45 protein-coding genes (2 of these 45 cut by a window edge) are annotated in these 57,671 nt (G+C 65.2%); 23 read left to right on the top strand and 22 right to left on the bottom strand.

All coding sequences use genetic code 11. The features are described from left to right. The 8 genes from gcvA to LB523_RS16365 form a co-directional block, all read left to right on the top strand. Window positions 1-650 carry the 3' portion of a transcriptional regulator GcvA gene (gene gcvA, locus LB523_RS16405; RefSeq protein ID WP_224604494.1) on the top strand. The gene continues 325 nt to the left of window position 1, outside the view, so 650 of the gene's 975 nt are visible here — the last part of the coding sequence; its start codon lies off the left edge, out of view; it ends in the stop codon at window positions 648-650. Between the two features lie 189 nt (window positions 651-839). Next, window positions 840-2,144, top strand: a complete 1,305-nt coding sequence (pncB, locus tag LB523_RS16400; RefSeq protein ID WP_224604491.1) for a nicotinate phosphoribosyltransferase — start codon at window positions 840-842, stop codon at window positions 2,142-2,144. A 183-nt stretch (window positions 2,145-2,327) separates the two neighbouring features. Beyond that, a complete protein-coding gene (locus LB523_RS16390; RefSeq protein ID WP_224604488.1) occupies window positions 2,328-3,770 on the top strand; it encodes a hypothetical protein in 1,443 nt (480 codons plus the stop codon). A 153-nt stretch (window positions 3,771-3,923) separates the two neighbouring features. Beyond that, window positions 3,924-5,228, top strand: coding sequence for an ABC transporter substrate-binding protein (locus LB523_RS16385; protein ID WP_224604468.1), 1,305 nt, complete (start codon window positions 3,924-3,926; stop codon window positions 5,226-5,228). Between the two features lie 218 nt (window positions 5,229-5,446). Then, on the top strand, window positions 5,447-6,328 hold the full coding sequence (locus LB523_RS16380) for a branched-chain amino acid ABC transporter permease (protein WP_140846409.1): 882 nt from the start codon (window positions 5,447-5,449) through the stop codon (window positions 6,326-6,328). Further along, window positions 6,325-7,287 carry a branched-chain amino acid ABC transporter permease gene (locus tag LB523_RS16375; RefSeq protein ID WP_224604464.1) on the top strand — a complete coding sequence of 321 codons (963 nt, stop codon included), beginning with the start codon at window positions 6,325-6,327 and terminating at the stop codon, window positions 7,285-7,287. Before LB523_RS16380 ends, LB523_RS16375 begins: the two co-directional genes overlap by 4 nt. Beyond that, window positions 7,284-8,012, top strand: coding sequence for an ABC transporter ATP-binding protein (locus LB523_RS16370; RefSeq protein WP_224604461.1), 729 nt, complete (start codon window positions 7,284-7,286; stop codon window positions 8,010-8,012). Before LB523_RS16375 ends, LB523_RS16370 begins: the two co-directional genes overlap by 4 nt. After that, on the top strand, window positions 8,005-8,733 hold the full coding sequence (locus tag LB523_RS16365; RefSeq protein ID WP_224604459.1) for an ABC transporter ATP-binding protein: 729 nt from the start codon (window positions 8,005-8,007) through the stop codon (window positions 8,731-8,733). Before LB523_RS16370 ends, LB523_RS16365 begins: the two co-directional genes overlap by 8 nt. Before the next feature lie 120 nt (window positions 8,734-8,853). Here the strand turns inward: LB523_RS16365 and LB523_RS16360 are convergent, their stop codons facing one another. Together LB523_RS16360 and pncA are read right to left on the bottom strand one after the other, a co-directional pair. Continuing rightward, window positions 8,854-10,236, bottom strand: a complete 1,383-nt coding sequence (locus tag LB523_RS16360; protein ID WP_224604457.1) for a sodium:proton antiporter — start codon at window positions 10,234-10,236, stop codon at window positions 8,854-8,856. A 289-nt stretch (window positions 10,237-10,525) separates the two neighbouring features. Continuing rightward, a complete protein-coding gene (pncA, locus tag LB523_RS16355; protein WP_224531653.1) occupies window positions 10,526-11,140 on the bottom strand; it encodes a bifunctional nicotinamidase/pyrazinamidase in 615 nt (204 codons plus the stop codon). Between the two features lie 301 nt (window positions 11,141-11,441). Between pncA and LB523_RS16350 the strand changes: the two genes are divergently transcribed. From LB523_RS16350 to LB523_RS16325, 6 genes are read left to right on the top strand one after another with little or no spacing between them, the layout of a single operon-like run. Beyond that, a complete protein-coding gene (locus tag LB523_RS16350; protein WP_224604455.1) occupies window positions 11,442-12,299 on the top strand; it encodes an FAD binding domain-containing protein in 858 nt (285 codons plus the stop codon). 32 nt (window positions 12,300-12,331) lie between these two features. After that, entirely contained in the window at window positions 12,332-15,109 is a 2,778-nt protein-coding gene (locus LB523_RS16345) for a molybdopterin-dependent oxidoreductase (protein WP_411966469.1), read from the top strand. After that, complete coding sequence (locus LB523_RS16340; protein ID WP_224604451.1) at window positions 15,106-16,647, top strand: 6-hydroxynicotinate reductase; 1,542 nt, start codon at window positions 15,106-15,108, stop codon at window positions 16,645-16,647. The genes LB523_RS16345 and LB523_RS16340 overlap by 4 nt, the downstream gene beginning before the upstream one ends. Further along, window positions 16,647-17,531 carry a UPF0280 family protein gene (locus LB523_RS16335; protein ID WP_224604449.1) on the top strand — a complete coding sequence of 295 codons (885 nt, stop codon included), beginning with the start codon at window positions 16,647-16,649 and terminating at the stop codon, window positions 17,529-17,531. The genes LB523_RS16340 and LB523_RS16335 overlap by 1 nt, the downstream gene beginning before the upstream one ends. Next, window positions 17,524-18,108 carry an amino acid synthesis family protein gene (locus LB523_RS16330; RefSeq protein WP_224604446.1) on the top strand — a complete coding sequence of 195 codons (585 nt, stop codon included), beginning with the start codon at window positions 17,524-17,526 and terminating at the stop codon, window positions 18,106-18,108. The genes LB523_RS16335 and LB523_RS16330 overlap by 8 nt, the downstream gene beginning before the upstream one ends. Further along, window positions 18,105-18,566, top strand: coding sequence for a MarR family winged helix-turn-helix transcriptional regulator (locus LB523_RS16325; RefSeq protein ID WP_224545399.1), 462 nt, complete (start codon window positions 18,105-18,107; stop codon window positions 18,564-18,566). Before LB523_RS16330 ends, LB523_RS16325 begins: the two co-directional genes overlap by 4 nt. A gap of 243 nt (window positions 18,567-18,809) precedes the next feature. On the opposite strand, the gene LB523_RS16320 is transcribed toward LB523_RS16325, so the two are convergent. Further along, entirely contained in the window at window positions 18,810-20,498 is a 1,689-nt protein-coding gene (locus LB523_RS16320) for a hydantoinase B/oxoprolinase family protein (protein WP_224604442.1), read from the bottom strand. Window position 20,499: 1 nt separating this feature from the next. After that, window positions 20,500-22,572 carry a hydantoinase/oxoprolinase family protein gene (locus LB523_RS16315; protein ID WP_224604430.1) on the bottom strand — a complete coding sequence of 691 codons (2,073 nt, stop codon included), beginning with the start codon at window positions 22,570-22,572 and terminating at the stop codon, window positions 20,500-20,502. A 221-nt stretch (window positions 22,573-22,793) separates the two neighbouring features. Here LB523_RS16315 and LB523_RS16310 point away from each other — a divergent pair, with 221 nt between their 5' ends. The 5 genes from LB523_RS16310 (at window position 22,794) to LB523_RS16290 (ending at window position 29,758) form a co-directional block, all read left to right on the top strand. Further along, window positions 22,794-23,621, top strand: a complete 828-nt coding sequence (locus LB523_RS16310; protein WP_224604427.1) for a ferredoxin--NADP reductase — start codon at window positions 22,794-22,796, stop codon at window positions 23,619-23,621. Between the two features lie 433 nt (window positions 23,622-24,054). Further along, on the top strand, window positions 24,055-25,101 hold the full coding sequence (deoC, locus tag LB523_RS16305; RefSeq protein ID WP_224604425.1) for a deoxyribose-phosphate aldolase: 1,047 nt from the start codon (window positions 24,055-24,057) through the stop codon (window positions 25,099-25,101). A 167-nt stretch (window positions 25,102-25,268) separates the two neighbouring features. After that, window positions 25,269-27,644 carry an aldehyde dehydrogenase family protein gene (locus LB523_RS16300; RefSeq protein WP_224604423.1) on the top strand — a complete coding sequence of 792 codons (2,376 nt, stop codon included), beginning with the start codon at window positions 25,269-25,271 and terminating at the stop codon, window positions 27,642-27,644. A 362-nt stretch (window positions 27,645-28,006) separates the two neighbouring features. Next, window positions 28,007-28,738 (top strand): SDR family oxidoreductase, encoded by a 732-nt coding sequence (locus tag LB523_RS16295; RefSeq protein WP_224604422.1) that lies wholly within the window; start codon window positions 28,007-28,009, stop codon window positions 28,736-28,738. 174 nt (window positions 28,739-28,912) lie between these two features. Continuing rightward, entirely contained in the window at window positions 28,913-29,758 is an 846-nt protein-coding gene (locus LB523_RS16290) for a fumarylacetoacetate hydrolase family protein (protein ID WP_140844603.1), read from the top strand. Between the two features lie 204 nt (window positions 29,759-29,962). On the opposite strand, the gene LB523_RS16285 is transcribed toward LB523_RS16290, so the two are convergent. The 6 genes from LB523_RS16285 to LB523_RS16260 form a co-directional block, all read right to left on the bottom strand. Beyond that, window positions 29,963-30,961, bottom strand: coding sequence for an ABC transporter ATP-binding protein (locus tag LB523_RS16285; RefSeq protein WP_224604419.1), 999 nt, complete (start codon window positions 30,959-30,961; stop codon window positions 29,963-29,965). A gap of 15 nt (window positions 30,962-30,976) precedes the next feature. After that, window positions 30,977-32,038 (bottom strand): Gfo/Idh/MocA family protein, encoded by a 1,062-nt coding sequence (locus tag LB523_RS16280; protein ID WP_224545271.1) that lies wholly within the window; start codon window positions 32,036-32,038, stop codon window positions 30,977-30,979. Window positions 32,039-32,102: 64 nt separating this feature from the next. Beyond that, window positions 32,103-32,942, bottom strand: coding sequence for a carbohydrate ABC transporter permease (locus tag LB523_RS16275; protein ID WP_224604417.1), 840 nt, complete (start codon window positions 32,940-32,942; stop codon window positions 32,103-32,105). Window positions 32,943-32,950: 8 nt separating this feature from the next. Continuing rightward, a complete protein-coding gene (locus LB523_RS16270) occupies window positions 32,951-33,880 on the bottom strand; it encodes a carbohydrate ABC transporter permease (RefSeq protein WP_224604608.1) in 930 nt (309 codons plus the stop codon). A 242-nt stretch (window positions 33,881-34,122) separates the two neighbouring features. Next, window positions 34,123-35,397: an ABC transporter substrate-binding protein gene (locus tag LB523_RS16265; protein WP_224545272.1), complete on the bottom strand. Its 1,275-nt coding sequence runs from the start codon at window positions 35,395-35,397 to the stop codon at window positions 34,123-34,125. Between the two features lie 114 nt (window positions 35,398-35,511). Then, on the bottom strand, window positions 35,512-36,462 hold the full coding sequence (locus LB523_RS16260; RefSeq protein ID WP_224604400.1) for an N-acetylmuramic acid 6-phosphate etherase: 951 nt from the start codon (window positions 36,460-36,462) through the stop codon (window positions 35,512-35,514). Window positions 36,463-36,662: 200 nt separating this feature from the next. Between LB523_RS16260 and LB523_RS16255 the strand changes: the two genes are divergently transcribed. The 4 genes from LB523_RS16255 to nagA are packed head-to-tail and all read left to right on the top strand — an operon-like array spanning window position 36,663 to window position 40,505. Next, on the top strand, window positions 36,663-37,544 hold the full coding sequence (locus LB523_RS16255) for a BadF/BadG/BcrA/BcrD ATPase family protein (RefSeq protein ID WP_224604396.1): 882 nt from the start codon (window positions 36,663-36,665) through the stop codon (window positions 37,542-37,544). Next, the gene (locus LB523_RS16250) at window positions 37,541-38,320 is read left to right on the top strand and encodes a GntR family transcriptional regulator (protein ID WP_224531693.1); all 780 of its coding nucleotides are present in this window, start codon (window positions 37,541-37,543) and stop codon (window positions 38,318-38,320) included. Before LB523_RS16255 ends, LB523_RS16250 begins: the two co-directional genes overlap by 4 nt. Further along, window positions 38,317-39,348, top strand: a complete 1,032-nt coding sequence (locus LB523_RS16245) for an SIS domain-containing protein (RefSeq protein WP_095768151.1) — start codon at window positions 38,317-38,319, stop codon at window positions 39,346-39,348. Before LB523_RS16250 ends, LB523_RS16245 begins: the two co-directional genes overlap by 4 nt. Further along, window positions 39,345-40,505 (top strand): N-acetylglucosamine-6-phosphate deacetylase, encoded by a 1,161-nt coding sequence (nagA, locus tag LB523_RS16240; RefSeq protein ID WP_224604393.1) that lies wholly within the window; start codon window positions 39,345-39,347, stop codon window positions 40,503-40,505. The genes LB523_RS16245 and nagA overlap by 4 nt, the downstream gene beginning before the upstream one ends. A gap of 187 nt (window positions 40,506-40,692) precedes the next feature. Here the strand turns inward: nagA and LB523_RS16235 are convergent, their stop codons facing one another. The 12 genes from LB523_RS16235 to LB523_RS16180 form a co-directional block, all read right to left on the bottom strand. After that, complete coding sequence (locus tag LB523_RS16235) at window positions 40,693-42,210, bottom strand: malonate--CoA ligase (RefSeq protein WP_224604390.1); 1,518 nt, start codon at window positions 42,208-42,210, stop codon at window positions 40,693-40,695. Window positions 42,211-42,318: 108 nt separating this feature from the next. After that, window positions 42,319-43,056: a GntR family transcriptional regulator gene (locus tag LB523_RS16230; protein WP_224545279.1), complete on the bottom strand. Its 738-nt coding sequence runs from the start codon at window positions 43,054-43,056 to the stop codon at window positions 42,319-42,321. 261 nt (window positions 43,057-43,317) lie between these two features. Next, a complete protein-coding gene (rpe, locus tag LB523_RS16225) occupies window positions 43,318-43,995 on the bottom strand; it encodes a ribulose-phosphate 3-epimerase (RefSeq protein ID WP_224545280.1) in 678 nt (225 codons plus the stop codon). A gap of 290 nt (window positions 43,996-44,285) precedes the next feature. Beyond that, a complete protein-coding gene (locus LB523_RS16220) occupies window positions 44,286-48,131 on the bottom strand; it encodes a DUF11 domain-containing protein (RefSeq protein WP_224604388.1) in 3,846 nt (1,281 codons plus the stop codon). Window positions 48,132-48,142: 11 nt separating this feature from the next. Next, the gene (locus LB523_RS16215) at window positions 48,143-50,104 is read right to left on the bottom strand and encodes a hypothetical protein (protein ID WP_224604385.1); all 1,962 of its coding nucleotides are present in this window, start codon (window positions 50,102-50,104) and stop codon (window positions 48,143-48,145) included. Between the two features lie 365 nt (window positions 50,105-50,469). Next, window positions 50,470-51,402: an alpha/beta hydrolase gene (locus LB523_RS16210; protein WP_224604607.1), complete on the bottom strand. Its 933-nt coding sequence runs from the start codon at window positions 51,400-51,402 to the stop codon at window positions 50,470-50,472. Window positions 51,403-51,449: 47 nt separating this feature from the next. After that, window positions 51,450-52,232, bottom strand: a complete 783-nt coding sequence (locus tag LB523_RS16205) for a carnitinyl-CoA dehydratase (RefSeq protein WP_095768159.1) — start codon at window positions 52,230-52,232, stop codon at window positions 51,450-51,452. After that, entirely contained in the window at window positions 52,225-54,303 is a 2,079-nt protein-coding gene (locus LB523_RS16200) for an acetate--CoA ligase family protein (RefSeq protein WP_224604383.1), read from the bottom strand. Before LB523_RS16200 ends, LB523_RS16205 begins: the two co-directional genes overlap by 8 nt. Before the next feature lie 64 nt (window positions 54,304-54,367). Further along, window positions 54,368-55,531 (bottom strand): acyl-CoA dehydrogenase family protein, encoded by a 1,164-nt coding sequence (locus LB523_RS16195; RefSeq protein WP_224604380.1) that lies wholly within the window; start codon window positions 55,529-55,531, stop codon window positions 54,368-54,370. Window positions 55,532-55,535: 4 nt separating this feature from the next. Beyond that, complete coding sequence (locus tag LB523_RS16190) at window positions 55,536-56,657, bottom strand: carnitine 3-dehydrogenase (protein WP_224604377.1); 1,122 nt, start codon at window positions 56,655-56,657, stop codon at window positions 55,536-55,538. 5 nt (window positions 56,658-56,662) lie between these two features. After that, on the bottom strand, window positions 56,663-57,286 hold the full coding sequence (locus LB523_RS16185; RefSeq protein ID WP_224604373.1) for an HD domain-containing protein: 624 nt from the start codon (window positions 57,284-57,286) through the stop codon (window positions 56,663-56,665). Between the two features lie 70 nt (window positions 57,287-57,356). Then, on the bottom strand, window positions 57,357-57,671 hold the 3' end of the coding sequence (locus tag LB523_RS16180; protein WP_224604370.1) for a 3-keto-5-aminohexanoate cleavage protein. It continues 609 nt past the right edge of the window; the window shows 315 of its 924 coding nt (coding positions 610-924); its start codon lies off the right edge, out of view — the gene reads right to left on this strand; the stop codon is at window positions 57,357-57,359.

Genomic DNA, 57,671 nt, shown 5'->3' with positions numbered 1-57,671 from the left:
TGACGCCGCGGCTCGGCTCCTTCACGGCGCAATATCCGGACATCCAGCTGACGCTGATCCCGTCCAACGATCCCAAAGACATCCGCGCCGCGGACATCGACGTCTGCGTGCATTATGGCGACGGCAGCTGGAGCGACTGCTGGATACGCAAGTGGTCCGGCCTGGAGCTGTTTCCGGTTGTCAGTCCGACGCTGATCAACAACCGCCCGATCCGCAGCGTCCGCGACCTCGCCGACCACGTCTTCCTGCATGGCGACGATGGCCGTGAATGGCACACCTGGCTGGCCGCCGCCGACGCGCTCGATCTGGAACGCGGCCGCCGCCACCGTCTGGGCGATGCCCGCATGGCGACGGAGGCCGCCGTGCACGGCCATGGCGTGGCGCTCGGCGATTCCGTCACCGCGCGCGCCTTGCTCGCCAGGGGCATGCTCGTGGCGCCCTTCAGTTTGTCGGTTCCGGCGGTCGACGATTTCTATGTCGTCTGCCGCAACGAGATGCGCTCGGCGCCGATCGTGCAGCTCTTCATCGACTGGCTGTTCGCCGAGAAGGAACAGGACGAGGGCCGCGCCGATGCGCCGGTCGCCGGCCGCGTGCCGAGCCGCAGAAAACGCCCCGCCCTCAAGGTCATAGGCGCCAGGACCGCGTCCTGACGGCTGGACTTGCATAGCTGCTTTTTGTCGGGCCAGCTTGCAAAGCAGCAAGCGCGTTCGGAAATACGGTGCTAAGAGGCAATTGCTAAAGCAATTCCGTGCAACGGGGTTCCGGCCGGAATTGATCGAACAAGGATTTGAAGCGTGGCGCCCGCGTTCCCGTGCGTTGTGCTTTATGGGTGAGCGAGCATGGCAAAGACGGATATAGCGCGGCGCGTCTACAACCACACCTGGAAGCTCGATCCGATCGTCCGCAGCCTACTGGACACCGACTTCTATAAGCTTCTGATGCTGCAGATGATCTGGGGCATGTATCCCAAGGTCGATGCCACCTTCACGCTGATCAACCGCACCACGTCGGTGCGGCTGGCCGATGAGATCGATGAGGGCGAGTTGCGCGAACAGCTCGACCACGCCCGCACCTTGCGTTTCTCGAAGAAGGAGATGATCTGGCTGGGCGGCAACACCTTTTACGGCCGCAAGCAGATCTTCGAGCCGGAATTCCTCGCCTGGCTCGAGAATTTCCGCCTGCCCGAATACGAGCTTTCCAGGCGCGACGGCCAGTTCGAGCTCTCCTTCGCCGGGCCCTGGATGTACACGACGCTCTGGGAGATCCCGGCACTTGCGATCATCAACGAGCTGCGCTCGCGCGCGGCGATGCGCTCCTTCGGCCCGTTCGCGCTCGACGTGCTCTATGCCCGCGCCAAGGCCAAGATGTGGGCCAAGACCGAGCGGCTGAAGGCGCTGCCCGGCATCCGCATTTCCGACTTCGGCACAAGACGCCGCCATTCCTTCCTGTGGCAGCGCTGGTGCGTCGAGGCGCTGAAGGAAGGCATCGGCGATGCCTTCACCGGCACCTCCAACGTGCTTTTGGCCATGGACAACGACCTCGAGGCTTTGGGCACCAACGCGCATGAACTGCCTATGGTCTTCGCGGCGCTTGCCAATTCCGAAGAGGAGCTGAGGCAGTCACCCTACAAGGTGCTGCAGGACTGGCAGCGCTACTATGGCGGCAATCTGCTGATCGTGCTCCCCGACACTTTCGGCACGGCCGCGTTCCTGCGCGATGCGCCGGACTGGATCGCCGACTGGACCGGCTTCCGCCCCGACAGCGCGCCGCCGATCGAAGGCGGCGAGAAGATCCTCTCCTGGTGGCGTGAGAAAGGCAGGGATCCCAAGCAGAAGCTGCTCATCTTCTCCGACGGCCTGGAAGTCGAGACCATCGAGGAGACCTACAAGCATTTCCGCGGCAAGGTGCGCATGTCCTTCGGCTGGGGCACCAACCTCACCAATGATTTCGAGGGTTGCGCGCCGACCGAAACCAAGAGCCTCGATGCCATCTCGCTCGTCTGCAAGGTCAGTGAAGCCAATGGCCGGCCGGCGGTAAAGCTGTCGGACAACCCCGCCAAGGCGACCGGGGACGAGAAGGAGATCAAGCGGTATCTCAGGATTTTTGGCGAGAAGGGTCGGGTGGAGCAGCTGGTGAAGGTGTGAGGCTTAAGGCCCGGACGAATGGAATTCCCGGATAAGCCGAGTTCCTTCGCGCCCCCCTCTGTCCTGCCGGACATCTCCCCCTCTAGGGGGGAGATTACGCTGTCATCTCCGCTTTCGCCAATCTCCGACGTCGCAGGAGGAGAGCTGGCGCCGAAACTGCTAATCTCCCCCCAAGAGGGGGAGATGCCCGGCAGGGCAGAGGGGGGCGCCGTAGAGCGCCAACGTTGGAGGTTGGCCTTTCTCGCAACTCCCTTGGCGGCCACTCTCCCCACGCCCTCCTTCGCCCATGCCTCCGACCGCGGCCACGTCCTGCTCCTCCCGACCGGCTATTACATCGCAGGTGGCGCGCTGGCGGTAGCCGTCAGCTTCCTCGTGCTGGCGCTGCTGCCGCCTGCCGCCCTCGATCGTTTCTGGCGTCGGCGCCTACCGCTATTTGCCTTCAGCGACACCCCCCGCATCGTCGTCAGCCTGATTTCATTTGCCGGCTTTGCGCTTCTCATCGCTGCCGGTCTCTCCGGCAGTCGCGACCCGCTTTCCAACCCTCTCCCACTGGTGATTTGGACGCTGCTCTGGGCCGGCTTCACCCTGCTGCAGGGCGTCTTCGGCGATCTGTGGTCGTGGCTTAACCCGTGGTATGGGCCATGGCGCGTCTTAAGTCGGCTTGTCGGCAGCCGACGGGCCGAAGCCCCGCCGTCGCGCCTGATCAACTGGCTCGGCTACTGGCCGGCCTTCGTGCTGTTCTTCGCCTTCGCCTGGTTTGAGCTGATCGATCCGGCGCCCGACGATCCGGCCCGCCTGGCCCTTGCCGCCGGCCTCTACTGGCTGGCCAGCCTCGTCGCGATGCTCATCTTCGGCTACGACCCCTGGAGCAAGCGCGGCGAATTCCTCACTGTCTTCTTCGCCATGGTGGCCCGCTTCGCGCCTGTCGAACGCCTCGATGGCCGGCTCTCGCTCTGCTGGCCCGGTGCGAAGCTGCTTGCCGGCGACCCGCTGCCACTGAGCGGCACGGCTTTCCTCTTGCTGGCGCTTTCTTCGGTGTCCTTCGACGGCCTGTCGAAGACCTTCTTCTGGCTCAGCCTGTTCGGCGTCAACCCGCTGGAATATCCCGGCCGCACCGCGCTGCTCGGCATCGGCAGCTCCGGCCTCGTGCTGACCCTTGTCCTGCTTGCGGCGGTGTTCGCGTTGGCCGCCTTTCTTGGACAGCGCCTCGCCGGCGATGCGCAGTCGCTCGGAAAAGCCGCCGGCCTGCTGGTCTGGTCGATCGTGCCGATCGCGCTCGCCTATCATATCGCGCATTACCTCACCGTGCTCCTGGTCGACGGCCAGTATGCGCTGGTCGCGCTCTCCGATCCTTTCGCGCTCGGCTGGAACCTGTTCGGCACGGCCAACAGGATGGTCGAGGCCGGCGTCGTCGCCGGCGCCGAGTCCGCCTGGTGGCTGTGGAACCTGCAGGCCGGCGTCATCATCGCCGGCCATGTGCTGGCGGTTTTGGTCGCGCATGGCCTTGCCTGGCGTCTTCATCCTCAGCCGTCGCGCGCAGCGCTCAGCCAGCTGCCGCTCACGCTGCTGATGATCGCCTACACGATCTTCGGCCTGTGGCTGCTTGCCACGCCGACGGCGGGATGAGACAAGGGCCGCCGTCATGACGCGAGGGAAGCTAGCTTGCCACGTCGCGGCTTTGGTGATTTAGTTTGTACACATGCAATTTTCCCATCCTTCGTAAGGGGATGGCTTAGCCGCCTTATCGCTGGTCAAGACTGAAAAAACAGGGGAACCGACATGGCTGACAAGAACGGATTTTTCGACCTCTCCAAGACGACGCTGTCGCGCCGCACCGCGCTGAAGGGTATCGCCGCCGGGGCCGGCCTGGCGCTGGCGCCGGGCTTTGTCCGTTACAGCCAGGCGCAGAGCTCGGCGCCGATCAGAATAGGCTTTCAGTTGCACCGCACCGGCATCGGCGCCGCCTATGGTCGCTGGTACGAGAAAACCAGCGCCGCCGCTGTCAAGGCGATCAACGACGCCGGCGGTATCGGCGGCCGCAAGGTCGAGCTGGTCATCGAGGATGACGGCACCGATCCGGCGCGCGGCGCCGAGGTGGTCAACAAATTCGCCAAACAGCACAAGACCGACATCGTCTTCGGCACCTTGTTCTCGCATGTCGTGATCGGCTCGGCGCCCGCCGCCGGCGAGAACAAGATCCCCTATTTCGTCGTCAGCGAAGGCCATCACGTCGCCTCCACCAAGCTTAACCGCTACGTCTTCCAGCCCGGCATCACCGACGTGAAGAGCCAGATCCAGTCGATGGCGCCGTGGATCGCGGCGAACGCGGGCAAGAAGGTGACACAAATCTTCCCGGACTTCGCCTTCGGCTACGACCACCGCGACTACCTGCCGCCGGCGCTGAAGGCGCAGGGCGCCGACGTGATCGCTCAGATCGCCATCCCGCCGACGGAGAGCTCCTTCACAAAGTACTTCCCGCAGATCCCGGCCGAGACCGAGGTGATCTACCATGTCATGGTCGGCCCTGCGGTGCTCACCTTCGTCAAGGAGCTCGGCGAGTTCTACGGCTCGCAACGGCCGCAGCTCTTCGGCTTCATCGACTCGCTTGAGGCCGTCGACATCAACAGCCCCGGTCTCGAATTCCTCGACGGCAGCCATTTCTGGGAAGGCTCGCCGCGCTATGCGCAGCCCGACGATTCCGCCGCGCAGAAAGCCTACCGCGCCGCGGTCGGCATCGATGACAATGGTGCCGCCGTCGGCGACCCCAAGGACGTCTCCACCGCCGCCCACATGTTCGGCTGCTGGGAAACGCTCTACGTGGTCAAGAAGGCGATGGAGGACGCCGGCTACAAGGGACCGGAGGACCGCGCCAAGCTGGTCGAGGCGACCGAGGCGCTGAAGGAGTTCGCCGAAGGGCCGGAGCATCCGCAGGGTCCAAAAACCTTCAACGGCAAGATCCACCAATGCTTCGGCATCCAGAACATCTCCAAGGTCGAAGGCGGCAAGCTCAAGGTCGTCCACAAGACCAAGATCGAGGACGGTCTCTACGAGCCGGAAGGGGACTACACGACGCAGGCGCTGTGAGCTTAGCTGCTCCTGCAAACGTGAGCGCCAAGGCACCCCCCTCTGGCCTGCCGGCCATCTCCCCCGCAAGGGGGGAGATCAGCAGTTCGTGCGGCAGCGCCTATTTTCTTCCTTTTGAGATTGGCGAAGCCTTAGGTGAAGGCCAATCTCCCCCCTTGCGGGGGAGATGCCCGGCAGGGCAGAGGGGGGTGCCTCGCGCATCCGTTGGTGCTTAGCATATGCACTTCGGACCCCATCTCCTCCTCGCCGCGCTCGAAGGCCTCGTCACCTCCGCCGTGCTGGCGCTGACGGCGCTTGGCCTGTCTCTGGTGTTCGGCGTCATGCGCGTCGTCAATGTCGCGCATGGCGAGTTCTTCATGCTGGGCGCGGTGCTCGCCTGGGCGGTTTCGACGGCGATTTCCGGCCACCCGGCGATCGGTTTCATCGCTGCGCTGGTGATCGCGCCCTTGCTGGTCGGGCTGGTCGCGCTGATTGCCGAACGCCTGGTGCTGCGCCGCCTCCACTACAATCCCGAAGGCACCATCGTCGCCACCATCGGCATGCTCTACATCATCCAGCAGCTGGCGCTGACCTTCTATGGTCCCGAGGCGCGCCCGGTCGAGCCGCCTTTCAGCTACCGCATTCTCCTGCCGTGGTTCGGCTATTCCGGCTACAAACTCTCGGTGGTCGCCGCCTCCGCCATTCTGCTGGTCATTACCTGGTTGGTGCTGACGCGAACGAAGATCGGCCTGATCATGCGGGCAACCCAATATGACCGCGAGACGGCGCAGGCCTTCGGCATCCCGGTCGAGCGCGTCTATGCCGGCGTCTTCGCCGTCGGCGCCATGCTGGCGGCGATCGCCGCGGTGCTGATCGTGCCGATCAGCCAGGCCCATTACCTGATGGGGCAGGATCCGCTGCTGCTCTCCTTCATCGTCGTCATCATCGGCGGCCTGGGATCGCTGCGCGGCACCGTGGTGGCCGCCGTCCTGATCGGCCTTTCCGACGGCATCATCTCGATGTTTTTCTCGCCGACCCTGGCGAAGATTATCGCCACGCTGGTCGTCGCCATGGTGCTGGTGTTCCGGCCGCAAGGCCTGTTCGGGACCACGCCGCGATGAGGGATGCTTCGCCGGCAAAGACCTATGCGCTGCATGTCGGCGTCATCGCGCTGCTGTTCGCGCTGAACTTCGTCCTGCCGGACTACCACCAGGGCCTGTTCGCCCGCATCATGGCGCTCGCCGTCTTCGCCATGGGCTACAATCTGCTCTTCGGCTATGTCGGCCTGCTCAGCCTCGGCCACGCCATGTTTTTCTCGGCCGGCCTCTACGGCGCCGGCTTGACCGTTTATCACCTCGGCTGGGGCGTCCCGGCAGCTTTTGTCGCCGGTGTCGCCTGTGGCGCGCTGCTCGCCTTGATCATCGGCCTGCTGGCGCTGCGCACCTCCGGCGTCGCCTTCATGATCGTCACCATGATGTTCGCTCAGGTCTTCTATCTGCTGATCCTCTATTTCGCCGCCTGGACAGGCGGCGACCAGGGCTTGGTCATCCAGCAGGCGTCGCGGGTGATCGCGATCGGCGGCGCATCCTTCGACCTGACCGACCCGACCGTGCGCTACATGAGCGCGCTGGCGCTTTTCTCGATCATTCTGCTCGTCACCTTAGCCGTCGTCCGCTCCCGCTTCGGCCGTGTGCTGGTCGCCATTCGCGAGAATGAGGAGCGCACCAAGATGCTCGGCTACGACACGGTTGCCAACAAGCTCGCCGCAGTCGTCGCCTCCGGGGCCATCTGCGCGGCCTCGGGCGCGGCCTATGCGCTGCTGTTCGGCTATGTCGGCTCGAGCTTCGCTTCCGTGCAATATTCCATCCTGCCGCTGCTCTGGGTCCTGCTCGGGGGTGCCGCGACCACGCTCGGGCCGCTCGTAGGCACGCTGTTCATGTACTATGTCACCGACATCACCAGCGGCTTCACCTCCGCCTATCTGCTGATCGTCGGCGTGGCGCTCATCCTGTTGGTGCTGTTCTTCCCGAAAGGCATTCTGGGCAGCATCCGCGAGCGCTGGCTGGGGTGGCTGCCATGACGCCGCTGCTCACCACCAAGGGCCTGTCGCGTCATTTCGGCGGCCTGTGCGCGGTCGACGGCGTCGACTTCGCGCTGATGCCGGGCGAGATCCGCGCCATCATCGGCCCGAACGGCGCCGGCAAGACCACCTTCGTCAGCCTGCTTTCAGGCCGCATCCGGCCGTCCTCCGGCATGGTCGTCTTCGACGGCTCCGACATCACCGCCATGCCGGCCTACAAAAGGGTTCGCCTCGGCGTCGCCTATACGTTCCAGATCACCAGCGTCTTCGCCAATCTCACCGCCTTCGACAATGTTGCGCTGCCGGTGCAGCGCACGTTGACCGACGGCCGCACGAAGGGCCAGGTGAGAAGCGGCGTGATGGCGGCACTCGAACGGACCGGTCTCGCCGACCGCGCCGGCACGCTTGCCGGGCAGCTTTCCTATGGCCACCAGCGCCTGCTCGAAGTCGCGATGGGCCTGGCGCTGAAGCCGCGCCTGCTGATCCTCGACGAGCCGACGCAGGGTCTCGCCGACAGCGAGATCGACAATTTCATCACGCTGGTGCGCGAGATCGCCAGGGACGCCACGGTGCTTTTGATCGAGCACAACATGCCGGTGGTCATGCAGCTTGCCGACCGCATCACCGTCTTCAATTCGGGAAAGATCCTCGCCGAGGGAACGCCGGAGCAGATCCGCGCCAACACGCAAGTTCAGGATGCCTATCTCGGAGCGACCCATGGCTGACTCCGTTAGAACCAATGGCGGATTGCTCACCATTTCCGGCCTCGATTGCTTCTACGGCGAGGTGCAGGTGCTCTACGGCCTCGACCTCACGCTGAACAAGGGCGAGGTGCTTTGCCTGTTTGGCCGCAACGGCGCCGGCAAGACGACGACGCTGAAGGCGATCATGGGTGTGGTTCCGGCGGCTGCCGGCTCGATCAGGCTGGACGGCAAGGAGCTGACCGGGCTCGCCGCGCATGACGTGCCCAAAGCCGGCGTCGCCTATGTGCCGCAGGGCAGGCGGCTGTTCGCCGAGATGACGGTGGCGGAAAACATCGAGATCGGCCTGATGGCGCGCGGCAAGGGCAAGCAAACCCGCGAGAGCGTGCTCGATCTCTTCCCGTTGCTCAGGGAGCGGCTGAGGCAACGCTCCGGCACACTCTCCGGCGGCGAGCAGCAGATGCTGGCAATGGCCCGCGCGCTCTGCCTCGAGCCGCAGGTGCTGCTGCTGGACGAGCCGACCGAAGGGCTGATGCCCTCGATGATCGCCAAAATCCGCGAGACGGTGGCGAAGCTGCGCGAGCTTGGCGTCTCGACCATCCTGGTCGAGCAGCGCGTCGACGCCGTTCTGTCGGTCGCCGACCGCGTCTCATTCATCGAGAACGGCCGCAATCGCGAGACGGTAGAGGTCGAAGCACTGCGCGCCGACCCGTCGGCAGTGCGCAGGTATGTGGGCGTTGGCTGAGGATTACCCTCCCCCTTTGTGGGGAGGGTCGCTGCAAAGCAGCGGGGAGGGGGCAGCGCCGCCCCCACCCGGACCTTCGGTCCGACCTCCCCACAAGGAGAGGTAAGGCTTTGCACCGCCTCAACTAAAAAACAAAATCCCCGCAACCAAAAACGTCGGGATCAGCACCGCTCCCGACCACGCCATATAGCCGAAGAAGCCGGGCATCTTGAAGCCGCGATGCCGGGCGATGGCGAAGACCATGAAGTTCGGCGCATTGCCGATATAGGTGTTCGCGCCCATGAACACGGCGCCCGCCGAGATCGCGGCCAATGTCGAGGCGGCCTCGGTCATCAAGTGGTGCGCATCGCCGCCGGCAAGCTCGAAGAACACCAGATAAGTCGGCGCATTGTCGAGGAACGACGACAACGCCCCGGTCAGCCAGAAATAGGCGAGATTGTTCGGCTGGCCGTCGGCGGATGTGACCAGGGCCACCAGCGGCGCCAGCGCGCCGTCATGGCCGGCTCGCAGGATGGCGATCACCGGCACGATGCAGGTAAAGATGCCGGCAAAGAGCTTCGCCACCTCGGCGATCGGCTCCCAGGTGAAGCCGTTCGCCTCGCGGTGGCTCTTGTACGACACCTTGAGGGACAGCAGGGCAAGCGCCAGGATGATCGCGTCGCGCACCAGGTTCTGCAGCTCGAGGCTGACGCCGAGGATCGGGATGCTGATGCCCGGCTTCCAGCTCGCCGAAAGCAGGATCGCGCCGATCACGCCGGCCAGCAGCGGCAGGTTGGCGAGGCCGCGCAAGCGCACCTTCGTGTCCGGCGTCGGGTCCTTGATCTTCGGCATGCCGCCTTCGCGACGATGCAGCAGGATATCGAGCGCCAGGAAGACGATGAGCACCAGCCCGCCGCTGAACAGCGTCTCTCGCCACAGATTCGCGGTCGTCCAGAAGAAATCGACGCCGCGCAGGAAGCCGACGAACAGAGGCGGATCGCCAAGCGGCGTCAGCGAGCCGCCGATGTTGGAGACCAGGAAGATGAAGAAGATCACCACATGCGCGTTGAACGGCCGGTTGTCATTGGCGCGCAGCATCGGCCGGATCAGGATCATCGAGGCGCCGGTGGTGCCGATCACCGAGGCAAGCAGCGCACCGATGAGCAGCAGGCCGGCATTGACGAGCGGCGTGCCATGGATATTGCCGGCAAGCAGGATGCCGCCCGAGATGGTGTAGAGCGCGAACAGGAGGATGATAAAGGACAGATATTCGGTAAGCAGCGTGTGCAGCACCGCTTCGCCTGCCGATGGAAGGCCGAAGGCGATCGTCAGCGGCACCACCGCCAGCATGGCCCAGGCAGCGGCGATCTTGCCGTAATGATGCTCCCACGCATGCGGGAAAAGCAGCGGTCCGGTCGCGATCGACAACAGCAGGCCGGCAAAAGGCAATCCCCACCACAGCGGCATCGCGGCGCCCGGCAGCCCGTGAATTTCGGAGGCGAAAGCCTGGACCGGAAGCAGCATCGCGATGGCGAGCGCGATGAATGCGAAAAGCTCCTTCCTTCGGCCGCGGCGCGCCCTCCCCTTCTCCCCTTGTGGGAGAAGGTGGATCGGCGCGTAGCGCCGAGACGGATGAGGGGTGTTCCAGCGGAGTGAGGCGCTGGCGTTCCCTGGAACACCCCTCATCCGTCGCCTTCGGCGACACCTTCTCCCACAAGGGGAGAAGGGGGAGCCCGCATCTTGGCTCCGCAAACTGGTGGCCTCTCCCCACCAGGAAGATACGAAAGGAACCGTCGCTTGCCCCACGATCCGGTCAGTCCGCCGAATGGTCTTCGAGCGTCACGCCGGCGTCGCGCATCCGCTTCAGCATCGCCTCGACCGAGCCGTTGAGGTCGATGCCGCGGCAGGCGTCGAGCCGCACGGTCGTCCTGAAACCCTGCTTCACCGCGTCGAGCGCAGAGAAGGCGACGCAGAAATCGGTGGCGAGGCCGACCAGGGTGATCGTGTCGATGCCGCGTTCCTTCAGATAGCCTCCGAGACCGGTCGGCGTCTTATGGTCATTCTCGAAGAAGGCGGAATAAGAATCGATCGCCGTGCGGAATCCCTTGCGGATCACCAGTTCCGCCTTGGTCCACGCCAGTCCCGAATGGAAATCGGAGCCGAGGCTTCCCTGGATGCAGTGATCGGGCCACAGCGTCTGCGGCCCATATGGCATCTCGATGCCCTCGAAAGGCTGCTTGCCCGGATGGCTGGAGGCAAAGCTCGAATGCCCGGCCGGGTGCCAGTCCTGGGTCAGGATCACGTGCTCCGTTCGCCGGATCAGGTCGTTGACCAAAGGCACGATCTCGTCGCCGCCGGCAACCGCCAGCGCGCCGCCGGGGCAAAAATCGTTCTGCAGGTCGATGACGATGAGCGCTTCTTCGGCCATGCGGTCCCTTTCGTTTCGGCCCTCTCGTCTGGCTTGGGGCACCTGTCCAAAAGCCGCTGACGCGACCGGACACGGAACCTTGACCAGATGGCCGGCGGCGTCAACCTCCGGCGCCATAACAATCGCGTTCAGCTCTTCGCGGCGCCAACTCCGGCTTTGACAATTCCGGCCGGCCTGATATCATTTGCATACGAATGAATTTGACCGGTCCGGAGACCGGCAAGAAGACCTGAAGCGGCACTTCGGGAGGCCTGGGGAAGGCCTAAGGTCTGAGAAGGCGCAATTGTCTGGAAGGCAGAGCGTGATCCGTTACGCAAAACCCACCACGGTCGACGAAACGCTCGCTTTGCTCGGCGAGGACCGCTGGCGCATTCTCGCCGGCGGCACGGATTTCTATCCGGCGCAGGGCGCGAAACCCTTCCGCGACAACGTCCTCGACATCAACGCTCTCGCCGAACTGCGCGGCATCGCCGAGACCGGGGAGCATTGGCGGATCGGCGCGCGCACGACCTGGACCGACATCGTGCGCCACCCGTTGCCGGCCGCGTTCGATGCGTTGAAATCGGCCGCGCGCGAGGTCGGTTCGGTCCAAATCCAGAATGTCGCCTCGGTGGCCGGCAATCTCTGCAATGCCTCGCCGGCAGCGGATGGCGTGCCGGCGCTTTTGGCCCTCGATGCCGATGTCGAATTGCGCTCGGCGAAAGCCGTCCGCCATCTGGCCCTCGGTGACTTCATCCTTGGCAATCGCCGCACGGCGCTGCAGCCGGGCGAGATGGTCACCGCCATCCGCGTGCCGAAGCGTTCCGCTGCCGGCAGCTCGGCCTTCGTCAAGCTCGGCGCCCGGCGCTATCTCGTCATCTCGATCGCCATGGCGGCGGCGAGGCTGGTGGTCGAGAACGGCTTGATCGCAGAAGCGGCGATCGCCGTCGGCTCCTGCTCGGCGGTTGCCCGCCGCCTCGCCGGCGTCGAGGCGGCCCTGCGGGGGCGTCCGAGCGATGAGGCGCTTGCCGATGCGGTGCTATCGGCGCCGATCGACGAATTGTCGCCGATCGCCGATGTGCGTGGCAGCGCGGAATACCGACAAGCAGCCGCGCGCGAGATCGTAGCCCGCGCGGTGCGCGCTGCGATCGGTCATGGCGAAGGCATGGTGGCCGCATGAGCATGACCCAGTCCGGCGCTGCCAAATCCGGCATGGCTCAATCTGGCATGGCCCGGTCCAGTATGGACCGCTCCGAGATCGCCTTCGAGGTCAACGGCGCTGCCGTCAGCGTATCGGTGCCGCCGGTCAGGCGTCTCTCGCAGGTGTTGCGCGACGAGTTGCGGCTGACCGGCACCAAGGTCGGCTGCGATGCCGGCGATTGCGGCGCCTGCACGGTGCTGGTCGACGGCAATCCGGTCTGCGCCTGCCTGATGCCGGCGGCCTCGGTGGTCGGCGCTTCCGTCACCACTGTTGAAGGCTTGGCCAATGGCCGACTTTCGGCCTTACAGGCGTCGTTCCTGGAACATGGCGCCGCGCAATGCGGCATCTGCACGCCCGGCCTGCTGGTCGCGGCCACCGCGCTGCTGGATCGCAACCCCAGGCCGAGCGAGGCCGAGACGCAGGATGCGCTGGGCGGCGTGCTCTGCCGCTGCACCGGCTACAGGAAAATCGTCGCGGCGGTGATGCAGGCCTCGCAGCACATGAACAGCGTAGATCTTCGCCTGCCGGAAGCCGGCCATGCCGTCGGTGCCTCGCCGATCCGGCTCGACGGCGTGCCGAAAGTCACCGGCGCCGAAAAATTCGGCGGCGATTCCTTCCCGTCCGACGCACTGGCGGTGCTTGTGGTGCGCTCGCCGCATTATCATGCCCGCTTCAGCTTTGGCGATATCGATGCCTGGACCAAGGCGCACCCCGGCATTGCCGGCGTCTTCACGGCTGCGGATATCCCTGGCCACAACTGTTTCGGCGTCATCGGCCCCTTCGCCGACCAGCCGGCGCTGGCCGATGGTTTTGCGCGCCTGCGCGGCGAGGCCGTGGCCCTGGTGGCCGGCGAGCGCGAGGCGATCCTCGATCTCGACCTGATGGACTTTCCCATCGCCTGGACCGAGCTGCCGCATATGCTGCAGCCGCGCGAGGCGAAGGCTGACGGCGCGGCACTGATCCACCCGCACCGCCCGGCGAATCTCCTGACCTCCGGCTATGTCGAGCGCGGCGACCCCGATGGCGCGCTGGCCAGCGCGGCCGCCACCGTCTCCGGCACCATCGAGACGTCCTTTGTCGAGCACGCCTATATCGAACCCGAAGCCGGCTACGCCTATATGGATGGCGATACGCTGGTCGTCATCGCCTGCACTCAGGCGCCTTATATGGACCGCGACGACACGGCGAAAGTGCTGGGCCTTCCTGTGGAGAAGGTCCGTATCGTGCCGACGGCCACAGGCGGCGGCTTCGGCTCGAAGCTCGATGTCTCGCTGCAGCCTCTCATCGGCCTCGTGGCGATGAAGACCGGGCGGCCGGCGGCACTTGCCTACACGCGCAACGAATCGATGATGTCGACCACCAAGCGCCATCCGGCCGAGATGAAGGCGAGCATCGGCACCGATGCCGAAGGCCGTGTCATAGGCATGGTCTTCGAGGGCGATTTCAACACCGGCGCCTATGCCAGCTGGGGCCCGACGGTCGCCAATCGCGTGCCGGTGCATGCCTCCGGTCCTTACCTCACGCCGAACTACCGGGCGACGGGCTACGCCATCCACACCAATGGCCCGATCGCCGGCGCCTTCCGTGGCTTCGGTGTGCCGCAAGCCACCATCATGCAGGAGACGCTCTATGACGAGCTCGCTGCAAAGCTCGGCATGGATCGTCTCGATTTCCGGCTTAAAAACTGCCTTCGTAACGGACACGAAACGGTCACCGGCCAGCGCCTGGAATCAGGTGTCGGTATCGGCGAATGCCTGGAACAGCTCAAGCCGCACTGGGCGCGTGCGCTGGCCGACGCGCAGGCGTTTAATGCCACCCATACGGCAAGCCAGCGCGGCGTCGGCGTCGCCTCCTGCTGGTATGGCTGCGGCAACACCTCGTTGCCCAATCCGTCCACCATCAAGGTCGGCATCTCGGCCTCCGGCGACGTCGTCCTGCACCAGGGCGCGGTCGACATCGGCCAGGGCTCCAACACAGTGATCGCCCAGATCTGCGCCGACGCGCTCGGCCTGCCGCTGGCCAGTTTCAAGCTGAAGAGCGCCGACACCGCCATCACGCCCGATGCCGGCAAAACATCCGCCTCGCGGCAGACTTTTGTAACGGGCAAGGCGGCGGAGAGGGCAGGCCGCGCCCTGCGCGAGAAGATCCTGCGCTTTGCCAATGTCTCGGAACAAGCGACGATCGCGCTCGACGGCACCAGCATCTCCATCCGCGAAGGCGATGCCGCGCGGCGCATCGATCTCGCGACGCTGAAGGCCGATGCCGACGGCTTCGTTTTCGTTGCGGAAGAAACCTACGACCCGCCGACGCTGCCGCTCGACGCCAAAGGCCAGGGCAAGCCCTACGCAATCTACGGCTATGGCGCGCAGATCGCCGAGCTCGAGGTCGATCTCAAGCTGGGCACCGTCAAGTTGATCAGGATCACCGCCGCCCATGATGTCGGCAAGGCGATCAACCCGGTGCTGGTCGAAGGCCAGATCGAGGGCGGCATCGCGCAAGGCATCGGCATGGCGCTGATGGAGGAATACATTCCCGGCCGTACCGAGAATCTGCACGACTACCTCATCCCGACCATCGGCGACGTGCCGCCGGTCGAGCATATCCTGGTCGAGGTTCCGGATCCTGAAGGTCCTTTCGGCGCCAAGGGGTTGGGCGAGCATGTGCTGATCCCGACGGCGCCGGCGATCCTCAACGCCATCCGTCATTCCACCGGCGTCCTGGTCACCAAGGTGCCGGCGACGCCGAGCCGCATACTGGCGGCGATCCGCGAGAAGGAGGCGCGCCGATGAGCGAGCTTGCCGAACGTTTTGAAACCCATGATCCCGGCGAGAAGCAGGTGGCGGAAAAGATCCGCTGCGATGCCTGCCCGGTCATGTGCTACATCGCCGACGGGCGCACCGGCGCCTGCGACCGCTATGGCAATATCGGCGGCCGCATCGTGCGCATGGATCCGCTGACCATCCTCGACCACGCGGCTGAAACCGGCGGCGCGGTCGTGCCGTTCATTGCCGAGGGCGAGGCGTGGCGCGGCGAGCTGGTCAACACCGGACGCCGCTTCGTCACCGCGATCGGCGCCGGCACCACCTATCCGGACTATAAGCCCGCGCCTTTCATCGTCAGCCAGGAGGTGGAAGGCGTCGATCTCGTCACAGTCGTCACCGAAGGCATTTTCTCCTATTCCGGCGTCAAGGTGAAGATCGACACCGATCGCCACATCGGCGACGAGACGGCGACCGTGCGCGCGCAAGGCGAGGCGATCGGCCATGTCACGACGGGTGAATACGGCTCGCAGATGCTGTCGCTCGGCGGCGTCCATCATTTGACCGGCGGCTCGAAAGCGGAGGGACGTGCCACCTGCGACGCGCTGCTCAATCTCTGCAACAGGAAACCGGTCGAGCTCACCATCGACGGCGGCGCGACGGTCATCGTTGAGGCCGGCAAGGCGCCGGTCATCGACGGCAAGGTCGAGCATCGCATGCGCGTCGGCTGCGGCTCGGCCACCATCGGCATGTTCGCCACGCAATGGCGCGGCCTCGTCGACGAGGTGGTGGTGGTCGACGACCACATCACCGGCGTCGTTTCCGAGCACCAGGCCGGCAAGGTGCTGGGCTGGGAGGATACCGGGATAAAGATCATCGGCCGTCGTTCTACCCCCGGCCGCTATTTCAAGGTGTCCGAGCCGGGCCTCGGCTGGGGCGGCACCACGATTTCCGATCCGCTGTCGATCCTCGGCGATTGGAACGCCAAGAAGGGCGCGCGTCCCGGCCTGTCGCTGCTGATGGTCTCGACCACCGGCGAGCAGTTCGCCTATTACGAGCTCGACGACCAGCTGAAGCCGGTCCAGAAGCCATTTCCCGAGCGGCTGCAAAAGTCCGTCGGCCTGATCGAGGACAATTGCGAGCCGGCTTTGTGCACGGTCCTGTTCATCGGCGGCGCCGGCGGCTCGCTGCGCGCCGGCGTCACCGAAAACCCGGTCAACCTCACCCGCTCGGTGCAAGGGTTGAAGACCTATGTGACCGTGGGCGGCGCGCCGGTCTATGTCTGGCCGGGCGGCGGCATCACGCTGATGGTCGACGTCACCCGCGTGCCGGAAGGCGCCTTCGGCTATGTGCCGACGCCGGCGCTGGTGGCGCCGATTGAGTTCACCATGCGCCGCGACGACTATGTCCGGCTGGGCGGCTATGAGAACGAGATCCGCAGCATCGAGGACATCCTCGCCAAGGGTGGCGAATATCTCAATCCGCGCCGCGGCACGGGCGCGCCGGCCGATAACCCCTGGCCGCCGTTGGCGCAACTGCGCCGCGCCGTGGCGAACGGGGCCGGCTGATGAACGGCCCGCAGGCACATTGGCTTGCCGACGGCAGGCGGCTCCATCTCAACCATGGGCCGATCGATCTGATAGTCGAGGCTTTTGGCGAGCCGAGTGAATGCCGCGCCGCTTACGAACAGGCGGTCGCGCGCTTTCAGACGATCCTGATCGAGGTGGTCGAGGAGCTGCCCGAATTGCGCCTGCCGGCCTTCTTCCTGGCGCCGCGCGATTTCGCCGGCCCGACAGCGCGCCGCATGGAGGCGGCCGTCATGCCGTTGGCGGAATGCTTTATCACGCCGATGGCCGCCGTTGCCGGTTCGGTAGCCGACGAAATTCTCAGCGCAATGCTCGCCGGCCGCCGGCTCGACCGCGCTTACGTCAACAATGGCGGCGACTGCGCTCTCCATCTTGGCATCGGCCAGACGATGACGGTGGCGATCGCCGGCACCGGGCACGGCATGGCCGACCGCGTCGCCATTCGAGTCGAAGACGGCGTGCGCGGCGTCGCCACGAGCGGCTGGCGCGGCCGGTCGTTTTCGCTGGGCATAGCCGATGCCGTCACGGTGCTGGCGCCGACCGGCGCCGAGGCCGACGCGGCGGCAACGCTGATTGCCAACGCCGTCGATCTACCCGGACATCCCGCCATTGCACGCGCCGCCGCGCGCGATCTGGCGCCGGACAGCGATCTCGGCGAGATGCTGGTGACACAAAGCGTCGGCCCACTTGATGCCGCCGAAATTGCGCGCGCGCTGGACAACGGCCTTGCCGTCGCCGAAGATTTTCGCCGGCGCGGCCTGATCGCCGCCTCGGCGCTGTTTCTGGCGGGCGAGGCCCGCATCAGCGGCTCGGTCACGCTCGCTGCGCCCAACAAACATAAAGCGAAGGAAACTGCCCATGCCTGACTTTCCGATCCGCAAGGTCGCGGTCCTGACCGAGGAGATTTTTCACGACGGCGGACCGGTCGCGAAAGAACCCCGCCTGCGCGCGGCGGCTCTTGCCGTGGTCAAGAACCCCTTCGCCGGCCGCTATGTCGAGGATTTGCAGGGCGCGATGGAGGACCTGAAGCCGCTCGGGCTTCTGCTCTCGGACAGGCTGATCGCGGCGCTCGGCGGTGACGTGAAGAAGATCGACGGCTACGGCAAGGGCGCCATCGTCGGCACGGCAGGGGAGCTGGAGCACGGCGCGCTGTGGCATGTGCCGGGCGGCTACGCCATGCGCGAGCGCCTCGGCGACGCCAAGGCGATCGTGCCCTCGGCCAAGAAGGTCGGCGCCTTCGGCGCGCGGCTCGATGTGCCGCTCGGCCATATCAACGCCGCCTATGTGCGCAGTCATTTCGACGCCATGGAGGTCGGCATCAGCGACGGCCCGCGTCCGGACGAGATACTGTTTTGCCTCGCCATGACGTGCGGTCCGCGCGTCCACAACCGCATGGGCGGCCTGGCTGCCGAGGACATTAAGGCATGGGACGGCCTGAGATGAGCGCCGAGGACAATCTGCTGCGGCTGGTCGAAGCCGAAGACGGAGACGAGAACAACTACCACCTGCAGGACCAGGTCGGCTTCATCCTGCGCAAGGCGCACCAGCGCCATGTTTCGATCTTCGCCTCGCATATCGGCGACCTGACGCCGCCGCAATTCGCCGCTTTGGCCAAGCTTTACGATATCGGCGAAACCTCGCAGAACCAGCTCGGAACGCTGATCGCCATGGACGCCGCCACCGTGAAGGGCGTCATCGACCGGCTGAAGGCGCGCGGGCTGGTCGAAGTTTCCAAGCATGAGGTCGACAAAAGGCGGCTGCTGGTCAATCTGACGCCGGAAGGCCGCGAGGCGATCGAGCGGCTGATCCCGCTCGCGCGCGCGATCACCGAGGAAACGCTGGCGCCGCTGACGGCCAAGGAGGCCGCGACATTCCTGCGGCTGCTGGCGAAGCTGGCTTGAAGGGTTGCTTTCGAGAGGGTGACACCTTTAGACGCTGGAGGGACAGCACCCCCCTCTGCCCTGCCGGGCATCTCCCCCGCAAGGGGGGAGATTAGCAGTTCGGACGCTGGTGCTCGTCCTGCAGCGTTGGCGATGGCGAAAGCCAAGGTGACGGCTGATCTCCCCCCTTGCGGGGGAGATGCCCGGCAGGGCAGAGGGGGGTTGGCGGGAACTCGACGCGGGCGATTGGCCACGCCCGTCCGCCTACACGTCCACCCCGAACATCTCCCTGGCCTGCTCAGCCGTATAGTACCCGAGCCTGACATCCTCGGCGACCTGCTTCGGGTCGCGCTCGCGCGGATCGCCGTAACCGCCGCCGCCGGGCGTGCCGACACGCACGCGGTCGCGGGCCTTGAGCGCGATGTCCTGTTCCTTGGAAAGATGCGGCGGCACATGCGCTTCGCCGTTGCGGAACACGGTCACGCTGTTCGGCGCGCCGTCCTTGCCGCCGAGCGCGCCCTGCGGACCGAAACGGCCGTGATCCATGACGAACGACGCGCGGGCTTCACCGCGCAATAGCTCGACTTCATAGGCAAGCCCAAAGCCGCCGCGATGTTTTCCCGCGCCGCCGGAGCCTTCGCGCAGCGCATAGTGCCGGTAGAGCACCGGAAAGGCCTGCTCCATGATCTCGACCGGCGGCGATTTCGAAATGCCGATGGTCGAGCAGCCATTGCTCAACCCGTCATGGCCGGCATTGCCGCCATAACCGCCGCCCGAGATCTGGTACATGACATAGTCGCGCCCGCGCGCCGGGTCGTTGCCGCCGAGCGCGAAATTGCCGCTGGAGCCGGCGGGCGCCGCCGTCACCTTTTCCGGCAGCGCCTGCACCATAGCGGCGAATACGGCTTCGGCGATGCGCTGCGAAACCTCCGCCGCGCAGCCCGAGACCGGGCGCGGATATTTGGCGTCGAGGAACGTGCCTTCCGGCCGCTTGACGTTTAGCGGCTCGAAGGCGCCGGCGCTGATCGGCACTTCTGGAAAAATATGCCGCATGGCCAGATAAACCGACGACAGCGTCGTCGCCAGCACGCTGTTCATCGGCCCGGCGCAGGGTTTCGATGAGCCGGCAAAGTCGAAGGTCAGCGTGTCGCCTTGCTTCTCGACGGCGAGATTGATGGTCAGCGGCTCGTTCACCACGCCGTCGGAATCGACGAACGCCTGCGAGCGGTAGACGCCGTCCGGGATCACGGCGATCGAGGCGCGCATCTGCTCAGCGGCGCGGCGGCGCAGTTCGGCAATGGCCTCGACGACGGTTTCGTCACCGTAACGATCGAGAATTTCGTTGAGCCTATCCTGGCCGATCAGCAGCGCGGCGGCCTGCGCCCGGATGTCGCCGATGCGCTGGTCGGCGACCCGGATGTTGGAACAGATGATGGCGTAGATTTCCGGATCGAGCGCGCCCTTCTTGAACAGCTTTACCGGTGGAAGACGCAAGCCCTCTTGTTCGACCGCGGTGGCGGAGGCTGAGAAGCCGCCCGGCACCGAACCGCCTATATCCGGCCAATGACCGGTGTTGGAAAGCCAGCAGAAGATCTTACCGCCGCGATAGACCGGCATGACGAAGCGCACATCCATCAGATGCGTACCGCCGAGATAGGGATCGTTGACGATGTAGATATCGCCGGGCTCCGGCGCCAGGCATCGTCCTCCGGCGATCATCTCGATGACGGTCTTGGTCGAGTATTGCATGACGCCGACGAAGACCGGCAGGCCCTGGCTGCCCTGCGCGATCAGCGAGCCGTCGACGGCCGAATAGATGCCGTCCGAACGGTCATTGGCTTCCGCGATGACCGGCGAGAAGGCCGCGCGCGAGAAGGTCAGGTCCATCTCGTCGCAGACCTGCTGCAGCGCGGCCTGCAGCACCGAAAGGGTGATCGTGTCGAGCTTTGCCATCTTAAGCCTCGCCGATGTCGATGATGATGTTGCCGTCGGCATCCGAGCGCGCCCGGTCGCCTGGTTCGAGCACGGTGGTGGCATCCATCTGTTCCAGGATCGCCGGACCCTCGATTGTTGTATCGAGCGGCAGTTTTTCGCGGGCATAGACCGGCGTGTCGTGCCAGCGCCCGCTGTACCAGACCGGCCGGATTTCGCGCCGCGCCTCCTCGAGCGTGGCGGCACGTCCTGCGGGGTCGATCAGCCGCGACAGGTCGATCTGCGGCCGCACGCCGGTGACCGAGGTGTTGAGGTTGACGAGGTTGGCGCGGATCTCCGGCAACTCGACCTTGAAGCGGGCGAAATAGGCTTTTTCGAACAGAAGCTGCAGTGTTTCTCGTGAAACCGACGAGGAGGGCAGCGGCACGTTGATGATGTGCGTCTGGCCGACGAACTGCATGTCGGCCGAATGGGTGACGCGGATCGCGTCGGGTTTCACCGCTTCCTTGGCAATCAGCGCCTCACCTTCGTTACGGTGCCGTTCCAAGACCTCGCGAAGCGCGGTTTCATCGAGGCCGCCGACCGGCTGGTTGATTGTGTTGACGAAGTCGTGCCGCAGATCGGCCACAACGCAGCCGAGCGCGTTGGTGATGCCCGGGCGCGCCGGCACGAGCACCCTCGGCAGGCCGAGCTCGCGGGCGAGCGCCGTCGCGTGCAGCGGTCCGGCGCCGCCGAAGGCGAACAGCGCGAAATCGCGCGGATCGTGGCCGCGCGAGACCGACACCATGCGGATCGCGCCCGCCATCTTCATGTTGCCGAGCCTCAGCACAGCGCCCGCCGCTTCGACGCCGGAGAGGCCTGTGCGCTTGCCGATCTTCTCCTCGAAAATCCCGGTGACGCGCTCGACCGTGACCGGATTGTCGACCGCCAGCAATTTCTTCGGCGCCAGGCGGCCGAGCACCAGATTGGCGTCGGTGATGGTCGGCTCGATGCCGCCGCGCCCGTAGCAGATCGGGCCTGGGTTGGCGCCGGCGCTTTCCGGGCCGATCTGGATCAGCCCGGCCGCATCGACGCGCGCGATCGAGCCGCCGCCGGCGCCCACCGTGTGCACCGCCACCATCGGCACATGGATCGGCATCGCATATTCGATCTCGATCTCGTTGGAGACGGCGGGTTCGGCGTTGCGGATCAGCGCCACGTCGGTCGAGGTGCCGCCCATGTCGTAGGTGACGAGATTGCCGAAGCCGGCGCGTTTTCCCGTATAGGCGGCGGCGATCACGCCGGAGGCCGGGCCGGACATCACGGTCTTGGCCGATTCCTGCGTGACGAAGCGGGCCGAGATCATGCCGCCATTGCCGTTCATGATCAGGAAGTCGCGCGCATAACCTTTCGCGGCAAGCTCCTTGCGCAGCCGCTCGACATAGCGTTCGAGGATCGGCTGAACCGAGGCGTTGACTGCCGCGGTGACGCCGCGTTCGAACTCGCGCGCTTCCGAAAGCAGCGCATGGCCGGTGGTGATGTGGCTGTTCGGCCAGAGCTCCGCCGCGATCTCTGCCGCACGCCGCTCATGCGACGGGTTGGCGTAGGAGTGCAGGAAATGGATGACCAGCGACTCGCAGCCGGCGTCGAGCAGCGCCTTCACCGCATCGCGCATCTCGGCTTCGTCGAGTTGAATGCGCACGGCGCCCGACGCCTCGACCCGCTCCGACACTTCCAGCCGAAGGTCGCGGGGAATGACGGGGACAAAAGTGCCCGTCATTCCATAGGCCTGCGGCCTTGTGCGGCGCCCAAGCTCAATCACATCGCGAAAGCCTCGGGTGGTGATCATGCCGGTCCGCGCCAGGCGACGTTCCAGCACGGCGTTGGTCGTAGTCGTCGTGCCATGCACGATGAGGTCGATGCCGTCGATCGGAAAACCGGTGGCGCCAAGTGCCGCGACGACGCCGAAGGCCTGGTTTTCCACCGTGGTCGGTGTCTTTGCGATATGGACCTTGCCGCCCGCCTTGCCGTCGATCAAAAGCAGATCGGTGAAGGTTCCGCCGACATCGATGCCAGCCACGACGTTTCCCACCGACACCGAAAATTTCTCATTCATTGCCGAAACCCGAAATGCCAGGACTACGGATATGCCTCGGTTTGGAAAGGCGTTTTACGCCGCCATCTTGACCTGGAGATCATTTGTATACTAATAAATTCCGGACACAAGAGCTTACCGCTTGACAGTGTGCAGGGAGCACGCCGGAACCTGACCGTTCGGGCGCGCACGAGAAGGTTTGGCGCCAGAAGGTTCCGTCTGGGCCGGAAAGTTGGGTTGGAATGAACACGACATCCGCGTTGAACGTCGCCGGCGCAAAGCCGCTGCAGTTCCCGATCCCGGCCAATGTCTATGCCGAGACCGTGGTGTCGGTGAAGCATTATACCGACCGATTGTTCTCCTTCCGCATCACCCGGCCGCAGTCGCTGCGCTTCCGCTCCGGCGAGTTCGTCATGATCGGCCTGCCCAATGCCGAGAAGCCGATCTTCCGCGCCTATTCGGTCGCGAGCCCCGCCTGGGACGACGAGCTTGAATTCTTCTCGATCAAGGTCCCGGACGGTCCGCTGACCTCCGAGCTGCAGAAGATTGAGGTCGGCGACACCGTCATCATGCGCCAGAAGTCGACCGGCACGCTGGTGCTCGACGCGCTGACGCCCGCCAAGCGCGTGATCATGATCTCGACCGGTACCGGCATCGCGCCCTTCGCCAGCCTGCTGCGAGACCCCGATACCTACGAGAAGTTCGACGAGGTCATCCTCACCCACACCTGCCGCGACAATGCCGAGCTCACCTATGGCCAGGAGCTGGTGGCCGGGCTGGAGAGCGACCCGCTGATCGGCGAGCTGACCGGCGGCCGCGTCACGCTCTACAATTCGACGACCCGCGAGGAATCGGCGCGCATGGGCCGCATCACCGCGCTGATCGGCTCGGGCAAGTTCTATGCGGACCTCGGCATCGAGAAACTCAATCCTGAGACCGACCGCATCATGATCTGCGGCTCGATGCATATGCTGAAGGACGTCAAGGAACTCGCCGAAAGCCTGGGCTTCCAGGAAGGCTCCTTGAGCCACCCGGCCAGCTTCGTCGTCGAGCGCGCTTTCGTCGGCTGAGACATATCGCGGTCCGCCTGCTTTGTTGGAGGCGTCTGAGATTAGCGACGGCATTCGCGCTTCGTCATTCTAGGGCGGAGCAAGGAGCGGAGCGAGCAGACCCTAGAATCAATGCCGTTACGCTAAGGCGTTGCGGCGGTTACAGAATTCTGCACCGTTGCACTCTGTGGCAGAGGTCACGGCATGGATATTCGGGTCAAGCCCGAGTATGACGAAGGGATGGGTATTTCGGCCAATCTCCAACGCATCGAGCGCCTACCCAGCATGATGTTTTGACCATACGGTCAAAAATCTGCTGCCTGAGCGGGCTTTTTGCGCTATGACCCTTTGAAAGACTCGTGAAGCATCGCTTCACGGGCTATCTTCGTTCGTGCCACCCAATGACACCCACGAAGATATAAAAGCGCAAAGGCGCTGAGTGAAAGGGCAGGAGATGAGCACGATCCGCGAGGCCGGCGCAGGCGCGCCCAAGGTGATGCCGCTGCCGGCGCGCGCCGCCGCCAACACGCCGCTACCGCTGGAGCACGGCATTGCCCGCAACCCCGGCATGAAGCTCGATCTCGGCTTCCTGGAATCGGTGCGCAGCGTCAACCGCTCGGCGCTGGAGCGCCGCGTCGCCACGCTCACCAAGCGCCGCTCGATCAAGGCGGACAACCAGGCCGCCTGGCTCTTGCGCGCTATTGCCTGCATGGACCTCACCACGCTGAACTCCAACGATACCGACGAGCGCGTACGCCGGCTTTGCGCCAAGGCGATCAACCCGCTGCGTCGCGATATCGTCGAGGGCCTCGGCATATCAGGCGAGGCGATCCGTCCGGCGGCGGTCTGCGTCTACCATCCCTTCGTCGCCACCGCGGTTGACGCCGTGCGCGGCACCGGCATCCATGTCGCCGCCGTTTCCACCGCCTTTCCGCACGGCCTTGCGCCGCTCTCGACCCGCCTGCAGGAGATCGAAGCATCGGTGAAGGACGGCGCCGACGAGATCGACGTCGTCATTCCGCGCGGCCTGGTCTACGGCGCCAAGTGGCGTGAACTGTTCAACGAGATCGTCGCCATGCGCGCCGCCTGCGGCGATGCGCATCTCAAGGTTATCCTCGGCACCGGCGACCTCGCCACGCTGCGCAACGTCATGCTCGCCTCGATGGTTGCGATGATGGCGGGCGCCGATTTCATAAAAACCTCGACCGGCAAGGAAAGCGTCAACGCCACGCTGCCCGTTGGCCTTGCCATGGTGCGGGCCATCCGCGCCTATTTCGAGGAGACCGGCTACCTCATCGGCTTCAAGCCGGCCGGCGGCATCTCGACCGCCAAGGTGTCGCTCGACTGGCTGGTGCTGATGAAGGAAGAGCTCGGCCGTCCCTGGCTCGAGCCGGACCTGTTCCGCTTCGGCGCCTCCAGCCTGCTCACCGACATCGAACGCCAGCTCGAACATCATTTGACCGGCCGCTATTCGGCCAACCACCGCCACGCGATGGCGTGAGCTTCCACCCTCCCCCTTGTGGGGAGGTCGCCGCGCAGCGGCGGGGTGGGAGTCGTACAAACCAGATCAGCCAGTCCAATGAACGAAACCATCAGCCATTTACCCCCACCCCGGTCGGCTTTGCCGATCGACCCTCCCCGCAAGGGGGAGGGTAAAGGAGGCGCCCCATGAACATCCTCGAACGCTATCACGCCATGGAATACGGCCCGGCGCCGGAAGCTCGTAACGAGGCCGACGCCTGGCTCGCCGGCCGCGATTTTTCCAAGGCGCTGTTCATCGACGGCGCATGGAAGGCGGCGGCAGGCGGCAGGACATTCGAGACCAGCGAACCGTCCTCCGGCAAGCTGCTTGCCAAGGTCTCGGATGCCGGCGCCGCCGACATCGATAGCGCGGTTGCGGCGGCAGCAAAGGCGCTGCCAAAATGGTCGGCATCCTCGGGCTACGCCCGCGCGAAAGTGCTCTATGCCATCGGCCGCGCCATGCAGCGCCACCAGCGCCTGTTCGCGGTGCTGGAATCGATCGACAACGGCAAGCCGATCCGCGAGAGCCGCGACATCGATGTGCCGCTGGCGATCCGCCATTTCGTCCATCATGCCGGCTGGGCGCAGACGCTCGAGAAGGATTTTCCCGATCACAAGCCGGTCGGCGTCGTCGGCCAGGTCATCCCGTGGAATTTCCCGCTGCTGATGCTGGCCTGGAAGATTGCGCCGGCTCTGGCCGCAGGCTGCACGGTGGTGCTGAAGCCGGCCGAATTCACGCCGCTCACCGCCATATTGTTCGCCGAGATCTGCGAGCGGGCCGGCGTGCCGAAGGGCATCGTCAACATCGTCCAGGGCGGACCGGAGGCCGGTGCGGCCATCGTCAATCATCCCGGCGTCCAGAAGATCGCCTTCACCGGCTCTTCGGAAGTCGGCAAGATCATCCGCAAGGCCACCGCCGGGTCGGGCAAGAAGCTTTCACTGGAGCTTGGCGGCAAGTCGGCCTTCATCGTCTTCGAGGATGCCGATCTCGACAGCGCCGTCGAAGGTCTGGTCGACGGCATCTGGTTCAACCAGGGCCAGGTCTGCTGCGCCGGCTCGCGCTTGCTGGTGCAGGAAGGCGTTGCGGAGGCCTTCATCGCCAAGATCAAGGTCAGGATGAGCCGGCTGCGCGTCGGCAGCCCGCTCGACAAGAACACCGATATCGGCCCGCTGGTCGATCGCACGCAGCTCGACCGCGTCAAGGGCCTGATCGCGGAGGGCGCGAAACAAGGCGCCGTCTGCTGGCAGCCGGACGCCGCTTTGCCATCCTCCGGCTATTATCACTTGCCGACGCTGGCGACGGGTGTTTCGCCGGCTAATATTCTGGCGCAGGAAGAGGTCTTCGGCCCGGTTCTGGCGACGATGAGTTTCCGCAACACCGAGGAAGCGATCGAGCTTGCCAACAACACGCGCTACGGCCTTGCCGCGTCCGTTTGGAGTGAGAACATCAACCTCGCCTTGCATGTCGCGCCGCAATTGAAGGCGGGCGTGGTTTGGGTCAACGGCACCAACATGTTCGACGCCGCCTGCGGCTTCGGCGGCTATCGCGAAAGCGGCTTTGGCCGTGAAGGCGGCCGCGAAGGCATGTTCGAATATCTCGCCGCCAAGCTGCCGGTCGGCCCCGCCATCAAGCCGGCCGCGGCCGGCTCGGCCCAGCCGGTCGAGCAGGCCGACGGCTTGGCCATCGACCGCACGGCAAAACTGTTCATCGGCGGCAAGCAGGTGCGCCCGGATGGCAATTACTCGATCGCCATTGCCAGCGCCAAGGGCAAGCTGGCAGGCGAAGTCGGTCTCGGCAACCGCAAGGATATCCGCGACGCCGTCGCAGCCGCGCGTGGCTGCAAGGCCTGGCCGGAGGCGACGGCCTTCAACCGCAGCCAGGTGCTTTATTACTTCGCCGAGAACCTGTCGGGCCGCGCCGACGAGTTCGCCGCGCGCCTTGTCCAACTCACCGGCGTCGGCGCCAAGGCCGCGCGCGAAGAGGTCGAGCAGTCGATCGAGCGGTTGTTCCTTTATGCTGGCCTCACCGACAAGTTCGAAGGCCGCGTGCACCAGCCGCCGGCCCGTGTCGTGACACTTGCGCTGCATGAGCCGGTGGGCGTCGTCGGCATCGTCGCGCCGGATAACCAGCCGCTGCTCAACTTCATTTCGCTGGTCGCGCCGGCGCTTGCCATGGGCAACACCGTTGTTGCCGTCCCGTCGGAGCGCCACCCGCTGCTGGCCACCGACCTCTACCAGGTGATCGAATATTCCGACATTCCGGCCGGCGCGATCAACATCGTCACCGGCCGCGGCGCCGAGCTTGCCGGCGTGCTGGCCAAGCATGACGACGTCGACGGGCTCTGGGTCTTCGCCGATGCCGACACCTGCGCCAAGGCGGAGGCCGACTCCATCGGCAACCTCAAGCGCGTCTGGACCGGCAATGGCCGCAGCCTCGACTGGGCCTCGGGGGAGGCGGCAGGCGAGGTCTTCCTGCGCCGCGCCATCGAGGTCAAGAATGTCTGGGTGCCTTACGGCGATTGATCGCTTACGAAGCGCGGCGTGCCCGAATGGTCCAGGGCAGCGGAACTTGTTGCCCGGTTGTCATACAAGTCCTTGCGCCGCGACAGACTATATGCATTAAAGCAGCTGCCGCGAAGGTGATCGCGTTCGGGCTTGACGCCCGGATGGGTGTTCTTTAACGAGAAAAAACATCTTGTCCGTGGCGGAGGGCGCGGGTCGGCAAGGATTCTGGCCGGCCGCCGGCCATCCGGGTCAATGCATGTCGCCCAAAAGTGCGCAGCGGTTTTGGGAGAACGACATGCATCAAAACAAATACTTAAAGCGCGTTGCATGAATTCGTTTCAACGCGACACGCTTTAAGTCCAAAGCGTGAGGAGAACAGCATGGCGGATCTTGCAGGCAAGGTCGTTGTTGTCACGGCCGCGGCCCAGGGCATCGGCAAGGCGAGCGCGCTGGCTTTCGCCAAGGCAGGCGCCACCGTCCATGCCACCGACATCAACGACGCCTTGCTGGCCCAACTCGGCAAGACGCCTGGGATCAAGACCCGCAAGCTCGATGTGCTGAGTGACACGGCCGTCACTTCCGTCTTCGCCGAGATCGGCCAAGTCGACGTGCTGTTCAACTGCGCCGGTTTCGTCCATGGCGGCTCCATCCTCGAGATGAAGGACGAGGATCTCGACTTCGCGCTCAACCTCAATGTCCGTTCGATGATCCGCACCATCCGCGCCGTGCTGCCGGGCATGCTGGAGCGCGGCGACGGCTCGATCATCAACATGGCCTCGCTGGCAAGCTCGCAAAAGGGCGTGCCGAACCGCTTCGTCTACGGCCTGACCAAGGCGGCCGTGGTCGGCCTGACCAAAGCGGTCGCGGCCGATTATGTCGCCAAGGGCATACGCTGCAACGCGATCTGCCCGGGCACGGTCGAAAGCCCGTCGCTTCAGGACCGCATGCATGCCCAGGGCGACTATGAGGCAGCGCGCGCGGCCTTCATCGCCCGCCAGCCCATGGGCAGGCTTGGCACGCCGGAGGAGATCGCCGATCTCGCCGTCTATCTTGCCGGCGCAACCTACACGTCGGGGCAGGCCTATAATATCGATGGCGGCTGGTCGATCTGACGAGAGGCTCGGATATCGGTGGGGCGGTCGGATCGAAACGTCTGAAAATCTCGACGATTTGGTCGGCATAGCAGCGAGGCTTGCTTGCCGTGGACGGGGTCGGCAACTACGGTCCGCTGGCTTCGATGGGAATTTGCAAAACCGGCCCTTGGCCGCAAGGTGGAGAACGTTGAGATGAAGTTGTTGCGCTATGGCGAAGCTGGCTGCGAAAAGCCCGGCCTGCTCGATGCGGATGGGACGATCCGCGACCTTTCGGCTCATGTCGCCGACATCGCCGGCACGGCGCTCCATCCGGCCTCGCTGGAGATGCTTTCGAAGCTCGATCCGAAGTCGCTACCGGTGGTTCCCGGCAAGCCGCGCCTGGGCGCCTGCGTCGCCGGCACCGGCAAGTTCATCTGCATCGGCCTGAACTATTCCGATCACGCCGCCGAGACCGGCGCCACCGTGCCGCCCGAGCCGATCATCTTCATGAAGGCAAGCTCGGCGATCGTCGGGCCCGATGACGACGTGCTGATCCCGCGCGGCTCGGTCAAGACCGACTGGGAAGTCGAGCTCGGCGTGATCATCGGCAAGACGGCGAAGTATGTCTCGGAGGACGACGCGCTGGATTATGTTGCCGGCTATTGCGTCGCGCATGACGTCTCCGAGCGCGCCTTCCAGGCCGAACGCCAGGGCCAGTGGACCAAGGGCAAGTCGTGCGACACCTTCGGCCCGACCGGCCCCTGGCTGGTCACCAAGGACGAGGTCGCCGACCCGCAGAACCTGAAGATGTGGCTGACCGTCAACGGCAAGACAATGCAGAACGGCTCGACCAGGACCATGGTCTATGGCGTCAAGTATCTGGTCGCCTATCTCAGCCAATTCATGTCGCTGCATCCCGGCGACATCATCTCCACCGGCACCCCGCCCGGCGTCGGCCTCGGCATGAAGCCGCAGGTGTTCCTGAAGCCCGGCGACGTCGTAGAGCTCGGCATCGAAGGGCTCGGCCAGCAGAAGCAGACCTTCAAGGCGGACGAGTAAGGTGCGACTATCCCTTCTCCCCTTGTGGGAGAAGGTGGATCGGCGCGCAGCGCCGAGACGGATGAGGGGTGCTCCAGCGGAGTGCCGCCTTGAAGATTGAAGATATCCCACGCTTCATTCTGCCGCGACGAGATCCTTCCAACCCCCCTCATCCGGCCGCTTCGCGGCCACCTTCTCCCAAAAGGGGAGAAGGGGAAGCCGGCGCTACTTCAGCACCTTCCCATCCGCCCCAAACCGATACGTCTTCGCCGCATCCGGCGTTGCGTAGAGGGTCGCGCCCGGCTCGGCGTTGTAGACGCCGAAGATGCGCACGGTGATCAGCCCGGCCTTCTCGCAGTCGAGATAAAGATTGGTGTCGGCGCCGAGATGCTCGGCATGCACGACCGTGCCTTTCCAGGCGCCTGACGTCGCGTCGACTGTGAGGTGCTCCGGCCGCACGCCTATGGTCTTGGCCGTCTCGCCCAGCCTGGCGCCGTCGATGAAATTCATCTTCGGCGAGCCGATGAAGCCGGCGACGAATTCGTTGGCCGGCGAATTGTAGAGCTCCATCGGGCTGCCGATCTGCTCGATGCGTCCGGAGTTGAGCACCACGATCTTGTCGGCCAGCGTCATCGCTTCGACCTGGTCGTGGGTGACGTAGATCATCGTCGCCTTCAGCCGCCGGTGCAGCTGCGCGATCTCAAGTCTGGTGTTGACGCGCAACGCGGCATCGAGGTTGGACAATGGTTCGTCGAACAGGAACAGCTTCGGTTCGCGCACCACGGCGCGGCCGATGGCGACGCGCTGGCGCTGGCCGCCCGACAGTTCCGCCGGGCGGCGCTCGAGATAGGGCTCCAGCGACAGCATCGCGGAGGCGATCTTGATGCGCCGCTCGATCTCGGCCGCCGGCGTGCCGGCCTGCTTCAGGCCAAGCGCCATATTGTTCTTCACCGTCAGATGCGGGTAGAGCGCGTAGGTCTGGAACACCATGGCGATGCCGCGCTTGGCCGGCGGGGTAACGGAAACGTCCGTGCCATCGATCAGCACGCGGCCGGAGGTCGAATCCTCAAGGCCGGCAATGACGCGCAGCAGCGTCGATTTTCCGCAGCCGGACGGGCCGACGAAGACGACGAACTCGCCGTCCGTCACTTCGAGGTCGATGCCCTTCAGCACCTCGATCGGCCCGAAAGCCTTCTTCACATTCTCGATCTTCAGCGAACCCACGGCGTCGTCCCTGTTCTAGAGTTTCACGGCGTTGCCGCTGCGCACGCTCTCGTCGGCGGCAAGGCAGACGGCGAGCGACTTCACGGCATCGTCCATGTGGCGGGTGAGGTCGATATTTTCGCGGATGGCCTTGAGCAGGAAGGCCTGTTCGAGGTCGCAAAGCTCCTGGTGGCCCGGTTCGCCTTCCATCGACAGCAGCTGGTCCTCCCGGGCGAATTTGCCGTCCGGCCCAGTCGCCGCGCTATGCAGCCTAATCGTCGAGGTCTTGGTATGGGTGTCGATGTCGTCGGACCTGACGCCCTCCTTCATCACGATCGAGACGCAGCCCTTCGGCGACATGACGTCCTTCACGAAGAAGGCCGTTTCCGAGATCATCGGCCCCCAGCCGGCCTCGTACCAGCCGACCGAGCCGTCCTCGAACAGCACCTGCAGGTGCCCGTAATTGTACATCGAGGGCGCCACCTCGTCGCTCAGCCGCACCCCCATGCCGCGTACTTCGACGGGTCTCGAGTCGGTGATCTGCAGCATCACGTCGAGATAATGCACGCCGCAATCGACGATCGGCGACGTCGTCTGCATCAGCTGCTTGTGCGTCTCCCAGGTGTGGCCGGAGGATTGCTGATTGAGGTTCATGCGGAAGACATATGGGCCGCCGAGCTTGCGCGCCTCGGCGATCAGCCGCACCCAGGACGGATGGTGACGCAGGATATAGCCGATCACCAGTTTCTTGCCGTTGGCCTTCGCGGCATCGACGACTCGCTTTGCGTCGGCAACCGTGGTCGCCAGCGGCTTCTCGACGAAGACATGGCAGCCGGCCTCGAAGGCCCGCACCGCATAGTCGGCATGGCTGTCGGAATAGGTGGCGACCGCCGCGACGTCCGGCTTCTCGTCGCGCAGCGCGTCGTCAAAGGAGCGCCTTATGCCGTAGCCGGCGAGCCCGTCCGGCAGCGGCACGTCGGAACGGTTGACGAGTGCGGCGATCTCGAAGCCTGGGTTGCTGTGGTAGGCAAGCGCATGGCTGCGGCCCATATTGCCGAGGCCGGCGACGACTACGCGAAGAGGGGTTTTATCGCTCACCTGACTGCTCCATTTTTTCCTGAGAGGGTGAAGCGCAGCCCTATCAAAAGTTGGCTATTGCGGCTCACTTCACCGCTCCCGACGTGATGCCGCGGATCAGCTGCCGCGAGAAGATGACATAGAGGATCAGCACCGGCAGGATCGCCAGCGACAGCGCCGCCAGGATCGCGTTCCAGTTGGTGACGAACTGACCGAGGAAGAGCTGCGCGCCGAGCGTCACGGTCTTGGTCTCCTCCGAAGGCGCCAGGATCAGCGGGAACCACAGATCGTTCCAGATCGGGATCATGGTGAAGACGGCGACGGTCGCCATGGACGGACGCACCAGCGGCAGCACCAGCCGGAAGAAGATCGTGTATTCCGACAGCCCGTCTATGCGGCCTGCATTCTTCAGGTCGCTGGACACCTGCTTCATGAATTCCGACAGGATGAAGATCGCCAGCGGCAGGCCTTGCGCGGTATAGACCAGGATCAGCGCCGTCAGCGTGTTGACCAACCCGGTCGCCACCATCAATTGCAGAATGGCGACGGTGCCGAGGCGGATCGGGATCATGATGCCGAGCGCGAGGTAGAGCCCCATCATCGTGTTGCCGCGGAAGCGGTATTCCGACAGCGCGAAGGCGGCCATCGCGCCGAACAGAAGCACGAAGAACAGCGAGGCGACGGTGACGACGAGACTGTTCTGGAAATAGTGGATGAAGTCGCCCTGGCCAATCACCGTGGTGTAGCCGATCAGGTCGAAGGTCTTTGGCGTCGGCGGCGTCAGCGGCGCGCCGAAGATGCCTGCGCGCGACTTGAACGAATTCATCACCACCAGGACCACCGGAAACAGCGCGATCGCCGTGTAGGTCAGGAGGATCGCATGCGCGCCGATGGCGCGGGGAAGCGAACGTGTGGCTGTGCTCATGGTGCGCCTCAGAATTGGTAGCGACGCAGGCGCGTCTGCACGAGGAACAGATAGACGCAGACGCCGGCGAGGATGATCAGGAACATGATCGTGGCGATGGTCGCGCCCATGTTGGGATCGCCGACCTGCAGCTGGAAGCCGAAGAAGGCGCGGTAGAGGAAGGTGCCGAGGATGTCGGTCGAATAGTTCGGCCCGGCCAGCGCCCCTTGCGCCGTGTAGATCAGGTCGAAAGCGTTGAAATTGCCGACGAAGGTCAGGATCGAGATGATGCCGATCGAGGGCAGGATCAGCGGCAGCTTGATCTTCCAGAACTGCGCCATGCCGGTGACGCCGTCGCATTCGGCCGCCTCGATCACCTCGTCGGGGATCGACAGCAGTGCCGCATAGATCAGCATCATCGGGATGCCGACGAACTGCCAGACCGAGACCAGGCTGAGCGCGGTGAGCGCATATTGCTCCTTGCCGAGCCACGGCGTGAAGAAGCTCTTCAACCCGACGAAATCCATCAGATGCGGCGCCACGCCCCAGATCGGCGACAGGATCAGCTTCCAGGCGAAGCCGACGATGACGAAGGACAGGATCGTCGGCACGAAGATCGCCGTGCGGTAGAAGGCGGTGAAGCGCAGCCGGGGGCTGGAAAGAAGCGCCGCCAGAAGCACACCGATCGGGTTCTGCACCAGCATGTGGATGATGAAGAACCAGACATTGTTCCTGAGCGCGTTCCAGAAATTCACGGACCAGTTCGGATCGCCGAACAGCGTGCGGAAATTGCCCAGTCCGACAAAGACCTGGGACTGCTCGATGTTGCGGAACAGCGAAAGCTGCAGCGTGCCGAACAGCGGCAGGATCATGAACGCGGTGTAGACCAGCACCGCCGGCGCCAGGAAGACGCCGACATGCCAGCGGATCGCTCTTTTCGCTCGCGTTTCTGCAGCCATGAGTTCGGTAGCCATGAGTTCGGTTCCCCGCCGTCTCTGGGTTCCAGGTCGGTTGATGCTAGCTGATGCCTCGATGCACGGCTTGGCTGTCCCCTTGAGGAGAAAGACAAGGCCAGCGACAGATCGGCTCCGTCTTCCCCGCACGGGGAGGGTAAGACCGGGAGGCTGCGCCGACAATCGCTATCGGGAACTGTTTGAACGCCGGCCGGGCCCGAGCCCGGCCGGTATCGCAATCGATGCTCTTACTTCGCCGGCTTGTACCAGCTGTCGAGGCCGTCCTGCAGCTTCTTGGCCGCAGCTTCCGGCGTGTCGGTGCCGTTGATCACATTGGCCGATTCAACCCAGGTCTCGTTCTCGAGGTTCGGCGTGCCGCGCGACAGGATCTGGTAGGTCGAGCGGATCGTCGACTTGCACTTGCCGCGCCAGGAGACGAACTCCTGCGCCAGCGGGTCTTCCATCTTCACCGGCGAGGAGTTCAGGCTGAAGAAGCCGGGCAGCGCGTTGGCGTAGATGGTGGCGAAATCCGGCGAGGCGACCCAGGACAGGAACTTCTTGGCCTCTTCCGCATGCTTCGATGCCGCATTCAGGCCCATGCCGATGTCGGTGTGGTCAGAGATGTAGCAGGTGTCGCCGGCCTTCTCGACCGGCGGCGGGAAGGCGCCCATCTTGAACTGCGCCTGGGTGTTGAACAGGCCGATTTCCCACGAGCCGGCCGGGTAGATGGCGGCGCGGCCGAGCGTGAACAGGTTCTGGCTGTCCGGATAGGTCTGCGCCTCGAAGCCGTCGCCGAGATACGGCTTCCACTTGGCCAATTCCTTGAAGGGCTCGACCCACTGCGGATCGGTGAGCTTCTGCTCGCCCTTGATCAGCGCCTGGCGGCCTTCCTCGCCCTTCCAGTAGTTCGGGCCGACATTCTGGTAGCCCATGGTCGCGGCTTCCCAGAGGTCCTTGGTGCCCATCGCCATCGGGATATAGGTGCCGTCCGCCTTGATCTTGTCGAGCGCGGCGAAGAACTCGTCGCGGGTCTGCGGCACCTTGATGCCGAGCTTGTCGAAGGCATCCTTGTTGTAGATGAAGCCGTGGATGACCGAGGCCATCGGCACGCAGAAGCTCGACTTGCCGTCGTCGGTCTGCCAGGCGGCCTTGGCGACGGGCGAGAAGTTCTCCATGCCAGGCAGCGAGCTCAGGTCGGCGAGGTTGCCCTTCTTGAACAGCTCCAGCGACTTGTCGAAGGGGCGGCAGGTGATCAGGTCGCCTGCCGAGCCGGCGGCGAGCTTGGCGCCGAGGGCCGCATCGTATTCGGTCGGCGCCGAAGGCGCGAACACCACCTTGATGCCGGGGTTCTTGGCTTCGAAAGCCGGGATCAGCTTGTCCTTCCAGATGGTCAGGTCGTCGCCGCGCCAGCTTTCGATGTTGAGCGTCACGTCCTCGGCCAGCGCCATCCCGGTCGTGCCGAGGATGCCCGTACCGAGAATGCTTGTGCCGAGCAGAAGGGCCGTCAGTAGTTTGGTCTTCATCTTCAGTCTCCCTGTTGACCTTTTTCAGGTTCGGTTTTGAGAACAGAGGCTCAGCGCCCCTTGCTCCCCTCGCAAGCCCGTTTCACCCCGATGGAAATCGGGATGAAAAGGGCCCTACCTCTTTGTTAGGGCATGATCTTTTCCGAAAAGCGGGTTCCATTTTTCGGGATCATGCCCCAGCGCGGAAAGCGCCGGCCTGAGCTTCTGGCCGGTTCCTTCCAGTATCTTCTCGGCTGCGTCGGCGCTGGCGGCGCCCGCGGCGAGCAGAATGGCGGTCTTGACTCCGCCGCGGCTCTCTTCGAGCAGGCGGGCGGCGTCGTCGCGGCTCTTGCCGCTGATGGCGGCGACCATGCGCACGGCGCGGTCGCGCAGCTTGATGTTGTCGGCGGTGAGGTTGACCATGTAGCCGTCATGGACATGGCCGAGATGGATGGCGGTGAGCGTCGAAAGCATGTTGAGCGCGATCTTCTGCGCCGTGCCCGCGCCCATGCGCGTCGAGCCGGCGATCAGCTCAGGCGGCGTTTCGAGCAGGACGGCGACGTCGGCCTGCTCGAACAGGACGGCGCCCCGGTTGTTGGCAATCGCGATGGTGGCGGCGCCCCGGCGCCGCGCGTCCTGGAGCGCCTGGACCGCATAAGGGGTCGAGCCGCTGGCCGAGATGGCGATCAGGCAGTCGCCCTTGCCGATGGCGGCCGCGGCAACCGCCGCCGACGCTTCCCCGGTGTCGTCCTCCGGCCCGCCGGCCAGCGTGCGGAAGGCGTCGTCGCCGCCGGCGATGAGGATGGCGATGCGGTCGCGCGCAATGCCGAAGGTGCCGGGCAGTTCCAGCGCGTCGGCCAGCGCCATCAAGCCGGAGCTGCCAGCCGCCGCATAGGCAAGCTTGCCGCCGCTCTTCAATTGCTTCGCGATGAGTTCGGCGGCAACGGCAATCGCCGGAATGGCGCCGTGCACGGCCTTGCCGGCCTCGATCTGGGCGCTGGCCAGGAACGCCAGAATGGTTTCGGGGGCCTGGACATCCAGCCCCTCGGCATTCTGGTGGAGCGCTTCGGTGCGCGTCTCGGCCATGCATTTTCCTCCGATTGAGTGAACAATACCAAAAAAATACCACTTGTCCACACGCATTAATGAATTTCAGGCGGCGGACCTCCCTTGTCGGCAAATTAACGTGATTTTTCAACAAAATGCGCCTTAATCTTTTTTGAACAGAAATTAACTCTTGGCTATTGGTATTTTATTGGTATTATCCGGCTCCGAGGAGAAATCGCGTGAAATTCGTGCTTGGCATCGATGGCGGCGGCACCAGCTGCAGGGCGGCCCTTGCGACCGTCGGCGGCGCCGTTGTCGGCCGCGCCAAGAGCGGCGCCGCCAACATCCGCACCGACCTCACTGGCGCCCGTACCAACATTGTCGAGGCGGCCAGGCAGGCTTTTCTGGCCGCCGGCGCGGATCCGGAGCTGATTCCCCAAACACCGGCCATTCTCGGTCTCGCCGGCGCCAATGTCGGCACCTACCGGCAGCAGCTCGAGGCGATCCTGCCCTTCAGCCGGAGTCGTGTCGAAACCGATGCCGAGATCGCGCTAGAGGGCGCGGTCGGCTCCGGTGACGGCGCCATGGCCATTCTGGGCACCGGCACCGCCTATATGGCCCGTAAGGACGGCAAGTCGCGCGCCATCGGCGGCTGGGGTTTCCAGGTCGGCGACCAGGGCAGCGGCGCCCGCATCGGCCGCGACCTGCTGGAACAGACGCTGCTTGCCTATGACGGCATCCGTCCGGGCTCGCCCTTGACCGACGCCATGCTCGCCGTCTTCCGCAACAATCCCGAAGACGTGGTCGAATTCACCACCAACGCCAAGCCGGGCGATTTCGGCGGCTTCGCGCCAAAGGTTTTCGAGCATGCCGAGAAGGGCGACCTCGTCGCCAATTTCATCCTCGGCAAGGCGGTCGCCGATGTCGAGGCCTCGCTCAACGCGCTCGAGCTTGCCGACCATGCTCCGCTCTGCCTACTCGGCGGCCTGGCGCCGCTTTACGCGCCGCGCCTTTCGGCACGCTATCAGGCGCTGCTCAAGGCCCCGCTCGACGATGCGCTGGGCGGCGCCGTGCAGATGGCGCTGCGCATCTTTGCCAAGGGTTCGGAGGCCGCCCGATGAGCGCCGCCGACCAGATCTTCTCCATGCTGAAAGAATCCTCGCAGAGCGGCGCGCCGCTCTATTTGCAGCTCAGGCGCAGCATCGAGGAAGCGGTCAATCGCGGCCTGATCGGTCCTGGCGACGCGCTGCCCTCCGAGCGCGACATCGCGAGCAAGGCCGACATCTCGCGCGTCACTGTGCGCAAGGCGGTGCAGGACCTGGTCAAGGGCGGCATCCTCGTTCAGCGCCACGGCTCGGGCACCTTCGTCGCGCCGCGCATGGAGCGTGTCGAGCAGTCGCTGTCGCGGCTCACCTCCTTCACCGAGGACATGGCGCGCCGCGGCATGAATGTGCGCTCGGTCTGGCTCGACCGCGGCCTCTATGCGCCGTCGCCGGACGAGATGATGGTGCTGGGCCTCTCCTCGACCGAGCTGGTGGCGCGCGTGGCGCGCCTGCGCATCGCCAACGACACGCCGCTGGCGATCGAGCGCGCGGCGCTCTCGGCCAGCGTCCTGCCCGATCCCGAAGCGATCGGCTCCTCGCTCTATGCGGCGCTGGAAACGACCGGCAATCGCCCGGTACGCGCCGTGCAGCGCATCTCGGCCACCAATCTTGGCGACGCCGATGCGCGCCTCTTGGAAGTGCCTCCGGGGGTTGCCGGACTGCAGATCGAGCGCATTTCCTATCTGGCGAGCGGCAAGGTGATCGAGTTCACCCGCTCGGTCTACAGGGGCGACGCCTATGATTTCGTCGCGGAACTCCGGCTGACCGGGCCGGGAGAGGAGCTCCGGCCATGAATGCCAGCACCACCCATATGCGGCGCGAGATCAACGAGATCCCAGAAGCGGCCGCGCGCCTTCTCGACGGCTCGTCCGCCATGTTGGCCGAGGCCGGTCGCGGCCTTCGCGAGCGCGATCCGCATTTCGTCGTCACCGTGGCGCGCGGCTCGTCCGACCATGCCGCGACCTTCATGAAATATGCCGTCGAGCTGACGGCAGGCCTGGCGGTCGCCTCCGTTGGGCCGTCGATCGCGTCGATCTATGGCGCCAGGTTGAGGCTCCGGGGCTCGGCCTGCTTGGCGGTCTCGCAGTCGGGCAAGAGCCCCGACATCGTTGCCATGGCCGAAACGGCAAGGGCCGGCGGCGCGCTCACCGTCGCCATCACCAACACGGCGGACTCGCCGCTGGCGCGGGCCTCCGACTATGCCATCGACATCCTGGCCGGACCTGAGCGCAGCGTCGCGGCCACCAAGACCTTCGTCAATTCGGCTGTCGCCGGCCTTGCGCTGATGGCGCATGCCACGGATGACCAAGCATTGATCAAGGCGCTCGCCGGCCTTCCCGGCCATTTCGAGAAGGCGATCGCCTGCGACTGGATGGCGCTCGCCGGCGCTCTGGAGAACCCGCAGTCGCTGTTCATCCTCGGCCGCGGCCCGTCCTTCGCGATCGCCAGCGAGGCGGCGCTGAAATTCAAGGAAACCTGCGCCATGCATGCCGAGGCCTACAGCGCCGCCGAGGTCATGCATGGGCCGCTGGCGCTGGTCGGTCCGGGTTTTCCGGTCCTGGCGCTTGCCGCCCGTGATGCGTCCGAACCCTCGGTCGCCGAGGCGGCCGACGGATTGACGGCCAAGGGCGCCGCCGCCTTCATCACATCCGACAAGGCGAAGGCCGCGCGGCTTCTTCCCCATGTCGCCACCGGCCACCCGCTGACCGATCCACTGCCGCTGATCGTGTCCTTCTACGGCTTCGTCGAGGCCTTCGCGCGCCATCGCGGCCTCGACCCCGATGCGCCGCGCAATTTGCGCAAGGTGACGGAAACCGTATGAGTGACCGTTTCGCACTTACCGGCGCCCGCATCTTCGACGGCGCCGACTGGCACGACAACGCGGCTCTCGTCGTCAAGGGCGACGTGGTCGAGGCCATCCTGCCCGCCGGGGCGATTCCATCCGGCGTTTCGGCGACCGAGACTGGCGGCGGCCTGCTGGTGCCCGGTTTCGTCGACATCCAGGTCAATGGCGGCGGCGGCGTGATGCTCAACGACCATCCCGACGTCGCCTCGATCGAGACCATCTGCCGGGCGCACGCGCCCTTCGGCACCACCGCGCTGCTGGTGACGCTGATCACCGACACGCCGGCAATCACCGCCGCCGCCATCGCCGCCGGCGCCGAGGCCGCCCGGGAAAAGGCGCCGGGCTTCCTCGGGCTGCACCTGGAAGGGCCGCATCTCTCGGTAGCCCGCAAGGGCGCGCATGATCCGGCGCTGATCCGGCCGATGACCGACGCCGACCAGGCGGCGCTGATCGCGGCGCGCAGCGAGCTTCCCGTCCTGCTCACCACGATCGCGCCGGAATCGGTCGAGCCGGCCCATGTCGCGGCGCTGGCCAAGGCCGGCGTCGTCGTCAGCCTCGGCCATAGCGACACCAATTACGCGACGGCCACCGCCTTCGCCGAAGCCGGCGCCACGGTGGTCACGCATCTTTTCAACGCCATGAGCCAGATCGGCAACCGCGAGCCGGGCCTGGCCGGTGCGGCGATCGACACCGGCGGCCTGTATGCTGGGATCATCGCCGACGGCATCCATGTCCATCCGGCGACGATGATGCTTGCGCTGCGCGGCAAGCAGGGGCCTGGCAAGATCGTGCTGGTCACCGATGCCATGGCGACGATCGGCACCGACATGACATCGTTCACGCTCAACGGCCGCACCATCTACCGCAAGGACGGGAGCCTACGGCTTGCCGACGGCACGCTGGCCGGCGCCGATCTCGACATGATTTCCGCCGTGCGCTACGTCCATCGCGTCGTCGGCCTGGACCTCGACGAGGCTCTGCGCATGGCCTCGCTCTATCCGGCCGAGGCGATCGGCCAGGCCCACCGCCTCGGCCGCTTCGCCAACGGCACCGCAGCCGACATTGTTGGGCTGTCGGAGGGGCTGGATGTCAGGAACGTCTGGATCAGCGGCAGGAAGGTGTTTGGAACGTAGGCCTTCGCGGTTTCGTCATCCTCGGGCTTGACCCGAGGATCCATTCCGAGACCTCTGCCGCAGAGCGCAATGGTGCAGAATTCTGTAGCTGTTGCAATGCCTTAGCGTCATGGAAATGGATCCTAGACTAGGGTCTGCGCGCGTCGCTTAGCTCCTTGCTTCGCCCCAGGGTGACGACGCAGTGTTGTTAGCCGGCTGTATAGATATCCTTATATGCCTCGCGCAGCACGTTCTTCTGCACCTTGCCCATCGTGTTGCGCGGCAGTTCGTCGACGAAGATCACCTGCTTCGGATGCTTGTATTTCGCCAGCCGCCCGGCGATGGCGCCGGCAATGTCGGCGGCGCTGATCGCCGAGCCCGGTTTGCGCACCACCACCGCGGTGACGCCTTCGCCGAAATCGGGATGCGGCACGCCGATCACCGCGCTTTCGCCGACACCGTCGAGCGCGTCGATCTCGCTCTCGATCTCCTTCGGATAGACATTGTAGCCGCCGGAGATGATCAGGTCCTTGCCGCGTCCGACGATGTGGGCATAGCCGTCGGCATCGATCAGGCCGAGGTCGCCGGTGATGAAGAAGCCGTCTTCGCGGAACTCGGCCTTGGTCTTGTCGGGCATGCGCCAATAGCCGGCAAAGACGTTCGGCCCCTTGACCTCGATCATGCCGATCTCGCCCTGGGCCAGCGGCTTGGCCGTCTCGGGATCGGTGATGCGCAGCGAGACTCCGGGCAAGGGGAAGCCGACCGTGCCCGGGCGCCGCTCGCCGTCATAGGGGTTGGACGTGTTCATGTTGGTCTCGGTCATGCCGTAGCGCTCGAGGATGGCGTGGCCGGTGCGCTCGCGCCAGGCCTTGTGCGTCTCGGCGAGCAGCGGCGCCGAGCCGGAGATGAATACCCGGATCGTCTCCGCCGCCTCGCGTGTCAGGCCGTCCTGCTGCAACAGCCGCACATAGAAGGTCGGCACGCCCATCAAAGCCGTCGCGCGCGGCATCAGCGACAGAATGCGCGCGGGATCGAATTTCTGCTCGAACAACATTGTCGCGCCGGCCATCAAGACGACGTTGGTGGCGACGAACAGGCCGTGTGTGTGGAAGATAGGCAGCGCGTGGATCAGCACGTCGTCGGCGCCGAAGCGCCATTGCTCCACCAGCACGCGGGCGTTGGAGGCGAGATTCTCGTGGCTGAGCATCGCGCCCTTGGAACGGCCGGTGGTGCCGGAGGTGTAGAGGATCGCGGCAAGATCGTCCGGCCCGCGCGCGACATCGCTGAAATCCGTCGCCTGTCGCGAAGCCTGGCTGGCCAGCGTTCCCTGTCCGTCGCGGCCGAGCGTCAGCACCGTGGCGCCGATCGCCGCGGCAAGCGGTTCGACGCCGGCAAGGCGGTCCGGATCGCAAACGATCAGTTTCGGCCCGGCGTCACGGAAGAAATAGTCGAGCTCGGGCAGCGTATAGGCGGCGTTGAGCGGCAGGAAGACCGCGCCGGTGCGTAACGAGGCGAGATAGAGCAGCATCGCCTCCGGGCTCTTCTCGACCTGGACCGCGACCCGATCGCCGGGCTCGACGCCGGCCTGCGCGAGGGCATGCGCCAGCTGCGCCGACTTCGCCACCATGTCGCCATAGGTGATCGAACGGCCGTCATCCGTCTCCATCAGCAGCCGGCCGGGCGCCGGCATGCGGGAACGGAAAGCGCTGAAGAGATGATTGGTCATGAGATGTCCTCAAGGCGGACGAAGGCCGAATGGCGCATGCCTTGCGCTCGCCTGAGCGAATACCAGATTTGGCGCCCGGAGCAAAAACTGCGTTGATTTTTCGATCCGCTATTTACGGCCGCGTTGGGACTTGCCGGCCCTCGGATCATAACCCTGGGCGAGGCGTTCCATGCACATCGCCGCGGTGAGGCGGTAGTGATTGAGAAGCGCCTCGACCGCGCCGTCGGCGTCGCCGTCCAGCGTGCGTTCGGCGATGATGCGATGCTCGCCGAGATCGTCGCGCCCCGTGCCTGGCGCGTTTTGCGCGATCAGGCGGTAGCGCGAGGCCTGGTCGGAAAGCTGATCGCAAAAGCCGATCAGCCAGTGCGACCTGCAGGCCGCGATCAGGGCGCGATGGAAGGCGCGGTGCAGCTTTTCCCATTCTGGATTGTTGGTTGCCGGGTCATCCGGCAGGCGGCGCTCGGCGCGCGCCAGGCGGTGCAGGGCAAGCACCAGTTGCTCTTCCCATTCTGCGGTGCGGTGCGCAATGGATTCGCGCAGCGCCCGCTCCTCCAGCCAGCAGCGCGTACGCGTCAGCTCCTCCAGTTCCGCGGCGCTGACCGGCATCAGGAAAAAGCCGCGTTGGTCGTGACGGCCGAGCAGGCCCTCGGCGGCCAGGCGGTTGAGCGCCTCGCGCACCGGCGAGGCGCCGGCGCCATAGCGGGAAACGACCCACTCGACACGCAGTTTCGTCTCGGACTCCAGGGCTCCGCGCAGCAAGTCGTCGCGGAGTTGCTGGTAGACCGAACTGGCAAGCGTGCTTTTGGCGCCCTTGCTCTCGCCCGGCTCGGTGCTTCCGTTTGTCAATCGAACTCCTGTTGCTTTGCCCCTGGTTTGCCAGGGCCCCGCGGCGAAGCAATTCCCGTACATGTATCATACAGCCGGGCAATGAGGTGTCTCAAGCGGAAGATGACGATATTCGACTTTAAGACAAGCGGATCGTCTATTTATTGAACAGAGTAGAATCTCAGGGAAAAGTCGATGTTCCTGCGTCGCTTCATAGAATGAACAATCGTTCAATCCCTGTCGCGGTTGTACAACTCCCGCGAGGCTCGCACCGTTATATGTTTAACTGGCGGCCCTGTCGGCAGCCGTTCGAATTGCTTCGATATTTGCCCTATAGGCTTCGACGCTGCCGCCCTTGAAGACTGCGGCGCCCGCTACCAGCACATTGGCTCCGGCCGCGGTCACCAGCGGCGCCGTTTCGGCCGAAACACCGCCGTCGATCTCGATACGGATCGGCCGACCGCCAATCAGCGCCTTCACCCGTTTCACCTTGTCCACGATCGCCGGGATGAAGGCCTGCCCGCCGAAGCCCGGATTGACGGTCATGATCAGGATGAGGTCCAGCCGGTCGAGCACATACTCGATCGCCGTTTCCGGCGTTGCCGGGTTGAGCGAGACGCCTGCCTTCTTGCCGAGGTTCTTGATGGTTTGGAGCGAGCGGTCGAGATGTGGCCCGGCCTCGGCGTGCACCGTCATGCCGTCGCAGCCCGCTTCGGCGAAGGCCGCCAGGTAAGGATCGGCCGGCGCAATCATCAGATGGCAGTCGAAGAAGGCCTTGGTGCGGTTGCGGATCGCCTTGATCACCGGCGGGCCGAAGGTGATGTTGGGCACGAAATGGCCGTCCATCACGTCGAGATGGATCCAGTCGGCGCCGGCCGCGGTGACGGCCTCGACCTCATCGCCCAGCTTCGAAAAATCCGACGCCAGCACCGATGGCGCGATCAGGGTCTTCTTGCTCATGGCGCAAATTCTCCCGGCGGTCCTGTGCGCGTGGTCGCGCCTGTCAGGGCGATTGCCTAGAGCAATTCCAGGAAAAGTGCGAGCGCTTTTCCGTCCGGAATTGCGTGAAAACAAAGAGATAGGGCGTTCACCGTTTTCGTGAAACGGTGAAACGCCCTCGACCATGATCCGGCCAAAGGGGGGGCATGTTTTCGACGGGCGCACTGGCCCGCCTGCCGTAGAGCTTTCTTCGATGTGGAAGAGAAAACCCGCCGGATCGCTCCGGCGGGTCTCGATCTTCAGCCGCACGATTACGGCTTGAAGTTCTGGATGTTGGCGCCCGCCGGATCCTGCAGCATGCGGCGCGGCTGGCGCTGCGGCACCAGTTGCTGCAGCACATTCGGGTTGAGCAGGATGCCGGGGTTGATCTCGATGTCCGGCTGCCTGCGGATCGGGTAGCAATCCGGATACTGTCCGGCCGTTCCGGCCGGGCAGCGCCGCCGGGTGAAAACCGGCTGGCACTGTCCGTCGATGAACTCCGCACCCGGTGCGCATTCCACCGACGCCTTGCGGCAGGCGCCGTTGCGGATTTCGGTCCCGCGCGGGCAGACGCAGTCACCCCGCTTGTTGTGGACCTGGCCGCGGATGGCGCACTGCTCCTGGCTCGGCCTCGGTCGCTGGCAGGCCTTGCCCCACACCACCAGGCCGTCCGGGCAGGCGCAGTTGCCGTTGGCGTCGCGCAGCTGGCCGCGGACCGGGCACTGCTTCGACACGATCGGCCGGCAGGCGCCGCCGCGCACCTCCATGCCACTCGGGCAGACGCAATCGCCGTCGGCGTTGCGGGACTGGCCGCGGATACGGCACTGGGCGGGCGGCTCCCTGTCAGGCACGCAAGCCTTGGCGGCACGGTCGAGATGCGTGCCTTTCGGGCAGAGGCAGCCGTCCGTCGTCAGCACTGCGCCACGGATCGTGCATTTCGGCGGGACGACCTGGCACACGCCGTTCACCAGCTCGCCGCGGCGGCAGACACAATTGCCGCTCTGGTCGCGGTACTGGCCGGGACGCAGCTTGCATTGCGGCTCCTGCGGCTCTTCGCCCCGCACGCATCTGCCGTTTTCCAGTTCCGTGCCGCGCGGGCAGACGCAGCGTCCGTCCTCGGTGCGGATCTGGCCCTGCAGCAGGACGCAACGCTGCGGCACAGGCAGCGGCAGAAGCTTGCCGCCGCCGGACGAGCATTGGCCGTCACGGAAGATGGTGCCTTCCGGACAGACACAACGGCCGGCCGAGTTCAGCACCATTCCATATAAGCACTGGTTCTTAACCTCTCGGCTGACGGTGAAAGGATGGCACGCATAGGCCTTGCCGCGATCGCCCTGCATGCCGCTCGGCGTGCGCGACAGCACGTCGCCGCCGCTTTGCACCGGCGTATTCGGCGAGAGCACGCCGACGCAATTCTGCCCGCTGACCGTGCCCTTGAGATCGGCAAGCCGCCTGTCGTCGGGAAGCGTCACGGTGACATGGTGCTTGCGGCTTTCGCCGGCGCCGAGCGCCAGGTTGGCGATGCAGGACGCCGGCAGCGTCGCCGGCTCCGGCGAGCAGCCGAAGGGCGGGTCGATCGCGGTGATCCGGACGCCTTCCAGCCTGCCGATGCCGTCGATGCCGATCGCATCGCCGATGCGGACCGGGCCGGAGAAGGGGGTAGGCCCATCGTTCGTGATGGTGATCTCGAACGAGCATGGTTCTCCCGGCCGGCATTCGGCATCGCCGGTCTTCTCGACGCGGATGATCGAGCCGCCGCCGCCCTTCGCGCAGGCCTGGCCGATCGGGTAGACAATGTCGTCACCCGGCGCCGGCCCGTAGGAGCCGCGCGCGCAATTCTCGAACGCGCCATTGCCGCTCACCGTCACGTCGAAGTGCCGGCTGGTTCCGGGCGTCATCGCGGCGCCGGGAATCTGGCACGACAGCGTGCTGGCAGGCACCGGTCCGCAAGCCCAGTCCGCACCGTCAGGAGTGACGCTCTGGATTTGCACAGGCGCTCCGCCCGACACCAGCGTGGCGGCATCGTTGACCCGCACCGGGCCGGTCGGGGCCGCGGTGCCGGCATTGGTGACGGTGATGCGGCAGGAAACCGCGGCACCGGCAAGCGAGCCATCGCAGGTCTTGGTGATGCGCAGGCCAGGCTGGCCGCCATTCGGGTGGCGGATGCGCTCGGTGGCGCAGGCCTTGTTGTTGGCAAGGTCGACCTCGCCGGCAATGCCCTTCACCTCGGCGCAGTTCTCCACCGTGTCCGGCCGGTAGTTCGTCGGCATCACCGCTCTGACGACGATCGGCGTCGAGGCGCCCGGAGGCAGCGAGATGCCGGCATTGTCGCAGCGGAACTGTCCGGGGCCGTTCGGTCCGCAGGCCCATGGCGGGCTCGGCCCGAAGGTCGACGAGGTGGGCGCGCCGCCGGGGTAGGTGTCGATCACCGTCAGCGACCCGTTATAGGTGCCGGTGCCGTTGTTGATGATGTCGATCACGAAAGTGCAGGCGCCGTCCGGCGTGCAGACCGGGGTACGGGCGCGCTTCTTCAGGATCAGGTCGACCTTCTTCTCGACCGGCGGATTGCACTGCGGATCGCGATCGCCACGGCGGCAGATCGGGATCGAGGCGCAGCCGCGGTCGTTCTGCTGGCTGCCGAACAGCGGCTTGCCGCTGGCCTGGTAGTCATAGGCGGCGCAGTTGCGCAGCACGCCGCCTTGCCAGCCGCCCGCCGGCTTGAAGCCGAGCTTGAGGTTGACGGAGGCGCCGGGGTTGAGCGTAGTCGCCGGATAGGTGCAGGTCATCGGCGTCGTGCCGGGCGCGCAGACCCAGGGCGCGTTCGGCCCGGAGGTCAGCACTGAGCCTGCCGGCAGCGTCACCTCGTCGAGCACGATCTTGCCGTTATAGGGCGCGTCGCCGACATTGGTGACGGTGATGGTGAAGTCGCAGCCGCCGGCCATCGTGCAACGCGGCACGTCCGCATGTTTTTCGACCTTGAGGTCCGGCTCCTTGTCCTTGGGCGGGCATCTGAGGTCACGCGGGACGACGATGTCTATCACCTGCGTGCAGCAGAGCCCCCAGCCTTCCTTCGGCCCGGCATAGGTCTCGATGCCGGTGACGACGAGGTGGATGGTCTCGCCGGGCGAAGCGCCGATAATCTTCCAGTTCAGCACGCCGCCGCCGATCGGCACCTTCTGCATGTCGGGAACGATGCTGACGCCGGGCGCCGTCGTCGACACCTGCACCCGTTTGTCGCCCATCTCCGGGCCGACCGGCATATGATAGATGAAGGCGCCGCCGCCTGGCACGCAATCGACCGTGCCGCGCTCGACTTTGAAACATTCCTTGCCGGGAGGTGGCGGCGGCGGGTTGCACTTGATCAGGTCGATCTTGATCGAGGTCTTCACGCCGGTCAGGAAATCGCCGTCGTCGGGCTTGTCCGGATCCTGCGAGTGGATCGTTGTTGCCGAACCGCCCCTGAAGGCCACCTCGATCTCACCCTGGTTGTCGACCGTCGTCGGCACGGGAAAGGTCGCATGGTCTATCCTGGCGGTGATGCGGAAGGTGATGACGCGTTCGTTCGCAGCACCCGCGCCATCGAGGTTGGCAGCGCTGATGCGGAAGTTGGAAACGCTGGCCGTGTCGTTCGGGCTGTCCGACGTGCCGATTGAAGCAGCGGGCAGCGCTCCGCCGGAGGCGCTGGTGCCGTCGCCGGTGACATCGACGTTGACGACCTGCAGGCCGTGCGGCAGCTGGTCCTTGAAATCGAGCCTTGTCGCTTTGAGCAGGGCGGCCACGCTTGGCCGGTCGAAGTCCTGCGGGTCGCCATGGATGCCGAAGCTCAGGACGTACTCGACGGAATCGCAGCTTTTCTGCCCGCCTTTCTTGGTGAAGAAGGGCACGATCCGCGCGAGTTCCGCATTGATGCCGCGTGAGGCCGGATTGGCGGCCTGATTGGTCTTGGCCGGAGCCTGGTCTTGGGCAAACGCCGGCAGTGCCGGCATCATGGCGACCGCGATACCGGCCGCCATCAGCCAGCGCGCGCCGCGCCTGGCATATGACAGGGGTTTCATGATCGTCTCCATGACGGTTTTCGAACAGCTCGAGACGGAGCGGGAAAGGGCGAGATTTGTCATCTGTCCCTCCCTCAACGTTCGCAGCTGACGGCTGGCGTTCTGAGCGGCAGCGTCATCTTGCAGCAAGGATAGTAGCCACCCTTGTCCTGGTCGGACTTGCGGTAGAAGCAGAGCCCGACATTGACGGTGTCGCCAGGATCGTGGCCGGTGATGTCGACCGTGTAGGGCTTGCCCGGAACATGCGACATGAGGGTTGATACCCCGACGCCGGGCGTCCTGGACTGCGCCTTGATCGAATCGCCGCCAAAGCCGGCATGGTCATGGAGATAGAGTTCGGCCCGCAGACCGCGTGGCGTGCAGTAGTAATGCACGTCCTCGACATCCACGCAGGGCGGCAGGTTGCCGGGCGGCGGGAAGTCCGGCGGATAGAACGGAGGCAGGTAGCCGCCGCCGGGGATTTCCTCATAGTAGCCGGCGCGGCCCTCACAGGGGCGCCAGACCCTTACGTCGCCGACATGGCCCTGGACGTCCGGGTCTTCGAAATAGCCGTCGAAGTCGACGAACCATGAGCCGAAGGGCGGAACGTTCGCCGGCTTGACCAGCGCGCTTGGCGTCAGCTGGACGCCATGCACGGCAAGCGGCCCGCCGGCGGCGAGGCGCTCGGCAAGCTTCGGATTGTCGCGCAGCTTGTCGCCGGTGTTGACGACGGTGTCGGCGCAAACGGAGGAGTCGAGATTGCCTTCGGCGTCATAGCGATATTGCAGGTCGACGCCGCCGGCCGACTGGCGGTTGCCTGGCGGGAAGCCGACGGCATATTCCTGCGGCACCTCGACCCAGGCCGATTCCGTCGCCGGATCGTCCTGATCCTCGCGCCAGTATCGGATCAGTTCGCCTTTGCCGGAATCGGCGAAGCGGCTGTAATCGTAGCGGTTCTCGACCGGGCCGCGCTGGGCGAGATACATGAAGCCCTTATTGTCGAAGGCGATGTCGGTGACGGCATAGTCCTGGTCCGCCTTGACCGTCAGTTCCCAGCGCGGACCGCCGGCAAAGCCTCCGTCGCTCGCGATGCCGACCGACCAGATTTCGGCCTTCTCGCCGACGGAATAGTAGAGCCGGCCGCCATGATAGGCGACGGCCCAGACCCGGCGCGCATCCTGCGTGTAGCCCCAGGTCGCGGGGTCTTCGCTATCGAAAGCGGCAGCCTGGATGTCCATCACGGCGGTGTCGTCGGCGACCGGGGCTAATCCATGCGCGGGGCGCCCGGCGACGCCATGGTCGAAGCTGTCGATCAGATTGCCCTCGATATCGATGCGGTGAATGAGCCCGGTATCGAGATCCGAAGCGAAGAACTGGCGATGGGTAGCATCGAAGGCGAGATTGCCGATGCCCGGCCCGCTGTTGGTGTCGATGTCGGCGAATTTGGAGACGGCGCCCGTGATGCCGTCGATCTTCCAGATCGTGCCTGGACCGCCGCCATTCTCGGTGCCGAACTGGCCGTCCATGAAGGTAGCGCCCGCGGTGCCGCGGCGCTGCCGTTCCGGTCTTCCGTCATGGTCGGCGTCCGGCGTGACGATCTCGATGCCATGCAGCGAGGTCGCAGCCGCGTAGAGGTTGGGAACGCCTGAGGGCACGCCGTCGCGCACGCCATCGTCATAGGCGAGGCCGAACACCTCGCCGATCTGCCCGGCCGTCACCTCGAAGGGCGGCCGCGTGTTGACGAGTTGGCCGGAAGCGGGCCCGCCGAGGTGCGAGACGTCGAAAATGCGCAAGGATGCGCGAGACGTATCGATGAAGGTCTCGTCGACCGGGTCGACGCCGGGGGGCAGACCCTGATCGAAATCGGGAATGGTGGTGCCCGGAAAGCCGGTGACCGCCATCGAACCGGGATAGATGATCTGGGTTTCCTGCGCCTTCGCCGCGCCGAGCCACAAGCCGGCGGACAGCGCCAAAGCCAGAATTCCGCCGCTTGTTGCGATTGCGTGGCGCAAACGGCGGCCACGGGAACGCAGGAACGAGCCGCGAACGCCAGACATTGAACTCCCCCCGAAGCCGCTGGAAGGAACGTCCGCCTCTACCGCGCCAACCAGGGCAAGGCGCGGCGTTGCGGCACGTTCTTCCCCGTTCGAATTGTCTGTTTTCCTCTTGGCGACGATACGCCGGCTGCTGGGCAGGGTCAACGGAATCAGCCGGAAGCCCAGCGCGTCGACCCCTTCCCGAAGGGGGTGATCGCGCTGGATTCCCGTTGTTCCCGGAGACCGCGAAGTCTCTGGGTTTCTGGTCATGGCGGCTTTCCTTTCCGGGCCGCGCCATTGCGGCGCCTGGCCGTCAGTCGCTGGCCGGCATGGAAAGGTTCATGGGAGGATAGCGGGGTGGAAAGTGTTTGCGGTCGCCAGGGGCGTTACCAGATCCAGTCGCCCTGGCCGAGCGCCGATACCGCCTCGACGATGCGGGTGAAGCTCGTCCGTGCCCGGCCGATCATGTGGCGGCCTCTGAGGTAGCCATGCACCAGGCCCGGCTCCTCGAACCAGGCGGCGCGCCCGCCGGCCGCGATGACGCGGTCGCGATAAGCCTCGCCGTCGGATGACAGCGGGTCGCACTCGGCGGTGATCAGCACCGTCGGCGGCAAATAGGCGAAATCGGCGTCGGCCAGCGGATAGAGCGTGATGTCGCCGGTCTGGTCGACGCCGCCGGTGCGGATATGCTTGTAGAAGTCGAGATCGCGCGCGGTCAGCATCGGAGCCTCGGCATGGGTGACGTAGGAGCCGCGCGAATGGTCGCCGCCGAGCCCGGGATAGATCAGCATCTGGCCGGCCGGCTTCTTTTCATGGCCGCGCGTCGCATGCGCTACCGCCGCGCAGAGATTGCCGCCGGCGCTGTCGCCGCAAAGCACGACAGGGCAGTCATAGGTCTTGGCGGCCCATTCGAACGCGTCCATGGCGTCGTCGAAGGCGGCCGGATGCAGATGCTCCGGCGCCAGCCGATAATCGACCGAGACCACCTCGTAACCGGTGCGGGCGCAAAGCTCGGCGCAGACATCGTCATGGCTCTCCAGCCCGCCCAGGATAAAGCCGCCGCCATGAAGGTAGAGCACCATCGCAGCGTCGTTCGGCTCCGCGTTGCGATAGATGCGGATCGGGATGCCGTCGGCGATGCCTGTCGTCAAGGCGGTCACGCCCTGCGGATAGCCGGCAAAGAACTCCCGGCACATCCGGTCATAGATCGCGCGCTGCTCTTCGATCGTGTAGTCGATCGTGTTCGGCGGATAGTAAGAGTTGGTCTTCTCGATGAAGGCCCAGGTTTCGGCGTCGATGAGGGTTTTGTAGTCGGTCATGGGTGCGGAACAGGTAGCCAAGGCCTCGCTCCGTCATCTCCGCAGAATCACTTGCCCTTCCAAACCGGCTCGCGCTTCTCCGCGAAAGCCCGGAACCCTTCCATATTGTCTTCCGAACCGTAGAGCTTGTCGACCGTCGGCAGCTGCCGGCGCGTCACCTTGTTCATGGCGTCCTGGAAGGTCAGCGCCTCGGCCACCCGCGCCGTCTCCTTGATCGCGGCGAAGACCAGCGGCGGGCCGCTGGCGAGCAACCTTGCGATCTCCCAGACGCGCTCCTCGAGCTTGTCCTTGGGCAGCACCTCGTTGACCAGGCCCCAGCGATGCGCCTCGGCGACATCCATCCAGCGGCCGGTGAACAGAAGGTCCATGGCGATATGGTAGGGGATGCGCTTCGGCAGCTTGATGGTCGCAGCGTCGGCCAGCGTGCCGGCGCGGATCTCGGGCAGTGCGAAGGAGGAATGGTCCGAGGCGTAGATGAGGTCGCAGGACAGCGCCAGCTCGAAGCCGCCGCCCACCGCCATTCCGTTGACGCAGGCGATCACCGGCTTGTTGAGGTCGCGCAGCTCCTGCAGCCCGGCAAAGCCGCCGACGCCGTAGTCGCCGTCGACCGCGTCGCCTGCGGCCGCCGCCTTGAGGTCCCATCCGGCGCTGAAGAACTTGTCGCCGGCCGTCTTGACGATGGCGACACGCAGTTCCGGATCGTCGCGGAACGCCTTAAAGGTCTCGCCCATCAGCCGCGACGTCTTGAGGTCGATGGCGTTTGCCTTCGGCCGGTCGAGCGTGACCTCGAGGATCGCGCCTTCGCGGCGGGTGGTGATGATTTCAGCCATTCTTCTTCTCTCCAAGCACGAGCAGGGCGTCCGCGATCCAGGCGCCCTTGCCTTCGGCGCAGACGATCAGCGGGTTGATATCGAGTTCCTCGATCTCGCCTTCGTTCTTCTGCACGAAGTCGGCAATGCCGGCGATGGCGTCGATGGCGGCGTTGACGTCGGCCTTCGGCCGGCCGCGATAGCCTTCGAGCAGCGGATAGAGCTTGAGCCCACGCAATGCCGCCTCGATGTCGTCGCGCGTCGCCGGCAGCATCAGGGTCACGCTGTCGCGCAACAGCTCGACCAGCACGCCGCCGGTGCCGAGCGTCATCACCACGCCGAACATCGGATCGCGGGTGAAGCCGACGATCAGCTCGGCGACGCCGTCGCGCACCATGCGCTCGGCATAGAGTCCCGTGCCGAGCGGCAAAAGGTCATGCGCGGCGGCGCTGACGGATTCGGCGTCCTTCAGGTTCAGCCTGACGGCGCCGACTTCCGACTTGTGCGTGACGCCGAGAGCCTTCAGAGCCACCGGGAAACCCAAGCTCATCGAGGAAATCACCGCCTCGACCGCATTGGAGGCGCGCTCGCCCTTCGGCACCGGCAGGCCGGCGTTGATCAGCCTTTCCTTGGCCTCGGCCTCGTCCGGCGTCACGCGTTTGGCTTCGGATGCGCCTGCCGCCGTGGTGTCGACCGGCTGCGCCTGCGGCTCGCGCCAGGCCCAGCCGATGAAGGCGGCGGCCTGGGCGGCCTCCATGGCCTCCGAAATGCCGAACAACGGCACCATGCCGCGCGCCATCAGGCCGGCGGTGTACTCCTCCGGCAGGTTTTCCGGCAACGAAGAGACGATCGCGCCTTGCGCCTTGTTGGTCTTCAATGCGGCCTCGAAGGCGCGCAGCGTCGCCCACCAGTCCACGTCCGAGCAGCGGTCCGGGCGCGGGAAGTCGAGCACCAGCATGTTCAAGTCGAAGCCGCCCGACACCATGGCCGTGAAGGTGGCGGTCATCGCCGGCTCGTTGTTCCAGATGAAGGTGTGGTAGTCGAGCGGGTTGGCGACCGCGACCAGCGGCCCGAGCGTCGATTTCACATGCGCGCGGTGTTCGGCCGTCAGGGCCGGAAAATGCACCCAGCGACCTTCGGCGCTGTCGGCCATGACGGACGCCTCGCCGCCGGAGCAGCTCATCGACGAGAGCCTGTAGCCGGGCAATGGTCCGGTGATGTGCAGCAGCTTCAGCGCCTCGATGAAGGCCGGAATGGAATCGACGCGCGCGATGCCGAGACGCTTCAGGAAGGCGCCGGAGGCGGCGTCCGAGCCGGCCAGCGAGGCGGTGTGCGACACCGTCGCCTGCCTTGCCTGCTCCGAGCGGCCGACCTTCATGGCGATGATCGGCTTCTTCAGCTCGCGCGCCCGTGCCGCCAGCTTCTCGAAGCCGGCGACCGAGTCGAAGGCCTCGATATGCAGGCCAAGCGAGGTGACGCGCTCGTCCTCGATCAGGCCGAGAGCCATTTCCGAAAGGCCGGTCTGCGCTTGGTTGCCGGCGGTCATCAGGAAGGCGATCGGCAGGCCGCGCTTCTGCATCGTCATGTTGATGGCGATGTTGGACGACTGGGTGATGATAGCGACGCCCTTGCCGCCTTCGGCCAACCGGATGCCGCCGTGCTGGTCGGGCCAAAGCAACGCGCCGTCGGCATAGTTGATCAGGCCGTAGCAGTTCGGCCCGATGATCGGCATCTGGCCTGCGGCGGCGACGAGCTCGGCCTGCAGCCGCTCGCCGTCCTCGTCATAGGCCTCGGTCTCGAGGAAGCCGGCGGCGAAGCAGACGGCGCCGCCAGCGCCGCGTTCGGCCAGCGCCTTGATCACCTCGATGGTCAGATGCCGGTTGACGCCGACGAATGCGGCGTCCGGTGCTCCGGGCAGGTCGGCGACGGAGCGATAGGCCTTGCGGCCGGCGACCTCGTCCTTGGTCGGATGCACCGGCCAAATCTCGCCGGCAAAGCCCATCTTGATCGACTGCGCCACGACGGCGGCGGCCTGCGCCCCGCCAAACACGGCGATCGATTTTGGGCGCAAGAGACGTTCGAGTTTATGCATGGCCATCTTTTCGTTTGAGCGCGATCTTGTCCAAGGCCGGATCCGAGCCTTGGCGCATCATGCTCTAAGCTCCGAACGGACGCAGCAGCGCCCGCGAAATAATATGTCGCTGAATCTCCGACGTGCCTTCCCAGATGCGCTCGACGCGGGCATCGCGCCAGATGCGCTCCAGCGGCAGGTCGTCCATCAGCCCCATGCCGCCATGGATCTGGATGGCCTCGTCGGCGACGAAGGCCAGCATCTCGGTGGCCTTCAGCTTGGCCATCGCCATGTCCTGGTCGGTGACGGTGCCCTGATCGTACTTCCAGCCGGCTTCGAAGACCATCAGGTCCGCAGCCTTGAGCTCCGTAGCCATGTCGGCGAGCTTGAACGAAACGCCCTGGAACTTGCCGATCTGCTGGCCGAACTGCTGGCGCTGCGCGGCATATTCGATGGCATGCGACAGCGCGCGCTCGGCGCGGCCGAGGCAGGTGGCGCCGACCTGGAGACGCGTGGCGCCAAGCCACGAATTCGCGACGTCGAAGCCCTTGTGCACTTCGCCGAGCACCTGGGAAGCCGGCAGCCGGCAATCGTCAAATTCGAGGATCGAATTGGTGTAGCCGCGATGCGAGACATTGCGATAGCCGTCGCGCACCGTGAAGCCTTTGGTGCCCTTGTCGACGAAAAAGGCGGTAATCTTCTTACGCTTGCCGCGTGGCGAATCCTCTTCGCCCGAAGCCATGAAACAAATCGCGAAATCGGCGATGTCGGCATGCGAGATAAAATGCTTGGTGCCGTTGAGCACCCAGTCCGAGCCGTCCTGTACCGCGGTCGCCTTCATGCCGCGCAGGTCGGAGCCGGCGCCGGGCTCCGTCATCGCCAGGCAGTCCGACTTCTCGCCGCGGATGCAGGGAAAGAGGTATTTCTCGCGCTGCTCCGGCGTGCCGGCAAGCAGGATGTTGGACGGACGCGCCACGCAGGTCCAGTGCAGCGCGTAATTGGCACGGCCAAGCTCCTTCTCGTAGAGCAGCCAGCTTACCGTATCGAGGCCGGCGCCACCGACATCGGCCGGCATGTTGGCGGCGTAGAGGCCCGCTTCGATCGCCTTGGCCTTCAATTCGTCGATCAGCTCGCGGCGCAGCACGCCGGTGCGCTCCACCTCACGCTCATGCGGGTAGAGCTCGTTCTCGACGAAGGCGCGCGTCGTTTCGACGATGAGCTTCTGTTCTTCCGAAAGACCGAAATGCATCGCCTCAGCCCTTCTTCTTGCTCTTCTTCGTCTTGTCGGCCCTGGCGGACTTCTCAGCCTTTGCCGGCTTGGCTGCCTTCTTCACCGGCTTGGGTTTTTCGGCAGTTTTGGCTGGAGTCTTCTTCGCCGCCAGCTTGGCGAGCTGCCTGGTATAGTCCTTATGCAGCGCGCCGGCACCCCAGCCCTTGCCCTTGTTCTGCTTCGACAGCGCTTCCATGATCGCGACCAGATTGTCGTCGCGGATCCTCTCCAGTTCGCGGATCGACAGACCATGCGCCTGCTCGTCCGACTGCGTGGCGATAAGGTCGACCAGCTCGTCGTTGAACTCCGGCACGTCCATCAGCTTGGTCCACGGCCATTTCAGGCAGGGTCCGAACTGCGCCATGAAGTGGCGCATGCCGGCCTCGCCGCCGGCGACCCGGTAGACCTGGAACATGCCCATCTGCGCCCAGCGCAGGCCGAAGGAATAGCGCATGATGTCGTCGAGTTCCTCGACGGTGCAGATGCCGTCCTTGACCAGCCAAAGCGCCTCGCGCCATGCGGCCTCGAGCAGGCGGTCGCCGACGAAGGCCTCGATCTCCTTGCGCACCACCACCGGCTTCATGCCGATCGAGGCGTAGAGCTCCTTGGCCACCTCGATCGCCTCGGGGAAGGTCTGCTCGCCACCGACGATCTCGACCAGCGGCAAGAGATAAACCGGGTTGAACGGATGGCCGACGACCAGCCGCTCCGGATGCTTCTTCATCGCCACCTGCATGTCGGTCGGCTTGATGCCGGAGGTCGAGGAGCCGACAATGGCGTTGGCGGGCGCATGCTGGTCGATCTCGGCCAGCACCTTGTGCTTGAGGTCGAGCCGCTCCGGCACGCTTTCCTGGATGAAGTCGGCGTCGGCAACCGCCTCGGCGATGGTCTTGGCGAAGGTGAGCTTGCCTTCCTTGGGCAGGCCGCCGGGCAGCATCTGCTTGTAGGCGCGGCGCGCGCCCTTCATCACTTCGCCCACCTTGCGCGACGCTTCCGGATCGGGATCGAAGATCGACACGTCGATGCCGTTCAGGAGCAGCCGCGCCACCCAGCCGGCGCCGATGACACCGCCGCCGATGGCGGCCGCCTTGTTGATGATGCTCATGCTTGTCAGGCTCCGGTTCTCGTCTTGGCTGTTTCGGGATCTGTGAGGGCCACGCGCTCGCCGGCGCGGATCACCGCCGGATCGTAAGCCTTGCGGGCGAAGACCTCGAGCACGAAGGGCCGGAAGAACTCGACCGGCAGCGTCTCGTAGTCGGGATCGAAGCTCGACTGGTCCCAGCGCTCGCAGAACTGGTCGCAGTCATCGAAATAGAGGTGGCCGGCGAAGCGGTCCCGGGCATGCCGGTTGCCGCCCAGGTGATGCGCGTAATAGAGGCGCTGGAAATCGCCGTGCTTCTCCACCACCCAGGTGCATTGCTCGCGCACGAAGGGTTTCAGGATCGCAGCCGCATATTCGTCATGATTGTAGGGCGCGTAGATGTCGCCGATGTCGTGCAGCAGCGCGCAGACGATCCAGTCCGTATCGGCGCCGTCGCGCCAGGCGCGCGTCGCCGCCTGCAGCGAATGGCCGAGCCGGGTGATCTTGTAGCCGGAAAGACCCTCATCCAGCTGTACGATCGCGTCGAGCAGCCGGTCGCCGGTCTTGGCGGCGTAGTCGATCTCATGGGCGGTCAGGAATTCGTAGTCTTCCTTGTCGCCGTCCTTCATCGCGGTGAATTTGACGGTAGCCATGCTCAACTCCCGGTGTCTTGTTTGAGCATGATCTTGTCCGAAAACCGGTACCCACTTTTCGGGATCATGCTTAAGCCGTGGCAGCGATCGGCGGCCGCTTGGTCAAGTTGAGCTTCTTGCGGACTTCCTCGGGCCCGAGCACGCGCGCGCCGAGATTGGTGACGATGCTGGCCGCGCGTTCGACGAGCTGCGCGTTTGTCGCCAGCACGCCCTTGTCGAGCCACAGATTGTCCTCCAGGCCGACGCGGACATTGCCGCCGGCAAGCACGGCCGCCGCCGCATAGGCCATCTGGTTGCGGCCGATCGAGAAGGCCGACCAGTTCCAGGTCGAGGGCACGTTGTTGACCATGGCCATGAAAGTGTTGAGGTCGTCCGGCGCACCCCA

The organism is Mesorhizobium sp. ESP-6-4 (genome assembly GCF_020164735.1).
Taxonomy (GTDB): Bacteria; Pseudomonadota; Alphaproteobacteria; order Rhizobiales; family Rhizobiaceae; genus Mesorhizobium.
Note: the sequence above shows the minus strand (reverse complement) of the source record. Positions and strands in the feature narration are given on the sequence as shown.

Bases quoted from the DNA above. Each gene is read 5' to 3' on its own strand.
- LB523_RS16385 (WP_224604468.1), top strand. From the start codon at position 3,924: ATGGCTGACAAGAACGGATTTTTCGACCTCTCCAAGACGACGCTGTCG.
- LB523_RS16245 (WP_095768151.1), top strand. From the start codon at position 38,317: ATGAATGCCAGCACCACCCATATGCGGCGCGAGATCAACGAGATCCCA.
- LB523_RS16330 (WP_224604446.1), top strand. From the start codon at position 17,524: ATGCCTGACTTTCCGATCCGCAAGGTCGCGGTCCTGACCGAGGAGATT.
- LB523_RS16325 (WP_224545399.1), top strand. From the start codon at position 18,105: ATGAGCGCCGAGGACAATCTGCTGCGGCTGGTCGAAGCCGAAGACGGA.
- LB523_RS16265 (WP_224545272.1), bottom strand. From the start codon at position 35,397: ATGAAGACCAAACTACTGACGGCCCTTCTGCTCGGCACAAGCATTCTC.
- LB523_RS16390 (WP_224604488.1), top strand. From the start codon at position 2,328: ATGCCCGGCAGGGCAGAGGGGGGCGCCGTAGAGCGCCAACGTTGGAGG.
- LB523_RS16270 (WP_224604608.1), bottom strand. From the start codon at position 33,880: ATGGCTGCAGAAACGCGAGCGAAAAGAGCGATCCGCTGGCATGTCGGC.
- LB523_RS16315 (WP_224604430.1), bottom strand. From the start codon at position 22,572: ATGAATGAGAAATTTTCGGTGTCGGTGGGAAACGTCGTGGCTGGCATC.
- pncA (WP_224531653.1), bottom strand. From the start codon at position 11,140: ATGGCCGAAGAAGCGCTCATCGTCATCGACCTGCAGAACGATTTTTGC.
- LB523_RS16290 (WP_140844603.1), top strand. From the start codon at position 28,913: ATGAAGTTGTTGCGCTATGGCGAAGCTGGCTGCGAAAAGCCCGGCCTG.
- LB523_RS16220 (WP_224604388.1), bottom strand. From the start codon at position 48,131: ATGACAAATCTCGCCCTTTCCCGCTCCGTCTCGAGCTGTTCGAAAACC.
- LB523_RS16370 (WP_224604461.1), top strand. From the start codon at position 7,284: ATGACGCCGCTGCTCACCACCAAGGGCCTGTCGCGTCATTTCGGCGGC.
- LB523_RS16205 (WP_095768159.1), bottom strand. From the start codon at position 52,232: ATGGCTGAAATCATCACCACCCGCCGCGAAGGCGCGATCCTCGAGGTC.
- LB523_RS16235 (WP_224604390.1), bottom strand. From the start codon at position 42,210: ATGACCAATCATCTCTTCAGCGCTTTCCGTTCCCGCATGCCGGCGCCC.
- LB523_RS16335 (WP_224604449.1), top strand. From the start codon at position 16,647: ATGAACGGCCCGCAGGCACATTGGCTTGCCGACGGCAGGCGGCTCCAT.
- LB523_RS16340 (WP_224604451.1), top strand. From the start codon at position 15,106: ATGAGCGAGCTTGCCGAACGTTTTGAAACCCATGATCCCGGCGAGAAG.
- nagA (WP_224604393.1), top strand. From the start codon at position 39,345: ATGAGTGACCGTTTCGCACTTACCGGCGCCCGCATCTTCGACGGCGCC.
- LB523_RS16185 (WP_224604373.1), bottom strand. From the start codon at position 57,286: ATGGCTACCGTCAAATTCACCGCGATGAAGGACGGCGACAAGGAAGAC.
- LB523_RS16380 (WP_140846409.1), top strand. From the start codon at position 5,447: ATGCACTTCGGACCCCATCTCCTCCTCGCCGCGCTCGAAGGCCTCGTC.
- LB523_RS16365 (WP_224604459.1), top strand. From the start codon at position 8,005: ATGGCTGACTCCGTTAGAACCAATGGCGGATTGCTCACCATTTCCGGC.
- deoC (WP_224604425.1), top strand. From the start codon at position 24,055: ATGAGCACGATCCGCGAGGCCGGCGCAGGCGCGCCCAAGGTGATGCCG.
- LB523_RS16210 (WP_224604607.1), bottom strand. From the start codon at position 51,402: ATGACCGACTACAAAACCCTCATCGACGCCGAAACCTGGGCCTTCATC.
- LB523_RS16300 (WP_224604423.1), top strand. From the start codon at position 25,269: ATGAACATCCTCGAACGCTATCACGCCATGGAATACGGCCCGGCGCCG.
- LB523_RS16345 (WP_411966469.1), top strand. From the start codon at position 12,332: ATGGCTCAATCTGGCATGGCCCGGTCCAGTATGGACCGCTCCGAGATC.
- rpe (WP_224545280.1), bottom strand. From the start codon at position 43,995: ATGAGCAAGAAGACCCTGATCGCGCCATCGGTGCTGGCGTCGGATTTT.
- LB523_RS16215 (WP_224604385.1), bottom strand. From the start codon at position 50,104: ATGTCTGGCGTTCGCGGCTCGTTCCTGCGTTCCCGTGGCCGCCGTTTG.
- LB523_RS16190 (WP_224604377.1), bottom strand. From the start codon at position 56,657: ATGAGCATCATCAACAAGGCGGCCGCCATCGGCGGCGGTGTCATCGGC.
- LB523_RS16195 (WP_224604380.1), bottom strand. From the start codon at position 55,531: ATGCATTTCGGTCTTTCGGAAGAACAGAAGCTCATCGTCGAAACGACG.
- LB523_RS16250 (WP_224531693.1), top strand. From the start codon at position 37,541: ATGAGCGCCGCCGACCAGATCTTCTCCATGCTGAAAGAATCCTCGCAG.
- pncB (WP_224604491.1), top strand. From the start codon at position 840: ATGGCAAAGACGGATATAGCGCGGCGCGTCTACAACCACACCTGGAAG.
- LB523_RS16375 (WP_224604464.1), top strand. From the start codon at position 6,325: ATGAGGGATGCTTCGCCGGCAAAGACCTATGCGCTGCATGTCGGCGTC.
- LB523_RS16275 (WP_224604417.1), bottom strand. From the start codon at position 32,942: ATGAGCACAGCCACACGTTCGCTTCCCCGCGCCATCGGCGCGCATGCG.
- LB523_RS16200 (WP_224604383.1), bottom strand. From the start codon at position 54,303: ATGCATAAACTCGAACGTCTCTTGCGCCCAAAATCGATCGCCGTGTTT.
- LB523_RS16320 (WP_224604442.1), bottom strand. From the start codon at position 20,498: ATGGCAAAGCTCGACACGATCACCCTTTCGGTGCTGCAGGCCGCGCTG.
- LB523_RS16360 (WP_224604457.1), bottom strand. From the start codon at position 10,236: ATGCTGCTTCCGGTCCAGGCTTTCGCCTCCGAAATTCACGGGCTGCCG.
- LB523_RS16295 (WP_224604422.1), top strand. From the start codon at position 28,007: ATGGCGGATCTTGCAGGCAAGGTCGTTGTTGTCACGGCCGCGGCCCAG.
- LB523_RS16310 (WP_224604427.1), top strand. From the start codon at position 22,794: ATGAACACGACATCCGCGTTGAACGTCGCCGGCGCAAAGCCGCTGCAG.
- LB523_RS16260 (WP_224604400.1), bottom strand. From the start codon at position 36,462: ATGGCCGAGACGCGCACCGAAGCGCTCCACCAGAATGCCGAGGGGCTG.